Source organism: Rufibacter ruber (assembly GCF_001647275.1).
Lineage (GTDB): Bacteria > Bacteroidota > Bacteroidia > Cytophagales > Hymenobacteraceae > Nibribacter > Nibribacter ruber_C.
Genome location: NZ_LRMM01000011.1, coordinates 57,185 through 106,730, shown reverse-complemented (window position 1 = coordinate 106,730; position 49,546 = coordinate 57,185). Strand labels below are relative to the sequence as shown.

Annotated in this window: 53 protein-coding genes (1 of these 53 only partly in view); 5 read left to right on the top strand and 48 right to left on the bottom strand. The window is 49.3% G+C overall.

All coding sequences use genetic code 11. The features are described from left to right. Positions 1 to 76: 76 nt before the first annotated feature. The 8 genes from A8O25_RS06710 to dapF form a co-directional block, all read right to left on the bottom strand. Positions 77 to 610: a hypothetical protein gene (locus A8O25_RS06710; protein ID WP_066832443.1), complete on the bottom strand. Its 534-nt coding sequence runs from the start codon at positions 608 to 610 to the stop codon at positions 77 to 79. Positions 611 to 621: 11 nt separating this feature from the next. Beyond that, positions 622 to 1,281: a deoxyribose-phosphate aldolase gene (deoC, locus tag A8O25_RS06705; protein WP_241498946.1), complete on the bottom strand. Its 660-nt coding sequence runs from the start codon at positions 1,279 to 1,281 to the stop codon at positions 622 to 624. A gap of 1 nt (position 1,282) precedes the next feature. Continuing rightward, positions 1,283 to 4,663: a preprotein translocase subunit SecA gene (gene secA, locus A8O25_RS06700; protein ID WP_066832440.1), complete on the bottom strand. Its 3,381-nt coding sequence runs from the start codon at positions 4,661 to 4,663 to the stop codon at positions 1,283 to 1,285. 452 nt (positions 4,664 to 5,115) lie between these two features. Beyond that, positions 5,116 to 7,368, bottom strand: coding sequence for an SDR family oxidoreductase (locus tag A8O25_RS06695; RefSeq protein WP_082893496.1), 2,253 nt, complete (start codon positions 7,366 to 7,368; stop codon positions 5,116 to 5,118). After that, entirely contained in the window at positions 7,355 to 8,551 is a 1,197-nt protein-coding gene (gene glf / locus A8O25_RS06690; protein WP_074987945.1) for a UDP-galactopyranose mutase, read from the bottom strand. Before glf ends, A8O25_RS06695 begins: the two co-directional genes overlap by 14 nt. 113 nt (positions 8,552 to 8,664) lie before the next feature. Then, on the bottom strand, positions 8,665 to 9,945 hold the full coding sequence (locus A8O25_RS06685) for a glycosyltransferase (RefSeq protein ID WP_153042624.1): 1,281 nt from the start codon (positions 9,943 to 9,945) through the stop codon (positions 8,665 to 8,667). A gap of 234 nt (positions 9,946 to 10,179) precedes the next feature. Then, entirely contained in the window at positions 10,180 to 10,698 is a 519-nt protein-coding gene (locus A8O25_RS06680; protein ID WP_082893495.1) for a GNAT family N-acetyltransferase, read from the bottom strand. A 120-nt stretch (positions 10,699 to 10,818) separates the two neighbouring features. Next, on the bottom strand, positions 10,819 to 11,589 hold the full coding sequence (gene dapF, locus A8O25_RS06675) for a diaminopimelate epimerase (protein WP_193788616.1): 771 nt from the start codon (positions 11,587 to 11,589) through the stop codon (positions 10,819 to 10,821). Positions 11,590 to 11,777: 188 nt separating this feature from the next. Between dapF and A8O25_RS06670 the strand changes: the two genes are divergently transcribed. Next, positions 11,778 to 12,665 carry a class I SAM-dependent methyltransferase gene (locus A8O25_RS06670; RefSeq protein ID WP_066832434.1) on the top strand — a complete coding sequence of 296 codons (888 nt, stop codon included), beginning with the start codon at positions 11,778 to 11,780 and terminating at the stop codon, positions 12,663 to 12,665. A 677-nt stretch (positions 12,666 to 13,342) separates the two neighbouring features. Beyond that, positions 13,343 to 14,272, top strand: coding sequence for a Ppx/GppA phosphatase family protein (locus tag A8O25_RS06665; RefSeq protein WP_066832431.1), 930 nt, complete (start codon positions 13,343 to 13,345; stop codon positions 14,270 to 14,272). A 1,167-nt stretch (positions 14,273 to 15,439) separates the two neighbouring features. On the opposite strand, the gene A8O25_RS06660 is transcribed toward A8O25_RS06665, so the two are convergent. After that, entirely contained in the window at positions 15,440 to 17,800 is a 2,361-nt protein-coding gene (locus A8O25_RS06660) for a hypothetical protein (RefSeq protein ID WP_153042623.1), read from the bottom strand. A gap of 473 nt (positions 17,801 to 18,273) precedes the next feature. After that, a complete protein-coding gene (locus tag A8O25_RS06655) occupies positions 18,274 to 19,839 on the bottom strand; it encodes a DUF4139 domain-containing protein (RefSeq protein ID WP_074987946.1) in 1,566 nt (521 codons plus the stop codon). A gap of 271 nt (positions 19,840 to 20,110) precedes the next feature. On the opposite strand from A8O25_RS06655, the gene A8O25_RS06650 reads away from it, so the two are divergent. The 3 genes from A8O25_RS06650 (at position 20,111) to dnaK (ending at position 24,119) form a co-directional block, all read left to right on the top strand. Continuing rightward, on the top strand, positions 20,111 to 21,169 hold the full coding sequence (locus A8O25_RS06650) for an Ldh family oxidoreductase (RefSeq protein ID WP_066832422.1): 1,059 nt from the start codon (positions 20,111 to 20,113) through the stop codon (positions 21,167 to 21,169). Between the two features lie 80 nt (positions 21,170 to 21,249). Continuing rightward, on the top strand, positions 21,250 to 22,068 hold the full coding sequence (locus A8O25_RS06645) for an FkbM family methyltransferase (RefSeq protein ID WP_153042622.1): 819 nt from the start codon (positions 21,250 to 21,252) through the stop codon (positions 22,066 to 22,068). A gap of 191 nt (positions 22,069 to 22,259) precedes the next feature. After that, positions 22,260 to 24,119 carry a molecular chaperone DnaK gene (dnaK, locus tag A8O25_RS06640; RefSeq protein WP_066832417.1) on the top strand — a complete coding sequence of 620 codons (1,860 nt, stop codon included), beginning with the start codon at positions 22,260 to 22,262 and terminating at the stop codon, positions 24,117 to 24,119. 106 nt (positions 24,120 to 24,225) lie between these two features. On the opposite strand, the gene A8O25_RS06635 is transcribed toward dnaK, so the two are convergent. The 38 genes from A8O25_RS06635 to rpoC all read right to left on the bottom strand — a co-directional run. Next, positions 24,226 to 24,549 carry an FtsB family cell division protein gene (locus tag A8O25_RS06635; protein ID WP_066832413.1) on the bottom strand — a complete coding sequence of 108 codons (324 nt, stop codon included), beginning with the start codon at positions 24,547 to 24,549 and terminating at the stop codon, positions 24,226 to 24,228. Positions 24,550 to 24,693: 144 nt separating this feature from the next. Further along, positions 24,694 to 25,971, bottom strand: coding sequence for a phosphopyruvate hydratase (gene eno / locus A8O25_RS06630; RefSeq protein WP_066832410.1), 1,278 nt, complete (start codon positions 25,969 to 25,971; stop codon positions 24,694 to 24,696). 18 nt (positions 25,972 to 25,989) lie between these two features. Then, positions 25,990 to 27,102 (bottom strand): glutamine-hydrolyzing carbamoyl-phosphate synthase small subunit, encoded by a 1,113-nt coding sequence (carA, locus tag A8O25_RS06625; RefSeq protein WP_066832407.1) that lies wholly within the window; start codon positions 27,100 to 27,102, stop codon positions 25,990 to 25,992. A 78-nt stretch (positions 27,103 to 27,180) separates the two neighbouring features. Continuing rightward, positions 27,181 to 27,714 (bottom strand): 50S ribosomal protein L17, encoded by a 534-nt coding sequence (rplQ, locus tag A8O25_RS06620; RefSeq protein WP_066832405.1) that lies wholly within the window; start codon positions 27,712 to 27,714, stop codon positions 27,181 to 27,183. Positions 27,715 to 27,780: 66 nt separating this feature from the next. Continuing rightward, positions 27,781 to 28,770: a DNA-directed RNA polymerase subunit alpha gene (locus tag A8O25_RS06615; protein WP_066832403.1), complete on the bottom strand. Its 990-nt coding sequence runs from the start codon at positions 28,768 to 28,770 to the stop codon at positions 27,781 to 27,783. 37 nt (positions 28,771 to 28,807) lie between these two features. Next, positions 28,808 to 29,413 (bottom strand): 30S ribosomal protein S4, encoded by a 606-nt coding sequence (rpsD, locus tag A8O25_RS06610; protein WP_066832397.1) that lies wholly within the window; start codon positions 29,411 to 29,413, stop codon positions 28,808 to 28,810. 21 nt (positions 29,414 to 29,434) lie between these two features. After that, complete coding sequence (rpsK, locus tag A8O25_RS06605; protein ID WP_066832394.1) at positions 29,435 to 29,827, bottom strand: 30S ribosomal protein S11; 393 nt, start codon at positions 29,825 to 29,827, stop codon at positions 29,435 to 29,437. A gap of 10 nt (positions 29,828 to 29,837) precedes the next feature. After that, the gene (rpsM, locus tag A8O25_RS06600) at positions 29,838 to 30,215 is read right to left on the bottom strand and encodes a 30S ribosomal protein S13 (protein WP_066832391.1); all 378 of its coding nucleotides are present in this window, start codon (positions 30,213 to 30,215) and stop codon (positions 29,838 to 29,840) included. Positions 30,216 to 30,225: 10 nt separating this feature from the next. Then, complete coding sequence (ykgO, locus tag A8O25_RS22425; RefSeq protein WP_071885446.1) at positions 30,226 to 30,342, bottom strand: type B 50S ribosomal protein L36; 117 nt, start codon at positions 30,340 to 30,342, stop codon at positions 30,226 to 30,228. Positions 30,343 to 30,346: 4 nt separating this feature from the next. Next, positions 30,347 to 30,565, bottom strand: a complete 219-nt coding sequence (infA, locus tag A8O25_RS06595; RefSeq protein ID WP_048919321.1) for a translation initiation factor IF-1 — start codon at positions 30,563 to 30,565, stop codon at positions 30,347 to 30,349. Positions 30,566 to 30,568: 3 nt separating this feature from the next. Then, positions 30,569 to 31,339: a type I methionyl aminopeptidase gene (map, locus tag A8O25_RS06590; RefSeq protein WP_066832388.1), complete on the bottom strand. Its 771-nt coding sequence runs from the start codon at positions 31,337 to 31,339 to the stop codon at positions 30,569 to 30,571. Positions 31,340 to 31,342: 3 nt separating this feature from the next. Further along, positions 31,343 to 32,668, bottom strand: coding sequence for a preprotein translocase subunit SecY (gene secY, locus A8O25_RS06585; RefSeq protein WP_066832385.1), 1,326 nt, complete (start codon positions 32,666 to 32,668; stop codon positions 31,343 to 31,345). 3 nt (positions 32,669 to 32,671) lie between these two features. After that, on the bottom strand, positions 32,672 to 33,118 hold the full coding sequence (gene rplO, locus A8O25_RS06580; protein ID WP_066832382.1) for a 50S ribosomal protein L15: 447 nt from the start codon (positions 33,116 to 33,118) through the stop codon (positions 32,672 to 32,674). A gap of 1 nt (position 33,119) precedes the next feature. After that, complete coding sequence (rpmD, locus tag A8O25_RS06575) at positions 33,120 to 33,299, bottom strand: 50S ribosomal protein L30 (protein WP_066832378.1); 180 nt, start codon at positions 33,297 to 33,299, stop codon at positions 33,120 to 33,122. Positions 33,300 to 33,301: 2 nt separating this feature from the next. Further along, positions 33,302 to 33,820: a 30S ribosomal protein S5 gene (rpsE, locus tag A8O25_RS06570; RefSeq protein ID WP_066832375.1), complete on the bottom strand. Its 519-nt coding sequence runs from the start codon at positions 33,818 to 33,820 to the stop codon at positions 33,302 to 33,304. A gap of 4 nt (positions 33,821 to 33,824) precedes the next feature. Continuing rightward, the gene (gene rplR, locus A8O25_RS06565; protein WP_066832372.1) at positions 33,825 to 34,178 is read right to left on the bottom strand and encodes a 50S ribosomal protein L18; all 354 of its coding nucleotides are present in this window, start codon (positions 34,176 to 34,178) and stop codon (positions 33,825 to 33,827) included. Between the two features lie 8 nt (positions 34,179 to 34,186). Further along, the gene (gene rplF / locus A8O25_RS06560; protein WP_066832369.1) at positions 34,187 to 34,741 is read right to left on the bottom strand and encodes a 50S ribosomal protein L6; all 555 of its coding nucleotides are present in this window, start codon (positions 34,739 to 34,741) and stop codon (positions 34,187 to 34,189) included. A gap of 11 nt (positions 34,742 to 34,752) precedes the next feature. Next, positions 34,753 to 35,151 carry a 30S ribosomal protein S8 gene (rpsH, locus tag A8O25_RS06555; protein ID WP_066832366.1) on the bottom strand — a complete coding sequence of 133 codons (399 nt, stop codon included), beginning with the start codon at positions 35,149 to 35,151 and terminating at the stop codon, positions 34,753 to 34,755. Between the two features lie 86 nt (positions 35,152 to 35,237). Further along, positions 35,238 to 35,507 carry a 30S ribosomal protein S14 gene (rpsN, locus tag A8O25_RS06550; protein WP_048919312.1) on the bottom strand — a complete coding sequence of 90 codons (270 nt, stop codon included), beginning with the start codon at positions 35,505 to 35,507 and terminating at the stop codon, positions 35,238 to 35,240. Positions 35,508 to 35,511: 4 nt separating this feature from the next. Then, complete coding sequence (gene rplE / locus A8O25_RS06545; RefSeq protein WP_066832362.1) at positions 35,512 to 36,063, bottom strand: 50S ribosomal protein L5; 552 nt, start codon at positions 36,061 to 36,063, stop codon at positions 35,512 to 35,514. Position 36,064: 1 nt separating this feature from the next. Next, positions 36,065 to 36,388, bottom strand: a complete 324-nt coding sequence (rplX, locus tag A8O25_RS06540) for a 50S ribosomal protein L24 (RefSeq protein WP_066832360.1) — start codon at positions 36,386 to 36,388, stop codon at positions 36,065 to 36,067. Between the two features lie 20 nt (positions 36,389 to 36,408). After that, positions 36,409 to 36,777, bottom strand: a complete 369-nt coding sequence (gene rplN / locus A8O25_RS06535) for a 50S ribosomal protein L14 (protein WP_066832356.1) — start codon at positions 36,775 to 36,777, stop codon at positions 36,409 to 36,411. Between the two features lies 1 nt (position 36,778). Beyond that, complete coding sequence (gene rpsQ, locus A8O25_RS06530; protein ID WP_066832353.1) at positions 36,779 to 37,036, bottom strand: 30S ribosomal protein S17; 258 nt, start codon at positions 37,034 to 37,036, stop codon at positions 36,779 to 36,781. A gap of 11 nt (positions 37,037 to 37,047) precedes the next feature. Continuing rightward, positions 37,048 to 37,242 carry a 50S ribosomal protein L29 gene (gene rpmC / locus A8O25_RS06525; RefSeq protein WP_066832351.1) on the bottom strand — a complete coding sequence of 65 codons (195 nt, stop codon included), beginning with the start codon at positions 37,240 to 37,242 and terminating at the stop codon, positions 37,048 to 37,050. Positions 37,243 to 37,244: 2 nt separating this feature from the next. After that, positions 37,245 to 37,667, bottom strand: coding sequence for a 50S ribosomal protein L16 (rplP, locus tag A8O25_RS06520; RefSeq protein ID WP_066617994.1), 423 nt, complete (start codon positions 37,665 to 37,667; stop codon positions 37,245 to 37,247). Positions 37,668 to 37,694: 27 nt separating this feature from the next. After that, positions 37,695 to 38,477 (bottom strand): 30S ribosomal protein S3, encoded by a 783-nt coding sequence (gene rpsC, locus A8O25_RS06515; RefSeq protein ID WP_066832349.1) that lies wholly within the window; start codon positions 38,475 to 38,477, stop codon positions 37,695 to 37,697. Positions 38,478 to 38,482: 5 nt separating this feature from the next. Beyond that, positions 38,483 to 38,869 carry a 50S ribosomal protein L22 gene (gene rplV, locus A8O25_RS06510; protein ID WP_066832347.1) on the bottom strand — a complete coding sequence of 129 codons (387 nt, stop codon included), beginning with the start codon at positions 38,867 to 38,869 and terminating at the stop codon, positions 38,483 to 38,485. Further along, positions 38,869 to 39,147, bottom strand: coding sequence for a 30S ribosomal protein S19 (rpsS, locus tag A8O25_RS06505; protein WP_048919303.1), 279 nt, complete (start codon positions 39,145 to 39,147; stop codon positions 38,869 to 38,871). The genes rplV and rpsS overlap by 1 nt, the downstream gene beginning before the upstream one ends. 3 nt (positions 39,148 to 39,150) lie before the next feature. Next, positions 39,151 to 39,975 (bottom strand): 50S ribosomal protein L2, encoded by an 825-nt coding sequence (gene rplB, locus A8O25_RS06500; protein WP_066832344.1) that lies wholly within the window; start codon positions 39,973 to 39,975, stop codon positions 39,151 to 39,153. A 12-nt stretch (positions 39,976 to 39,987) separates the two neighbouring features. Next, positions 39,988 to 40,275: a 50S ribosomal protein L23 gene (gene rplW / locus A8O25_RS06495; protein WP_048919301.1), complete on the bottom strand. Its 288-nt coding sequence runs from the start codon at positions 40,273 to 40,275 to the stop codon at positions 39,988 to 39,990. After that, positions 40,275 to 40,907, bottom strand: coding sequence for a 50S ribosomal protein L4 (gene rplD, locus A8O25_RS06490; RefSeq protein WP_066832341.1), 633 nt, complete (start codon positions 40,905 to 40,907; stop codon positions 40,275 to 40,277). Before rplD ends, rplW begins: the two co-directional genes overlap by 1 nt. Before the next feature lies 1 nt (position 40,908). Continuing rightward, positions 40,909 to 41,529, bottom strand: coding sequence for a 50S ribosomal protein L3 (gene rplC, locus A8O25_RS06485; RefSeq protein ID WP_066832339.1), 621 nt, complete (start codon positions 41,527 to 41,529; stop codon positions 40,909 to 40,911). 377 nt (positions 41,530 to 41,906) lie between these two features. After that, positions 41,907 to 42,212, bottom strand: coding sequence for a 30S ribosomal protein S10 (gene rpsJ / locus A8O25_RS06480; protein ID WP_048919298.1), 306 nt, complete (start codon positions 42,210 to 42,212; stop codon positions 41,907 to 41,909). A gap of 10 nt (positions 42,213 to 42,222) precedes the next feature. Further along, entirely contained in the window at positions 42,223 to 44,322 is a 2,100-nt protein-coding gene (gene fusA, locus A8O25_RS06475; protein WP_066832336.1) for an elongation factor G, read from the bottom strand. A gap of 2 nt (positions 44,323 to 44,324) precedes the next feature. After that, on the bottom strand, positions 44,325 to 44,792 hold the full coding sequence (gene rpsG / locus A8O25_RS06470; protein WP_066832334.1) for a 30S ribosomal protein S7: 468 nt from the start codon (positions 44,790 to 44,792) through the stop codon (positions 44,325 to 44,327). 13 nt (positions 44,793 to 44,805) lie between these two features. Next, the gene (gene rpsL / locus A8O25_RS06465) at positions 44,806 to 45,222 is read right to left on the bottom strand and encodes a 30S ribosomal protein S12 (RefSeq protein ID WP_048919295.1); all 417 of its coding nucleotides are present in this window, start codon (positions 45,220 to 45,222) and stop codon (positions 44,806 to 44,808) included. 102 nt (positions 45,223 to 45,324) lie between these two features. Next, positions 45,325 to 45,639, bottom strand: coding sequence for a DUF3467 domain-containing protein (locus tag A8O25_RS06460; RefSeq protein WP_066832331.1), 315 nt, complete (start codon positions 45,637 to 45,639; stop codon positions 45,325 to 45,327). 1 nt (position 45,640) lies between these two features. Beyond that, on the bottom strand, positions 45,641 to 49,546 hold the 3' portion of the coding sequence (gene rpoC / locus A8O25_RS06455) for a DNA-directed RNA polymerase subunit beta' (RefSeq protein WP_066832328.1). The gene runs 411 nt beyond the window's last position; 3,906 of the gene's 4,317 nt are visible here — the last part of the coding sequence; the start codon falls outside the window, past its right edge; it ends in the stop codon at positions 45,641 to 45,643.

Sequence of the window (49,546 nt, the reverse complement as noted above, 5' to 3'; positions counted from 1 at the left end):
AAAAAAATTCCGCCGTTTTCTGTTTTCAGAAATCAGGACCAAAAGCAGGCGGAAACAACCTTCTTGAAAAAAAGCCTTATTTAGGGATGTTGATGGTTTCGCGCACCAGCAAAGCGTTCGGGATCAGATCCTGCACTTTGCTCAGGGCGGCCTGCGCCTCTACCCGGGTAAAGAAATCGCCAAATTTTAGCTGGTACGTGGGCTGCTTGAAGGTGAGGTAGTCTCTCTGCTCTGGTAGGCGCTGAATGAGGTTGTTGCGTAACGCCATGGCTGAGTTCCGCTCAATGCCGGTATAGGCCAGAATGCGGTAGCCGGTGGCGTATTTGATATTCTTCTGCACCTGCGCCACACTGTCCAGCAGCAACGCCACCTGGTTGCGCAGGTGGTTGGTGGGCATGGCCGGAGCGGCAGGGGCTGTATTCCCGGCTGGCGTCGAAGGAAAAGTGGGCAAATATTTCTTGGTGTCTACCAACGCCGCCGTCCCTCCTTTTGATTCCGCTCTGCGGTTATCATCTGAGGCGGTGCCGTTGCCGGAAGAGGTGCTGCTGCTGGTGGCCGCACAGCCCATCATTACTACCAGGCAAAGAAATCCTAAAACTCTTGAGGTCATTTTTTGTAACGTCATAGCAATGAAACGCCGGAAGATGTTCCAATCCGGTCGGCTCCGGCTTTTACCAACGCAAGGGCGGCTTCCTTGGTTTTGATTCCGCCAGAGGCCTTGATTTTAATATGCGCCGGCAAGGTAGCACGCAGTAACAGAATATCTTCTACCTGCGCCCCGGAGGCGGCAAAACCGGTAGAGGTTTTTACATAATCCACCTCGGCCTCAATGCAGAGTTTGCACACCTGCACCATCTCACTGGGGCTCAGCAAAGCGGTCTCAATGATCACTTTCAGGATAGAATTCTTGAAGTGGCACAAGGTACTCAGCTCCTGCAGCTCAGACATGACCTCTTCGTGCCTACCAGATTTGAATGCGGCAATGTTCATGACCACGTCAATCTCGGTAGCCCCTTCAGCCAGGGCCTGATGGGCCTCAAAGAACTTCACTTTGGCCAGCTGGTACCCCAACGGAAACCCCACCACCGTGGCCACCTGCACGCCCGTATCCTGCAGCGCCGCCACCGCCTGCTTTACAAAGCAGGGAGGCACACAAACGGCGGCAAAATGGTGTTCAGCCGCCTCCTGGCAAAGCTGCGCCACCAGGGCCTGCGTGGTGTCAGGCCTGAGCACCGTATGGTCAATGTACGGCGCCAGGCTCTGATCTGGTGATATGGGCACGTTAGTCTTCAATGATAAAGCACCGGTTGTTGAGCAGGTCTTGTTCTACGTTTTTGAACTTCACGTCTTTCATCACGCGGCCGTCCATGTACTGCACGTTCACCTTGTCATTACGGCCCACAGTTTTCTCAACGCGCACCGGCTGCGGTTTGGGGGCAGGGGCCTGCGGCATTGGCGGCATGTTAGGCACGTGGTCTTCTAAGGTAGAATGCACCTCCTCTTTCTGTACCTGCAGTTTGGGGGCCTTTGGCGCGAGGGCCGGACGGGCCTCCTGTACCGGAACCGGCTGCTCCTGCTGCACCGGCAGATCTGCCTTGAACAGGAACGACACTGTTTCTTCGTTCACTTTGGCAATCATGCGCTTGAACAGCTCAAATGACTCAAACTTGTAGATCAAGAGCGGGTCTTTCTGCTCATACACCGCGTTTTGCACACTCTGCTTCAGGTCATCCATCTCGCGCAGGTGCTGGGTCCAGGCCTGGTCAATGGTAGCCAGGGTGATGACCTTCTCTACTGTCTTGATCAGCTCACGCCCCTGGGTGCTTACCACTTTCTCCAGGTTGGCAATAGCGGTGATCTGGCGGCGGCCATCTGAGAACGGCACGGCTATGTTTTCAATCAGGGCACCGCGGTTGGCGTAGATGTCTGCCAGAATGGGGGCCGACTGCTGCATGATCTGCTGGTTTTTAGCCGTGTGGAAATCCAGCGCCTCATTGTAAAGACGGTCCATTAACACCTCAACAGACTGACTGGCCAATTCACCGGCGGTTATCTGCGAGTTGAAGCCGTACACTCTGATAATGTGCAGCAGGAAGTCTTCATGGTTACCGGTGGCTTTGTAGGTCTGTACAATGTCCTCGGCCACGTCATAGATCATGTTCAGGATGTCCAGCTCCAGACGCTCGCCGTACAGGGCGTTGCGGCGGCGCTTGTACACCACCTCGCGCTGGGCGTTCATCACATCATCATACTCCAGCAAACGCTTTCTGATCCCGAAGTTGTTTTCCTCCACCTTCTTCTGCGCGCGCTCAATGGAGTTGGTGATCATGGAGTGCTGAATCACTTCGCCTTCCTCCAGACCCATGCGGTCCATTAGGCGGGCAATACGGTCAGAGCCAAACAGACGCATTAAGCTGTCTTCCAGTGACACGAAGAACTGGGAAGATCCCGGGTCTCCCTGGCGGCCGGAACGGCCCCGCAGCTGGCGGTCTACCCGGCGGGACTCATGGCGCTCGGTACCAATGATGGCCAACCCTCCCGCAGCTTTTGACTCTGGGGCAAGTTTGATATCTGTACCACGGCCGGCCATGTTGGTGGCAATGGTTACCGCGCCCGGCTTACCGGCTTCGGCCACAATCTCAGCCTCGCGCTGGTGGTGCTTTGCGTTCAGAACCTGGTGCGTGATGCCGCGCATCTTGAGCATACGGCTTACCAGTTCAGAGATTTCCACGGAAGTGGTACCTACCAGCACCGGACGGCCTTGCTTGGTGAGTTCCTGAATCTCCTCGGCCACGGCGTTGTATTTCTCGCGGGTGGTTTTGTACACCTTGTCATGCTCGTCTTTGCGCTGGGCCACACGGTTGGTAGGGATCACCACCACGTCCAGTTTGTAGATTTCCCAGAACTCCCCGGCTTCTGTCTCAGCGGTACCGGTCATACCGGCCAGCTTATGGTACATTCTGAAGTAGTTCTGCAGCGTTACGGTGGCGTAGGTCTGGGTGGCGTCTTCCACACGCACGTTCTCCTTCGCCTCAATGGCCTGGTGCAGACCGTCTGAATAGCGGCGGCCCTCCATGACACGGCCCGTCTGCTCGTCTACAATCTTCACCTTGCGGTCTTCGGTCACAATGTACTCAGTGTCCTTCTCAAACAGGGTGTAGGCTTTGAGCAACTGGTTGATGGTGTGCACGCGCTGCGTCTTGTCCTGGTACTCCTGGATCAGGCGCTCTTTCTCGTGCAGTTTCTCATCAGCAGTGAGCCCGGTATGGCTTTCAATATTGGCAATCTCCGTTCCAATATCTGGCAGGATGAACAACTGCGGATCTTCGCCCTGACCGGTAATCAGGTCAATGCCGTTCTCCGTGAGTTCAATCTGGTTGTGCTTTTCGTCAATGGTGAAGTACAGCGGCTTGTCAGCCTCCGGCATCTGGCGCGAGTGGTCCTGCAGGTAGAAAGCCTCGGTCTTCAGGAGAATCTGACGGACACCGGTCTCACTCAAAAACTTGATCAACGGCTTGTTTTTAGGCAGACCGCGGTACGCTCTGAACAGGGCCAGACCGCCTTCTTTCTCGTTTCCTTCCTTGATCAGGCGCTTGGCCTCTACCAGAAAGTTACCCACCAGCTTACGCTGGGCCTCTACCAGAGCGGCTACGCGGGGTTTCAGCATGTAGAACTCGTGCTCATCGCCGCGCGGAACGGGTCCGGAGATGATCAACGGCGTACGGGCGTCATCTATCAACACGGAGTCTACCTCATCTACCATGGCGTAGTGGTGCTTGCGCTGCACCAGCTCACTGGTCTCGCGGGACATGTTGTCCCGCAGGTAGTCAAACCCGAACTCGTTATTGGTCCCGTAGGTGATGTCTGCCCGGTAAGCCTGACGGCGCGCCTCAGTATTAGGCTGGTGTTTGTCAATACAGTCAATGGTGATGCCGTGGAACTCAAACAACGGCGCCATCCACTCAGAGTCACGCTTGGCCAGGTAGTCGTTCACGGTTACCACGTGCACGCCGCGTTTGGCCAAGGCGTTCAGGAAGGCCGGCAAGGTAGCCACAAGGGTTTTCCCCTCACCCGTCGCCATCTCGGCAATCTTGCCCTGGTGCAGCACAATACCGCCAATCAGCTGTACGTCATAGTGCAGCATGTCCCACACCACCTCGGTACCGGCCGCCAGCCAGCGGTTGGCCCACACGGCCTGGTCGCCGTTGATCTGCACGTTTGGCTTGCGGGAGGCAATTTCACGGTCAAACTCTGTGGCAGAAACGGTCAGCTGTCCGTTCTCCTTATAGCGGCGGGCGGTTTCTTTGACAATGGCGAACGCCTGCGGAAGCACTTCCATCAGGACTACTTCCAGATCTTTGTTACGGTCTTTCTCCAGGTTGTCAATCTCCACAAAGATCTCCTCTTTCTGGGCAATGTCCAGCTCCGGCTCGTTTTCAATGCGCTGGTGCAGCGCGGCAATTTTATCATCAATGGGTTTCAGGCGCTCGGCAATGGTGGCTTGCACCTCTTGCGTGCGCTGGCGCAGCTGGTCATCAGACAGGGAGGCAAGCGTGGCGAACTCTTGGTTGATGAGTGCCACATACGGCATTACCCCTTTGATATCCCTTTCTGACTTGGTACCGAAAAGCTTGGCGACCGTCTTCCCAAAAAAGTCAAACATAAAAAGCTATTTAAGATGTAGTGGTTGCAATTTCAAAAATACGCGGTTTTTCCGACATTTTCCTATCTAGCTAAAACAATACCACTTACGCATTAGTGCCCGCCACCTGACGGGATGGCAGGAAAAGGTTAAACTTTTCTGTGGCACCCCTGAGGGTTACCAAGCTGTTTTTGGCCTGTTTTAGGAAAATCAGGCCGAAAACAGGAAGCAACCTCTGATTCTCCCTTTCAGGGAAAGGGAGTGCCATTGCGGCACATTGTTGTTTTTAAAGATGGTGTAACCGGTTCAGTCAGGGAGCTGCCTAAGCGCAGACGCAGCACCCAGGGGAGAATCTGCGCCACGTGAAGCGAGGGAGGCACTAAAACAGCTGTGGTATCAAAACAAAAACCTGTTTTCGGGCTGTTTTCCCAAAAACAGCCTGAAAACAGGTTTCACATTTTCATAGCGCCAGCTTATGCCTGGGCCGCCAGCAGGGAGTCCTCCTCCCCTTCTTCCACCTTGGGCAACAGGGGCCGGAACGGGATCTCACTGGCGAACAGGAACCGCCGAAGGGCGTCTTCCACCGGTGGCAAAACCGCACGTTTACTTGTTTTCAAAGGCACATTGGTTGGCCTGGGGGCCAAATAGTGAAACTCCTCCTGAGGTTTAGACTGAAGCCACGGGTTTGGCTCTACTCCCGCCACTCTGGCAGCTGCCTCGGCCAAACCCGCCCAGGAGTACGTTCCTTCATTAGCCAAGTGCCAGATGCCGCATTCCTCATCAATCAATAAGTCAAGGGTGGTATTCACCAGGTCTGGCACGTAGGTAGGCGTGATAAACGTATCTGCGGCGGCCTCAAAAAACTCCTGGTGCGCCAATGTGCGCAGGGCGTGGTACACAAAGTTGTGTTGGTCCCAGGGCCCGAAGAAAGCGCTGGTTCTGATCACCAAAGCCCCGGGCATCAGTTTCAGCACCTGCTCCTCTGCCAGCGCTTTGCTGCCGCCGTACACGTTCAGGGGGCTGGGGAGATCTGTTTCCAGATAGCCTTCCCCTTTGTGGCCGTCAAAAACCAGATCAGAGGAAAACGTCACCAGCTGAATGCCTCTGGCGTGGCAGTGTTTGGCTAAGTTCACGGGTCCTTGCGCGTTTTCACGGTAGCAGGCTTCGGGTTCATTCTCGGCGTCATCTACGCGCACGTAACCGGCGGTGTTCACCACGGCCCAGGGCTGGTATTTCCGCAAGGCTTTCTCCACCAGCGCTTCGTCTGCAATGTTCATCTCCTGGCGGGTCAGCAGTACGTACGGGATGCCGCGCACATCACAGATTCGGGCGAAGGCGCGGCCCAACGTACCGGTGGCACCGGTAATGAGCAGCGGTTTACTGGTCTTCTGCTTTGGCGCAGCCAATTGTTCTAAGGGTAGGTGCCAATTCTCAGGGGTGTCTGGCAGCGCGGGGAACAACGCTCTACAAGAACGCTTCCACCAGCCGTCTATCTGCAGCACGGGGTGCCTGTCTGCGCTGCCGGCCAGGCCTTTTAGAAGTTTGGCGACGGCATTGGGTTCGGGTTTCCCGTTACGCACATCAAAAACGCCGGATTCATAAAAGCCCCGCTCCTCGGTCAGGAGACTGTTCCAGTCAAAGGCTCCCAGTAAAGACCAGGCGGTGACGGCAATGACGTTTTTGCCCTGATTTCTTAAAAACAGGGCAGAATCCCAAACTTCAGCCAACCAGCGCATCTGCTCCTCACGGGTACAGCAGAGGTGGGCTTCAGTGATGGCAATCTGGTTTTCCGGGTACCGCTCGCACACCTGTGCCAGCAGGTTCTGTACCCCCAGCGGCACAGCCGAGGTCACGCGTACGGCCTCTACATCTGCGTATTTATGCCGGCCGTTGCTGCCGTGCGTGTGCAACGGGTATTCTGTGATGTGCTCATCTAAGTAGCGTTCACTGGTCACGTAGTAGTTCACGCCAATCACGTTGGGCGGACAAGGATTTGCCACCAGCTCCAGCAATTGCTCCTCCGGCACCTGCGCATTGGTAAGGTAATTCCAGAGCGGGTGCTGCTGGTCTACTTTCCCGGAGAGTAAATCCCAGGAAAGCCACCGGCGGTGGTTCTCAAAATCTGCCTGGTATTGTAACGTGGGCGTACTGTGAATGTAGCCCAGGTCATCGGTCTGCACCAGTTGGGCATTGGGGTTCACTTCCCTGATGGCGCGCATGGCCAGTACCGTTCCTTTGATTTGGTTCAGCAACGCTTTGGCAAACGACGCATCATCATTCTTGTGCGGGTACCATAAACCGTAAAGGGCGCTGAAGCGGGCGGTGGTGAGCGGTTCATTCACGGGGGTGTAATACGTCACCCACGGAAACTGCTGGGCCACCGCTTTGGCGTAGGCGGCAAACTTCTGGGGGAAGTCTGGGTCCAGCAGGTTGGTATAGCGTGGGCCGCTGCCATGGTGCAGCAGGCCCACAATAGGATCAATGTTCAGGTCGCGGAGCTTGTGGAGGCGTTCTGTGGCCCAAGCCCAGTTTTGCTGTTCAGGGTGCTTGGGGGCTACGTGCTCCCAGAGAACCGGATATCTGATTTTTGTTAAGCCTAAGTCAGCGAAGAGGTCCAGGTCTGACAGCCGGCAGTCATGCCCGCTTTTGGCCAGCTGGTCAAAGTACTGGTCGCCCACGCGGTTGACCGTACACTCCACGCCTCCCCATAGGTTAATGTTTGCCATTCGTAGTCACTTTGGTGGAACTTCCGTTGAGGGCTTCACGCACTTCTTTGGGCAGAATGGCAGAGGGGTCCAATGCCGGAACCGCCAACTTTTCTTTTCCCGTCAGTTTCTTGTGCAGCGTGAGCGCCTGCGCCACCACCTGGTCCATGTTGTAGTATTTGTAGGTGGCCAGACGGCCCACAAAGTGTACGTTAGGCGTGGCCTCAGCCAGCTTTTTGTATTTGTTGTAGAGCTCGGCGTTCTCTGGTTTGGGAACCGGATAGTACGGGTCTCCTTCCGCGCGCGGAAATTCATACACCAGGCTGGTTTTAGGGTGCTGTTGCCCAGTCAGGTATTTGAATTCGGTCACGCGGGTATAGAGCTGCTCATTTGGGTAGTTCACCACCGCCACCGGCTGGAAGACCTCTTTGTTCACGGTCTCGTGCTTAAACTCCAGCGAGCGGTACGGCAGCTTTCCGTACTTAAAGTCAAAATACTCGTCTACCGGCCCCGTGAAAATCATCTCCTTGAACGGAATCACGTCCAGGATCTCATGGTAGTCTGTGTTGAGCATGATTTTGATGTTGGGGTGGTCCAGCATCTTCTCAAACATCTTGGTGAAGCCGTGCAGCGGCATGGCCTGGTAGGTGTCTGTGAAATAGCGGTCGTCACGGTTGGTGCGGGTGGGCACCCTCGAAGTCACTGACTTGTCCAGTTCAGACGGGTCCATGCCCCACTGCTTGCGGGTGTAGTTCTTGAAGAACTTCTCATACAGCTCGCGCCCCACTTTGCTCACCACCACGTCTTCAGAAGTCTTGATGGTGTCTACCTTCTCGGCCACCGACTCAAACCACTTGTCCAATTCAAAAGAAGTAAGACTCAAGCCATACAGTTTGTTGATGGTATCTAGATTGATGGGCATAGGGACTTGCTGGCCGTCTACGCTGGCCAACACGCGGTGCTCATACGGGCGCCATTCTGTGAACTGACCCAGGTACTCAAACACCTCTTTGGAGTTGGTATGGAAGATATGCGGCCCGTATTTGTGCACCAGAATACCGTCTTCGTTGTAATGGTCATAGGCGTTGCCCGCAATGTGGGAACGCTTGTCTATGATTAAGACCTTTTTATTGGACGCTGACGCCAATCGCTCGGCTAGTACACTTCCGGCAAATCCTGCCCCTACAATCAGATAGTCAAACATAATGTTGGATAGTAACAGTTACGCAATAAGATTTCTACTGGCGCTCACACTAGGAGTAGCCAGGTGCTGTTTTGGGCCTGTTTTTGGAAAAACAGCCAAAACGCATTTTATAATTATGCCTTGGTTTGTTTCTCTTTACTGATGCACTGCATGAGGCGCACCATGTTCTGCCAGGTTTTGTCCCAGGAGATTCCGGCCAGGAAATCATCGGTGCGGCGCATCCAGCCATGGTCTTCTTTCTGGGCCAGGGCTTTTTCTATGGCCTGCTCAAAGGCTTCGGCGCCATCAGCAATGTGCACCAGGTTCTGCTCACCGTACGGGCGCACTACGTCTCTGATAGAGGTAGATACTACGGGTTTACCGGCGGCCAGGTATTCTGGGGTTTTGGTTGGGCTGATGTATTTGGTAGACTCATTGTGGGCGAAGAGCAGCATGGCCACGTCCCAGCCCGCCAAATAAGAAGGAAGTTCCTGGTATGATTTTCCGCCCAGGTAATGAATGTTTTCGCCTTTAGGCAAGTCTGCTTCGTCAATTTTCACCACGGGCCCAATGATCACAAACTGCCATTCTGGGCGGGCGGCGGCGACAGAGCGCAGCAATTCAATGTCAAAACGCTCATCTACTACGCCAAAGAAGCCCATACGCGGGTGCGGAATGTGGGCCTGGTCGGCGGGGTCTTCCTGCGGCTGGCGGGCTTTGCCGAAGTGCACTTTGTCAATGCTGCTGGGGAACGCGTAGGCTTCTTTGTGGCGGTCTTTCTTGGCCTCATACAGGCTTTGCCCGCCGGTGAACACCACATCGGCCTTGGCCATCAATTCTGCCTCCAGCTCCAGCAATCTGGGTGGCGCGAATTTGAAGGCAGACAGTTCATCCATGCAGTCAAACACGGTGAGGGCTGGGGTAAAGTGGCGGGTGAATTCCAGGGCCATGGGCGTGTAATACCAGAAAACGTAGTCTTCCAGCTTGTTCACCTTGAAGAATTTGTCCAGCAGATTACGCTGTTCGGCTTCAATTTCAGCCCCGGTCAACCCATGCGGCAGGTGCGGCACCACCACGGTCACGTTGTCTTCGCGGCTAGAAACGGCCAACCGGGGGCGGGCGTTGTCAAAGAAAAGCGGCTCCTCAATAAAGAAGAGACGGGTATGTTTGGCGAAGCGGGAAAGCAAATGCTGCGGACGCTGATACACAAAATCCCAACGCAGGTGTGACAGGCAGACCAGAGCCGAAACAGTGCTCAGGTACTCTTCCATACTGTTACCGGCTGACTTGCCAGAAGTGGCTCTTAGATCTTTCTTGGAGGCAGCAGAACTAGTACTGGCAGTGCTCGCTTCAGGCTCAGATACAAAATAGCCGCTTCCCGCACTGGGAATAAAATCAGAGTCTAGGTCAAACATATTCGTAAGCTTTTGTTTAGTGTGGGTCTTAACCTTACAGGAAGAAGTTCCTTCCTCCTGTAGCCACCATGCTTACGCAGAAATTTTAAAAAGGCTGCACGCAACGCACGCTTGCGCGGTTTTATTACACTTCTTCGGCAAAAAGACCGTATAAATACCTAACAATCAACTACGTCTATTGGTATTTGTTTGAACCAGTAAGGTGTTTCTCTTCTGCGGTTATTCTCTCTGCACCTAAAGGATTTTCTGAAACTCCACCACGTCTTGCCAGCCGGTTGGCGTCTTCAGCCAGTCTTGCCTGACTCCCACCTGAGTGTAGTTCAACTGCCGGAAAAGCGCCAGACTTGCCCCGTTGTTTGCGGTTACTGAGCAGCTTAGCTGATGCAGCTGCAGCACCTGCGCCGCATAGAACTCCAGTAGCTGCAGGGCCTCCCGGGCGTAGCCTTTGCCTCTGTACTCCTGCATCACGGCAATGCCCACCCCGGCGCGCCGGTGCAGCGGCTCAAAGTCAAACAGATCTACCGTGCCAATCACGGTCTGCCCCTGCTGCAGACAAACCATGAGCCGCAGCTGCCTGGCCGCGTAAATATCCAGTGACGCGTTTTCCAGGTACTGCCGCAGCACCTCTTTGGAGAACGGCGCCAATGACAGACTCACCGGCCACAGAGCGGTGTCATTCTCAAACAGGTAGAGAAAGTCCAGGTCAGTGGGCTCCGGGGCCCGGAGAAAGAGGCGGTCAGTTTGCAGCAGCACCTTTTTTTAATTGGGAATGGGTAATTAGGAATTGTAATCGGCTGTGCCGAAATCAACCAAGAATAAATTACCTGTTTTCGGCCTGTTTTTCAGAAAACAGGCCAAAAACAGAAAATGGCTTTATAAAGAGATTTCGCCTTTGAAGACTTGTTCGGCAGGGCCGATGAGGAAGACATTCTTGAAGCTGTTGCCGTCTTTCTCAAAGCTCACCTGCAGCTGCCCGCCCAGCACCTTGATGTTTACAGGACTTTGGTACCCGCTTCGGCTGGCCGCCAGGGCTGCCGCCGTCACGCCGGTGCCGCAGGAGAAGGTTTCGTCTTCTACGCCCCGCTCATAGGTGCGCACAAAAAGTCTGTTCTCCGGCAGGTGCTCCACAAAGTTCACGTTGGTGCCCTCAGCCTTGAAGCGGTCTGAGTAGCGTACGGCACGGCCTTCTGCAAAGACGTCCAGCTCCTGTAGCCCAGAAACCTGCTGCACGTAATGCGGCGAGCCGGTGTTCAGGAAGCAGGCGTTCTCCAGCTCCTCTACGTGGTGCACGTCTATCATCTGCAGGTGCACCAGCCCGTCTTTGAGATACGCCTGGTGCGGCCCGTCTGACGCAATAAAATACGCCTCCTCTTGCACCACCCCCAGAAACTGCGCGAAGGCCACCAGACAGCGCCCGCCGTTACCGCACATGGAGCTGGGCCTGCCGTCTGCGTTGTAGTAGACCATCTCAAAGTCATAGCCCTCTTTGAGCTGCAGCAGCATGAGGCCGTCGGCACCCACGCCTTTGCGGCGGTCGCAGAGAAACGCCACCTGCTCCTGGGTAAGCGAAATGTCTCCTGAGCGGTTGTCCAGCACCACAAAATCATTGCCGGTGCCCTGGTATTTATAGAAAGTCAACTTCATGTTTCTTTGGGGTATCAGGTAGCAGGTATCAGAACTGAATTTTTCTTCAAAGCACAATGCCGTTTTTGGCCTGTTTTTCTGAAATCAGGCCAAAAACGGCCTCACTGAGAATACTCAAGTCGTGCTACCTGATACGTGCTACGTGCTACGAATAACTTACCTTTGCGGCACCACTACTTTACAAAGATATGTATTCTTTCCTGACCACTACCGCCTGGACGGACTATGAACTCATTGACTGCGGCAACTTTGAGAAGCTGGAGCGCTTTGGTGATTACATCCTGGCCCGCCCTGAGCCGCAGGCCGCCTGGGACAAACATTTGCCAGAGAGCGAGTGGGACCGTCTGGCGCAGGCGGTGTTCAAGCGTGAGAAGGGAAACGCTGAGAAAGGCCAGTGGCAGCTCAGGAAAGGCATGGCCGAACAGTGGTTCATCAACTACCGCTACAATGACCTTAAGCTGCGGTTTAGGCTGGGGCTGTCCTCTTTCAAGCACGTGGGGCTGTTCCCGGAGCAAGACCCCAACTGGCAGTTCATCTATGATAAAACCCGCGCCCTGCCCGGCAAGCCGAAGGTGTTGAACATGTTCGCCTACACCGGCGGCGCCTCTCTGGCCGCCAACGCCGGCGGCGCCGATGTGACGCACCTAGACAGCGTGAAGCAGGTGAATTTCTGGGCCCGCCAGAACATGGAGGCCAGCAACCTGGACAACATACGCTGGCTGGTGGAAGACGCCATGAAATACGCCCGCCGCGAGGTCAAGCGCGGAAACAAGTACCAGGGCATCATCCTGGACCCGCCCGCCTACGGCCGAGGCCCGGACGGCGAGAAATGGCAGCTGGAAGAGCAGATCAACGAACTCATCAAGCTCTGCGCCGACCTGCTGGAGCCTGAAAACAACTTCTTCGTGATCAACCTGTATTCCCTGGGCTTTTCGGCTTTGATACTGGACAATCTGATCAGAGCCTCCTTCGGGAAGACGGTGAAGAATGAGGAACTGGGGGAGCTTTACTTACAAGACCGCGGCCAGCGCAAACTGCCGCTGGGTACTTTTTTCAGGTTCAGCTCTGAGAAGTAGAGGTTGGTTGTTGGTTGTTAGTTGATTGTTAATCTCCAATCATCTTCCTCTACTTTGTCATCCTGAAAGGATCTTTTGGGCCAGCTAGAAAGACAAAAGCTAAATACAGGAAACTGTCTTCTTTTGTACCATCTAACTCAAGTTGCATAGAAAAGCAGCTGACACATGACGGGTAATCGTTTACCACAGTAGAAAAAGCGGAAAAAGAGTACGGGTGAAGGCTCTTCCGGATTTGTAATCCGGAAGCCCTACCTCGGCGATGAGTAATCCCCGCTTCCGTACTTTTAATCGGCACGCACCGCGGATTGCAAATCCGCAGGTAACCAAATTCGGGATTGCAAATCCCAAATAGCAGAGAAAGTACATTTTCTTTCCATAGAGCAAATGCCTGTCTAGCTAGCACGCAAGATCCTTTCAGGATGACAAAAGAGAGAAGCACCCAGAATAATTTCTCCAATATCTAGCTAAATATCAAAAGCTGTTTTTGCCCTGTTTTTCAGAAAATAGGGCAAAAACAGCTTTCTTTGTTTATTGGGCAACATCGGCTGCGCCGAAACAATTTTGTTTTAGGGCAACTGCGGTCTTCTACTTTTCCCGTACAACACCCGGAGTTAGTAAAAACCGACTGCCTATTTTGCCCATTCCTAATTCATAATTCTTAATTCCCCATTAAAAAGATGCGCCGTTTAGCCCTTATTGACCTTGGCACCAATACGTTTCACCTGCTCATTGTAGAACTACAGGAAGACGGCGGGCCGAAGACGCTTTTCAAGACCAAGGTTCCGGTGAAGTTGGGGCAAGGCGGCATCAGCAAGGGCGAAATTCTGCCAGAGGCGCGGGAACGGGGGCTCAAGACCCTGAAGGAGTTTCAGGAAATCATAGCCCAACACGGCGTGGCCGAAGTGAAAGCCACGGCCACCAGCGCCATCCGGAACGCCAGCAACGGTTTAGAGGTGGTGCAGGCTATCAAAGAACACACGGGCATTGACGTAGAGGTGATCAGTGGCGCCCGCGAGGCTGAGCTGATTTTCAAAGGTGTGCAGCAGGCGCTGCAGATAGGCCCCAAGCCGGCGCTGGTCATGGACATTGGCGGCGGCAGCGTAGAATTTATCATTGGCACAGACAAGGGCATTCTCTGGAAGAGAAGCTTTGAGATTGGAGCCCAGCGCCTGCTGGACAAGTTCTTCCACACAGACCCCATGGCCCCTGAAGACGTGAAGGCCCAGCGTCATTACCTGCAAGACCAGCTCCAGAAGCTCACCGCCGCCGTGCTCCAGCACCAGCCCGAGGTTTTGGTGGGCTCCTCCGGCACTTTTGACACGCTGGTAGACATGGACCTGGCCCAACAAGGCCTCACCCGTGACGCCAACGGCTCCCCAGAAATGGAGTTAAGTGTCTCCACTTTTCAACGGCAGAACAAAGAACTCCTCCAAAAGAACCGGACAGAGCGTATGGCTATTCCCGGCATGCTGGAGATGCGGGTAGACATGATTGTGGTGGCATGCGTGCTCATTGACTGGGTGCTGGAGAAGTACAACCTGGAGCACATCAGGGTTTCTTCGTATGCTTTGAAGGAGGGGATGTTGGCGGAGTTATTACAGGGATAAAGTTTATTTATTGCTTTCGCTTGATTTGTAACTAATCTGTTTGCTGCTGTATGTTTTTGCAGCGGCGGTGGGTCCATTGCTGTGGCAGGAAAGTGTAGCCTGCTGCTGCTGCTTGAGGAGTTGCTTCTCCGGTAGCAGTGGCAATGCGTGGTCTGTAGTTCCCTTGGCTGTGGCTGTTGACGCAATGCCTCACTCACTGCGTTGTTTCATCTTTTCCGGTAAGCGCTCACGGCCGCGGGGCCCCGTCCTGTCGTCTCGCACTGCTGTTAAAACTACGCCTTTGGCGTTGCCGCTGAAGCGGCACCGTATTAACAGAGGCGCTCACCCCCAGGACTGGTTGCTGTTCCTCTCCTGTAACTGCTTGTGCTGTTATGTCTGCCTCTGCAGGTAACTGCTGCTGATCCGCTAGCCTGTGGCGAGCCCGTGCTGCGCACATCAGTCAGAGCAGAAGTGTTGATTGATCATTGCTGCTTGTTTGTTGGCCTGGTTCAGACGTTTCGGAGAATGGTAGAGACCAGGCACCGCCTTGTATCCCACGCATTCCTGATACTCCCCCTTTGAAGGGGGCAAGGGGGATGTTTACACAGAAGGGAACGCATTGCTGATCAACCTCTTCTCGCCGCAGCTAGTTGCATTCTGCCAATCATCGCGCTCTTCCGGATTTGCAATCCGGAAGCTGGTACACGGGGATTTGCAGTCCCCGTGGCGGCACGTTTAATCTACAGGGACCGCGGATTACAAATCCGCAGGGACTGTGTCCGGGATGGCAAATCCCGGACTGCCGAAGGACACACATGCCAGATGTAGGGGCACACCCCCTCACATGCCAGATAACTCCCCTCCTGGGAGGGGCAGGAGGGGGTTCCACGCATGACTGAACGGCTCCCGACGAGTTTGGAGCCTCTCCCCATCCCATGGCACGGGAGCGGAGTCTCGCGCCAGTTCCATCTTCCAACCATCAGCAAAAAACAATCAGCCATTCTTCAGCCCTCGTAATGTGCGCAGCTCCTGTGAATGTCTGGAGCAACTACTCTGTTTCATAGCTTGCCCCTCACCCTAGCCCTCTCCCCATGGGAGAGGGAACACCGCTACTGCGTTTTGGAGCAGTTTTCTCGAAAACAGGCCAAAAACAGAAGAGCGGCCCTTGCGGGGACCGCTCTTTTGTGACTAGGTTAACTTCTTGAATTTCTTCTGGTACGCCTTGTTCAGCTTTTTCAGGTCTTTGTTGCCACCGGTATAGGTTTCGGCTTGCTGCTTGTAGTTGGCTTTGGGGTTGGCCTGCACATCCCGAACCGCCAGTTGCTCGCCTACCTGCTCCTGCAGTTGGTTCAGGTTGTATTTGGTATACTTCAGGGACACCAGACGCTTGACCAGATCAACGGCAGCGGCGGCCTCTCCGTGGGCGGCGGTGTGGCGGGCCACCTCGGCCACGAAGGTCTTGTTTTCATGCCGGCCCGCCAGGGCTAACAGCGGGGCATGCTGCAGGCCAAACCGCTCCACGCCATCTTCTGCAAACTGTTGCCCTGCTTGCAGGTAGAGTTGTACCGCCTCGGTCATTTTGTTCTGGCTGATGAGGTACTCTACCTTTTGCAGGGTCTCCTGGTAATGGGCGGGAGCGTCAATGCGCACCAGTTCGGCATCGGCGGTAGCCGTGGAGATGGCGCAGCCGCCGTTCTCTTTGGCCGCGGCCAGGGCCTGATCCAGCGCGGCGGCGGCTTGGGCAAACTGCCCCTGGCGGCTCAACTGCAATGACCGTTGGTAATGCTGCTCATAACTGGCCTGCGCGTTGGCACATTCCTGTGAGAAAATACCCTGGCTTAACTGCCGGAATTTGGCATCCAGCTCTTTGTCACTTACCAGGTTGTACTTCACCTGCAGGTTAGTCACTTCGGCGGCAATGATGCGGGCCTGGGCCAGGCGGTTGTTAGCGGCTTGCTGCTGCCCGTCATTGATCCTGGCCAGAATCACCGGCTTGGCCGCTTGCCGTAGCAAGGAGGAAGCATCTGCCTGCTCCTTCAGGTCATATTCTGAGGCCACGCTTCTGGCTTTCTCAAAAGAAGCGAGCGCGTCTGCGTATTGCCTGGCCTGCAAGGTTTTTCGGCCGGAGGCCATGTGGTTCACATACACCTGCTGCTGCACGTCCCGCATCAAGGTTTGGGCGGCCGCGTCTGTGCCAATAAACGTGCGGTTGTTGCGGGCATATGCCTGGGCTTCACGGGCCAGTTTCTCGGCTTGGGGGAGGTTCTTGCCGTGCAAGGCTGTTCTTCCGGCTTGCAGCAGGTTGTCATAGATTCCGTTGGCGGCGTAGGCCATGCCGCTTTCCCAGAGTTCAGGGCGGCACCGCAGGCTGGAGATGCCGCGGCAGAACTCCCGGGCTTCTTCAAACTGCTGCAGCGCCTGGTGGTATTTGCCCTGGTTGTTGAGCTGCTCGCCAAAGCGCACGTACTCATTCTGGATGTTCAGCGCCAATTCCTGGGCAAACCGGAACGTCTCCGGGTCAGGCTGCATGCGGTTCAGGAGATCACGGGTGCGCTGGGCAGATTCTTTCAAGTAGCCGGCCTGCAGGTCAAGTCTTGCCAGCTGCAAGTGTGACGGTGCAAAGGCAGGGTTCGCGGCCACGGAGCGTTCAAAGAAATCACGGGCGGCGCGGGCGTTCCCGTTCATGGCCAGTTCCAGGCCGCGGTTGTAGAAAATCTCAGGCAAGCGCGCCCACATCTGGTCAAGGGCGGCGCGACGTTCCCGCAGGCGGTTGTCTAAATCTTTGGCGCGGCGCATGAGCTGCACAGGGTCATGCTGCCTTAACCCCAATTCCCGCTCCAGCCGGCTTTCTACCGCGCGGTCCATCTCTACTTCTAAGGCTTTCAGGCGTTCGCCGTGCTGGGCCAGCCGGTCTATATCATTGGGGTTGATGGTCTGCAGGTCCCGTGACAGCTGTGCCAGCCGGGCATCTGTGTCATAGTAGCGGTTCACCAACTCTTTGCGCTCCCGCACCAGCGAACGGTTTTTGGCCGAAAACCCCAGTTTGGTCTCTACCACCCTTACTTTATAACCGTTGAAGGCGGTGGTGTCTTTGATAAAACTCTGGGCCAATATGGTAGTGCCGTTCTGGTCAATGTCTTTGGTGTACACGTCAAACGTCTGCAGCACCTTGTCCTCAGCGCCTAACAGCTGCACTTTGGCGGTAATGGTGGCCGGCACCAGCGCCTCTGCGAAATCAAATTCACGGTACAGCACGCGCTCCCGTACCCGCATGTTTTTGAGAGAGGCGGTAAAGTTGATCTGGTTTCCGTCACGCGTGATGCGCTCCTGCTGCTCAAACTCTACCGGCAGCAACAGCCTGGTGGTGCGGGACCGGCTGGAGACATACCCCAGGTCTACGGCCATGGAGTGCAGCTCAGCATGGTCGGCGCTGGACAACGTCAGGCTCTCCAGCTTCTTTTGGTCATAAATTACCGTAGACTGCGCCCGGGCTTGCCCGCTCCAGAAGAGCAATACCAGGAGAAAGAGGGAGAGTAGGCGTGTGTTCATAATATTAGCTTTATCTGATATTCTGGTGAAGGCAAATTCTGTTCCAGAAATCATCTGTGTTGCAATCTCTACTGAGTAGATGCGCCAGGGAAAGGTTCAGTTGCCTGCGGCGAAGAAAAACAACTAAGAAGTTGGCGGTGCGTTTTGGGCCTGTTTTTGGAAAAACAGCCCGGAAACAGATCTGGGTGTTGCTTATCGCTGCGGGGAAAGTAGGGTGAGGGGCAAATCCTCTTCAATTTATACAACGCTGGTGAAGCAGATAAAAGGCACGGAAGTAACTTCTACACCATAGTTACTATCTCTAGAACCAGAACATAAAGCGCCAGCACAAAAGACCTTGTAGCGTCCAGAGGACCTGCGAGCGTCTGTGCCAATAGCCTCTGCAGCCCGTCTTCTTCCGCATAGATGAGCAAATACGGATTTTTCTCTTTTCGGGCTGTTTTTCTGAAAGCAGCCCGAAAACGCTTTTCTGCTTACAAACCGCTCAGCTGCCGGTTTTTGGGATACTTAACCACGTAGCGCAGGGTGCGTTTTACGGTTTCATTGGGCTTGAGCGAAAGTTGCCACGTCACCTTCCCGGTTTCCTTGTTCAGGGTGCCGCCGTTGGTCTCTATGTCTTCCACCTCAATCTCAGAGGTAGTGCTGAGCGGAATCTGGTCTTCTACGGTGATGGTCACCGGCTGTGCCTTGGTGTTGCGCAAACTGATTTCATAGCCTACCTGCTCTTTGATATTGCTGCCCAGGGTAGAACGTTTCTGGTAATCTTTCATGCGCTCGCGCTGCACCACCACGTTCTGGTCACGGCCCAAAGATAACGTAAGCGTGTCACGGGTCTGCTCCGGGTTCAGGTAAGACTTACCGGTAAAGGTACCGGCCAGAAACACGTTGGCCTCACCGGGCAGCAGTTTCAGATTCTCCCAATTAGTGAGGTGGGCAACAAGAAACGCGGTGGGGTCTAACTTAGGCACGGCGGTGTGGGCGTACGTGGTGGTGAGGCTGTGCTGCTGAATGTCTACCGTGTGCGGCTTCGCGTCTGACGGCACGCTGAACGGGATCCCAATCTTAAACTCGGCCGCCAAGGTAGTGGCCACGGCTTCTGTGTAGTCTGACGTGCTCATGGCTGGGGCTGCAACAGCTTCTTTCCTCTTGACACCATAACCCGTCACCACTACTTCATTCAACTGCTGTTTAGAATCTTCCAGCACAGACACCCCAGCGGCTCTTCCCATTACTCTTGCATCTATGGATCTGGGCTGCACAAACCCTATCCGCTGCGGGTCCAGCTCCGGTTTCTGAGCGCCCTCGGCGGGGTTGGTGGTGGCTAGGGTGAGTTGCACGTTGTTCCAGTCAACCCCGGTGTTCTGGCGCACGTTGGCTTTGTACTGGAGCTGCACGGGCCCCTGGTTTCCGCTGGCGCGGAGGTCATAAATGGGCTCCCAACCGGCGTTCATGACCAGGTAGGTTACTTCCAGCCCCACCTGTGCCCGGCCAGTGGCCTGCACCGCCACAATCACGCGGTTGTTGGCCTGTTGGTTGCTTCTCGCTTGGTTTACCTGGCTGTTGAACTGGTTCTGCCGGTCGCGGAGGATAGCCAGCTGCAGGTCTACGGTCTGGATCTCCCTCCGGATGGCGAGGAGACGGGTGCGGTAGTACTCTGCCACCTCTTTCAGGCGGGCGGCGGTGATGCCCGCATCATGGCCGCCAATGCTTTGGTTCGCCTGCAGCAGCCCCTCCTCCTTTTGCAGCACCTCGCGCTGGTCAGTGAGGGCTCTGATGCGGCCGTTGTAGCTTTGCAGCGAATCTTCCAGGCGTTGCAGCTCTTTGGGTTTACCGGCACTCTGGAGAAAGTTCTGTTCATAGCGCACTGACAGCAGCGTGACGTTGCCGGTGGGGTTTACCTGCACACTGCGTTCATCCAGCTGCACGGGCAGGCCTTCCAGCACCAGCTCGGTTACGCCCGCGTCAACGGTGGCGCGGCCGGTGTTGGTGACCTGGGCCCGGTTCAGGAACACGGTCAACCGTTTCACCTGGGTGTCCATAGATTCCTGTTTTTGGGCTAAAATCTGAAAAACAGGCAAAAAACAGAAAACCGCTAAGAGTAGATAAAAAGATTTCTTCATGTCAGTTGCGTTGATGTTCTAAACAAGATGCCAGCCGCGCACCTATTCCATACGCCTGCGTTCTTTCTTTTGAGAACGCAGGAAAAGATAGCGGGTACTGGCTCTTCTTATTCCAACCAAAGCTAACATTTCCCCGGGAAACTTTTCATCTGTTTGCCGTACCTTTGGGCCACTAGAATTTGATCTGCCCATGTATTCGTACCAACGCCTTTTTGACTTCTCCCATAAGATTTTCCTGAGTATGGGCTGCCCGGCAGAAGATGCCCTCAGCGCCACTGAAACCCTGCTTTCAGCTGATCTGCGTGGCGTAGACTCGCACGGCGTGGCCCGCCTGGTGGGGTATGTGCGCCTCTGGGAGGCGGGCCGCATCAACGCCACCCCCACCGTGCGCATTGTGCATGAGACCCCCAGCACCGCCACCGTTGATGGCGACGGCGGCCTTGGCCTGGTGGTAGCGCCCAAAGCCATGCAGATTGCAATAGAAAAAGCCAAAAACGCAGGCAGCGGCTGGGTGAGCGTGAGAAACTCCAACCACTACGGCATTGCCGGGTACCACGCCATGAAAGCGCTGGCGCATGATATGATTGGGATTTCTATGACCAATGCGAGCCCGTTGGTGGCCCCTACCCATTCGCTGGAGCGGCTGCTGGGCACTAACCCCATTGCGGTGGCAATTCCGGCAGGTGAGCAGCCCCCGTTTGTAGCCGACATGGCCACCACCACCGCCGCCAACGGTAAACTGGAGATGCTGCAGCGCAAGAACCTGGAGGCCCCGCTGGGCTGGATTCAGGCCGCAGACGGGAGTGCCTCTACCAATCCCAATGAGTTGAAAGACGGCGGCGCGCTGCTCCCGCTGGGCGGCGACACGGGCAGCCACAAAGGCTACGCGTTGGGCGCGGTGGTTGACATTTTCTCAGCGGTACTTTCTGGCGCCAACTACGGGCCGTGGGTACCGCCGTTTGTGAGTTTCCTGGCGCCGCCCGCAGACCCTGTGGGCGCGGGAATTGGCCATTTCTTTGGGTCGATGCGCGTAGATGCCTTCCGCCCGGCGGCTGAATTTAAACAGCACATGGACCACTGGATTACCCGCTTCAAGACTTCCAAAGCCAAAGAAGGCCAGCAGGTGCTCATTCCCGGGGAGCCGGAACGCCTGTTCACCGAGCAACGCCTGAAAGACGGGATCCCGCTGCTGCCGCCGGTGGTCAAAGATTTGGAAGGCTTGGGTGGTAAGTTTGGGGTGCAATTATAAAATAGCTTCTGTTTTAGGGCTGTTTTCAGGAAAACAGCCCTAAAACAGAAAACCCCTTGCTTACGGTACAGATCTACCACATGAAACTGCTCCTCCACTACCTCAAGGCTTACAGGCTCATTCTCTTCAGGCAGCATGCCTGTCCCAGAGGGGCGCTCCTGTGGGCGTACACCAGGTTGCTGGTGCAGGCCCACAGGGCGGGCAAACGGGGCAGCCGGCGCTCAGGCCCTTACAGCATCCTGCTCTTTGGAAAGCGGCTTTACTTTACCAGCTATATTTTCCTGCTTTACCAGTTTGAGGAAATCTTTGTCTTAGACTGCTACCGGGCCAAAACCGCCGGGGAAAAAAGATTCATTGTAGACGGCGGAAGCCATATTGGGGTCTCGGTTCTCTTTTTCATCACTGCCTACCCTGGCGCTTCTGTCCTCGCGTTTGAGCCAGACCCCCAGGCGTTTCACCTGCTGCAGCTGTTTGTACAGCAGAACAAGCTACACCAGGTCCAACTGGTGAATGCGGCGTTGGCGGCCACCGCTGGCACTGTTTCTTTCTATGCCCATGAGGAGTTGGGGCGCTTAGATGCCGGCACGTTTACAGCAGGCGCCCAAACCGTGGCCTTGACAGTACCCACGGTACAGCTCTCTACCTATCTCACCCAGCCGGTAGACGTGCTGAAGCTTGACATTGAAGGCGCAGAAGTACCCGTGATTGCCGAACTTGTGGCCAGTCAGAAGATATCTGACATAGGTGAACTGGTTCTGGAGTTCCACCCCGCCATCAATGGTGAACCTGCCCCCTTCCTCTCCCTGCTTGAGCAGGAAGGCTTTCAGGCCACCTCTACCACGTCTGCAGACCTCTATGAGAACACCACAGACTACCTTCTGCATTTCACCAGGAGGTAACCGCCTGTTTTAGGGCTGCTTTTGGGAAAACAGCCTTAAAACAGAAACCCCCTCTCCCCGTTCCCGCAGAGCGGAAATTTCTTTCACCTACAGCACCGCCAGTTCCCGAAAAGATACCGTAGACGGGTAAGCGGCTATTTCTTTGTACTTTTGCCTAGGCGGCTACGGCGGCCTGTTAAAAATCTGATACCATGGCTAAAATAGCAATAAACTTAACCACCGCTTCCATCCAGCAGGAAGAGGTGATAGTAGGCATTGACCTGGGCACTACTAACAGCCTGGTGGCGTACATGCACCCAGAAGACAAAACCCCCATTGCCATCAATGACCTAGGCATGGGCACCATTGTGCCGTCTGTGGTGCATTTCTCGCCAGAGGGCGAAGTGCTGGTGGGCAACGCCGCCAAAGAGTACCTCATCACTGACCCGGCCAACACCATCTACTCGGTGAAACGCCTGCTGGGCAAATCTTATCAGGATTTGGGCGAGCACAAGGATTTCTTCGGGTATAAGATAATTGACGACAATTCTGAAGGGCTGGTGAAGATACGGGTGCAGGACCGCTTCTACTCGCCCATTGAGCTCTCTGCTGAGATTCTGAAAGAGCTAAGAGCCCGCGCCGAGCACGCCTTGAAAACCCCGGTAAACCGCGCCGTGATCACCGTGCCCGCCTACTTCAACGACTCGCAGCGCCAGGCCACCCGTGACGCCGGCAAACTGGCGGGGCTGGAGGTGCTGCGCATTGTGAACGAGCCTACCGCGGCCTCGCTGGCCTACGGCATTGGCCTGGACCCCACCGAGGAGAAAACCATTGCCGTGTATGACCTAGGCGGCGGGACGTTTGATATTTCCATCCTGAAGATTCACCAGGGCATTTTTGAAGTACTTTCTACCAACGGCGACACCTTTTTGGGCGGCGACGACCTGGACCGGGCCATTCTTGAGCACTGGACGCGGGGGAACAAATTGGTTGCTGACTTAGCCGGCCAGGATGCCAACACCGCCCAGGCGCTTCGGCTCAAAGCCGAGGAAGCCAAAAAGACCCTGAGCAGCCAGCAAAGCTATTCTTCTGAACTGAACGGCATTGAGCTGCAACTGGACAAGCACACGTTTGAGACGCTCATCACGCCCATTGTGGACCGCACCATGACCTCCTGCCGCATGGCCCTGCAAGACGCAGGCCTGGCACCGGAGCAGATTGACGCCGTGATCATGGTGGGCGGTTCTACCCGTGTGCCGCTGGTGTACCAGACCGTGAGCGACTTCTTCGGGAAACCCGCCAACAACTCCCTGAACCCAGACGAGGTAGTGGCCCTGGGGGCGGCCATTCAGGCCGATGTGCTGGCCGGGAACCGCAAAGACATTCTGCTGCTGGACGTGACGCCGCTCACATTGGGCATTGAGACCATGGGCGGCTTGATGGACTCCATCATTCCGCGCAACTCCAAAATCCCCACCAAGGCAGGCCGCCAATATACCACCTCAGTGGATGGGCAGGTGAACATGAAGATCTCGGTCTATCAAGGCGAGCGGGATCTGGTGAAAGAGAACCGCAAACTGGCCGAGTTCGACCTGAAAGGCATTCCGGCCATGCCCGCCGGTTTCCCCAAGGTGGATGTGAACTTCATCCTGAACGCCGACGGTATCCTGAAAGTAGAGGCCCTTGAACTGCGTTCCGGCGTGCGCCAAGAGGTGGAGGTGAAACCGCAGTACGGCCTCACCGATGAACAGGTGGAGCAGATGCTGATGGATTCTATCACCCACGCCCGCGAAGATGTTTCTACCCGCATGGTCATTGAAGCCCGCACCACGGCTGAGCAGATGATTTACCAGGTGGAGCGCTTCCTGGAGAAAAACGGTGAACATTTGACCCCAGAGGAAATTGCCCTCACCCGCCAGAACGTGCAGCACCTGAAAGACGTGTTGCCTACAGGAGACAAAGACACCATTCTAAAGGCCGTAGATGTGCTGGAGGAGCAGACCAGTCCGTTTGCGGAGCGCGTGATGCAAATCTCCATCAAGAAAGCCATGACGGGCAAGAAGATTGAGTAATGCGTTTTCGGCCTGTTTTCAGAAAAACAGGCCAAAAACAGAAAGACTTATACAAGCAGAAAGCGCAGCCGGTGGCTGCGCTTTCTGCTTGTATAGTGGATGTGTATTACTGCTGTTGTTGCTCCTGCAGTTCCTCTTCTTCTTTCTCAACTATGATGTAGAGGTCTTCAGTGGGCTTTTTCATGAGGTACTTCTCTCGGGCAAACTTCTCCAGCAGCTCAGGGTTGCTCATGAGCTCTTTTCTGTCTTTCTCCACTTCGGCAATTTTCTCCAGGTAATAGTCCCGCTCCTCTTCCAGCTGCGCCAGTTTCTGGCTGGTCTGAAACTGGGTAATGAAGTCATTGGAGTCAAAAAAAAGCATCCAGACCAGAAAACCCAACAGTGTGAAAAAGTAAAAGCTCCGGAAGAATTTGGGAACACGTGCCAACATAGCGCAAAAATAAAAATGGCGGCAAGAAATCTCTTGCCGCCATGAAGGTACAAAGAATCCGGAAGCAAGTCCAGCCGTGGCGGGCAGTTCTTCAGGAAATTGTGTTTTGGGGCTGTTTTCTGAAAAACAGCCCCAAAACGGGAATTACATTTTTCTGCCCGGGAAATAGGCAACCTCACCCAGTTCCTCCTCAATCCGGATCAGCTGGTTGTATTTGGCCATCCGGTCTGAACGGGAAGCCGAACCTGTTTTGATTTGACCGGTGTTCAACGCTACCGCCAGGTCAGCAATGGTGTTGTCTTCGGTCTCTCCAGAACGGTGGCTCATAATGCTCTTATAGCCGTTTCTGCGGCCCAGGTTGATCGCATCAATGGTTTCGGTTAACGTACCAATCTGGTTTACTTTGATCAGGATGGCATTGGCCACCTGCTGGTCTATACCTTGCTGCAGACGGGTTACGTTGGTCACGAACAAGTCATCACCTACCAGCTGCGTCTTGTTCCCGATGGAATCAGTCAATGCTTTCCAGCCTGACCAGTCGTCTTCGTCCATACCGTCTTCAATAGAGATGATAGGGTATTTGTTTGCCCACTCGGTCCAGAAGCCTACCATCTCAGAAGAGGTCAGTTTATCACCGGTAGACTTTTTGAAGTGGTAATGCCCGGTTGAGGCATCATAGAACTCAGAAGCGGCCGCATCCATGGCTATCATGAAGTCCTCACCTGGTCTGTAACCTGCAGCCTCAATGGCTTGCAAGACTACCTCAATGGCTTCCTGGTTAGAGCCTATGTTAGGAGCAAAACCACCTTCATCGCCCACGTTGGTAGACATGCCTTTCTTCTTCAGCACGTTTTTCAGGTGGTGGAACACCTCAGATCCCCACCGGAGCGCCTCAGAGAAAGAAGGGGCGCCCACGGGCATAACCATGAACTCCTGAAAGTCAATAGAGTTGTCTGCGTGGCTACCGCCGTTCAAGATGTTCATCATAGGTACCGGCAGGGTATTGGCGTTCACCCCACCCACGTAACGGTACAGTGACTGACCGGCTTCTTTGGCGGCAGCTTTGGCGGCGGCTAACGAAACACCTAAGATGGCATTGGCCCCCAATTTGGCTTTATTAGGCGTACCGTCAATCTCAATCATGATTTTGTCAAGCAGGCTTTGGTCAAACACGTTGAAGCCTACCAACTCATCAGCAATGAGGGTGTTCACATTCTGTACCGCTTGCAGTACACCTTTGCCCATGTATTTGCTCTTGTCATCATCACGCAGCTCTACGGCCTCATGCTTACCGGTAGACGCCCCAGAAGGAACGGCTGCACGGCCTACAATACCATTTTGCGTGATCACGTCTACCTCTACGGTTGGGTTACCGCGGGAGTCAAAAATCTGACGGGCTTTGATGTCTTCAATTAAGCTCATATAATTTCAAGTTTGGTATTACTTATTTTTCTCCTTCTCCAGCATCTCCACGAACAGATCAAACAGGTATTCTGAATCATGCGGCCCGGGAGAAGACTCTGGGTGGTACTGCACAGAGAAAGCGGGTTTGTTTTTGATCCGGATTCCCTCTACCGTGTTATCATTCAGGTTAATGTGCGTGACCTCTACATTGGGGTTGTTCTTCACCGCCTCCGGGTCAACAGCAAAGCCGTGGTTCTGGGACGTAATTTCGCTTCTGCCTGTGATCAGGTTCTTAACCGGATGGTTTAACCCCCGGTGCCCGTTGTGCATCTTGTAGGTAGGAATACCATTGGCCTGGGCTAAGATTTGATGCCCCATGCAGATCCCGAACATTGGTTTTTCTTCGGCCAGGATCTTCTCAACACTCTTAACGGCTTCTGTGGTCACTGCGGGGTCACCAGGGCCGTTGGAGATAAAGTAGCCGTCTGGCCCCCACTGTTCCATTTCCTCAAAGGTGGCCCCATAAGGGAAAACCCGGCACTCGCACCCACGGCTGGTTAAGTTATTCAAGATATTGCGTTTCACCCCAAGATCAAGCACCGCCACTTTAAACCTGGTGTCATTGACAGGTAGGTCATATTGTTGCGGCGTAGTCACTTTTGAGGAGAGTTCTAACCCATGCATAGATGGAACAGCAGCCAACTGTGACGTTAAAGTCTCAACATCTGTGGTTTCAGAGGAGATAATGGCATTCATAGCTCCCTTGTCCCGTACGTGACGTACCAGTTCTCTGGTATCAATTTCACAAATGCCCACAATGCCGGCTTTTTCAAAGTACTCTTGCAAAGAGCCTTCTGCGGTTTTGCGGGAGAAATGTTGCGAGAACTCTTTACACACCAACCCTTTGATCTGAATTTGGCCAGATTCAACCTCTTCAGGTTGTACCCCATAATTGCCTACATGTGAAACCGTGGTAATCACAATCTGACCATAATAGGAAGGATCAGTAAAGATTTCCTGATAACCGGTCATTCCTGTATTGAAACAGACCTCACCGCCGGTGGTTCCTATTTTCCCCAGGCTTTTGCCATGGAACACAGTGCCGTCTTCCAGCACCAATACTGCATCAGTTGTCGTGTGAATCTTCATTCGAAATAAGTATGTGGCAAAAATAAAAAAGGGATACGATTAATATCGTATCCCTTTTCAATTATTACTGCATTTTTGTTATTCTTCTGATTTAGTTTCAGTTGAATCAGCAGAAGCAGCAGGAGTTTCTTCTGTGGCTGGAGTAGCAGCAGCGTCTGACGCAGTGTCAGCAGCGGTGCTTTTCTTACCTGAAGAACGACGTCTGGTTTTTGCTTTACCAGCGGCGGCTGTACCGGTGGTAGTGAGCATGTCTTCGTTGTAATCTACCAGCTCAATGATACACATTTCTGCGTTATCACCAAGACGAGTTCCAGTTTTAAGGATACGGGTGTATCCGCCGGGACGATTAGCAATTTTAGAGGCTACCCCATCAAAAAGCTCTTTTACAGACTCTTTGTTTTGCAGGTAAGCAAAAACAGTACGACGAGAGTGTGTAGTATCGCTTTTAGATTTTGTCAACAACGGCTCTACGTATTTACGGAGGGCCTTCGCTTTGGCAACAGTAGTTGCTAAACGCTTGTGAAGAATCAGGGATGAAGCCATGTTAGAAAGCAAAGCAGCACGGTGGGCGGCAGTTCTTCCTAAGTGGTTAATTTTTTTACCGTGTCTCATTATTTTAATTGTGCACGTGCATACCGTCGATCAACCTGTCGGGATCGGGAATTATGCCGTAGATTACTAATCTTCTTCTAACTTGTACTTGGAGATGTCCATCCCGAAGCTAAGGCCTTTCTCAGAAACCAGGTTCTCTAACTCAGTCAAAGATTTCTTACCAAAGTTACGGAATTTCATCATGTCAGAAAGATCTAATTGCACCAGATCTCCTAACGTTCTGATATCAGCTGCTTTTAAGCAGTTGTATGCCCGAACTGAAAGATCCATGTCATGCAAAGGAGTCTTCAGAACTTTTCTCATGTGCAGCATTTCCTCATCAACAGCTTCTTCCTCTTCAGGCTTCACGGTCTCAAAAGTCATGGTGTTATCAGAGAAAAGCATAAAATGCTGAATCAAGATATTGGCAGCACCTTTCAAAGCATCTTCAGGATGGATAGAACCATCTGTAGAAATCTCAAGCAAAAGACGCTCATAGTCAGTTTTCTGCTCAACGCGGGTGTTCTCAACACTGAACTTCACATTTTTAACTGGAGTGAAGATAGCATCAATAGCGATCTGACCAAAAACCTGATCTGCTGGTTTATTCTCTTCAGCCGGCACGTAACCACGGCCTTTCTGAATAGTCAATTCAATTTCAAAAGAAGCCTCTGGATCTAAGTGACAAATCACCAGATCAGGGTTCAATACTTGAAATGAACCAGAGAATTTATTGATGTCACCGGCAGTGAAGGTATCTTGCTTGCTGATGCTAACGGTGATTTTATCATCAACCAAGTCACCAATTTTCTTGAAACGAACCATTTTCAGGTTCAGTATAATTTCAGAGACATCTTCAACCACACCTTCAATGGTAGAGAACTCATGGAGCACACTAGGAATACGGATGCTGGAGATGGCATAGCCCTCCAATGAGGAGAGAAGGATTCTTCTCAACGCATTCCCAATGGTAACACCATAGCCCTTTTCTAGCGGCTTAAATTCAAACTGCCCATTAAAGTCATCGGATTTCTCCATCACGACTTTCTCTGGCATTTGAAAGGCTAATATTGACATGATTGCTGGTTTAAGGTTGACACTTACTTAGAACTTATTACTTAGAGTAAAGCTCGACAATCAGCTGCTCCTGAATTTTCTCAGGGATCTGATCACGCTGTGGATTTGAGATGAATTTACCAGCCATTTGGCTACCATCCCACTCCAACCAAGTGAATTGACGAGCATTACGACCAGCTAAACTGGTAGTAATAGCTTCTAATGATTTAGATTTCTCACGCACACTCACCACATCGCCAGGGCGAAGGGTATAGGAGGCGATATTTACAACGCCACCATTTACTTGAATGTGATTGTGATTTACTAATTGACGGGCGGCACGTCTGGTAGGAGCAATACCTAAACGATACACCGTGTTGTCTAGTCTTGCTTCCAATAAAGCCAGTAAGTTCTCACCAGTGATACCTGTTTTACGGGCAGCTTTGTCAAACAAATTAGCGAACTGACGCTCTAATACACCATAGATGTATTTAGCCTTCTGCTTTTCCATTAACTGGATTGCATATTCAGATTGCTTTTTTCTACGACCACGGCCATGTTGGCCAGGACCATACGCTTTCTTAGCTAGCGCTTTGCTTGGTCCAAAAATTGGTTCATTGTATCTTCTAGAGATTTTACTCTTAGGGCCTGTATATCTTGCCATTTCTAATACTAAATAAGATCCTTAAACTCTTCTGCGCTTTGGAGGGCGGCAACCGTTGTGTGGAAGTGGCGTTACATCCTTGATAGAGGTAATTTCAATTCCAACATTTTGCATAGTCCGGATAGCTGACTCACGTCCAGCTCCTGGGCCTTTTACAAACACTTCAGCCTTTCTCAAGCCAGCCTCATAAGCTACTTTACCGCAGTCTGCGGCAGCCATCTGAGCTGCATAAGGAGTATTTTTCTTAGACCCTTTAAAACCCATTTTACCAGCAGAAGCCCAAGAGATAACTTGGCCGTTGATGTTGGTAACAGAGATAATAATATTGTTAAAAGAAGCTTTGATGTGTACCTGACCAACAGGCTCCACCACAACCACGCGCTTCTTGGCTTTATCTTTTCTTTTCTGAGCCATTGTCGTTTAATTATTTAGATGCCTTCTTCTTGTTTGCAACAGTCTTACGCTTACCTTTTCTGGTTCTAGAGTTATTTTTGGTTCTCTGACCTCTAACTGGTAAACCTTTTCTGTGACGTAAACCGCGGTAGCTACCAATGTCCATCAGACGCTTGATGTGTAGCTGAACCTCAGAACGAAGAACACCTTCTACTTTGTGCTCAGAAGCAATTACATTACGAATTTCTCCGGCTTCTTCCTCCGTCCAATCCTTTACTTTCTTGTCAAGATCCACCCCAGCCTTCACCAAAATAGACTGTGACAACTTACGGCCAATGCCGTAGATGTACGTCAAAGCGATTTCGCCTCTTTTGTTATCTGGAATATCAACTCCTGCTATTCTAGCCATGTTTTAAAAATTAACCTTGTCTTTGTTTATAACGTGGATTTTTCTTGTTGATCACGTAAAGCTTGCCTTTACGTCTGATCACTTTGCAGTCTTCACTGCGTTTCTTAACTGACGCTTTTACTTTCATCTGTTTATTTGTAACGGTAAACTATTCTGCCTTTACTAAGGTCGTAAGGAGACATTTCTAATTTCACTCTGTCTCCAGGAAGAATCTTGATGTAGTGCATCCGCATTTTCCCAGAAATATGAGCGATAACTTGATGGCCATTTTCTAATTCAACCCGGAACATTGCATTGGATAGTGCCTCAATGATGGTACCGTCTTGTTCGATGGAAGACTGTTTAGCCATGTATTAATTCAGTGCGTTATCTATGTAATCAAAAGTAGTTAAAATCTCTGCTTTGCCTTTTCTCACCACCACTGTATGTTCAAAATGCGCAGATGGTTTTTTATCTCTGGTTCTAATGGTCCAGCCATCTTCTTCTTGAACAACATGTCTAGAACCTAAATTCACCATAGGTTCAATGGCAAGTACTAAGCCTTCCTGAAGCTTCATCCCCTGGCCTCTTTTGCCATAGTTAGGAACCTCAGGGCTCTCATGAAGGTTCCGGCCCAAGCCATGTCCTACTAATTCCCGGACAACACCATAGCCAAATTGTTCCACATGAGATTGAACAGCATACCCTATGTCACCAATTCTGGCTCCGGCAACTGCCCATTCTATACCTTTATATAAAGACTCCTTGGTATGAAGGAGCAAATCTCTTACTTCAGGACTTACTTCCCCTACAGCATGGGTGTAAGCGCTGTCACTATGGAAGCCTTGAAAAAAAACTCCGCAATCTATAGATACTACATCTCCAGATTGCAGAGAATAATTACCCGGGATACCATGTACTACTGCAGAATTTAAGCTAATACAAAGACTATGCTTAAACCCATTGTAACCTTTGAAGGAAGGAGAGCCTCCATTGTCTCTTATGAACTCTTCGGCAACGGCATCTAACTTCAAGGTTGTAACACCCTCAACAACATGCCTGGCGATTTCACCATGCACCCTGCTGAGGATGTTAGCACTTTGTTTAATAAGCTCGATTTCTTCTTCGGTCTTATATATTATCATTCCTTAAGAAGCTACCGGTATGTTTTTTGACCTACCTCTAAGTTGACCTGATTTCATCATGCCGTCATAATGACGCATTAACAGGTAACTTTCGATCTGATTCAAAGTATCAAGAACAACTCCAACCAAGATGATAAGTGAGGTACCACCAAAGAATGCAGCAAATTCTCGGGTAATCCCGAACAGCATAGCAATAGAAGGAAGAATAGCAATAATAGCTAAGAATAATGCACCTGGGAACGTAATACGAGTAAGAACTTCATCAATGTATTCAGAAGTAGCCAACCCGGGTTTAACTCCCGGAACAAAGCCCCCACCTCTTTTCAAATCATCAGCTATCTGATTAGGATTAACACTGATAGCAGTATAAAAGAAGGTGAAAACAATAATTAAAACTGCAAAAGAGAGGTTATACTGCCAAGAGGTATAATCTGAAAAGACATTACCTATTTCATTTGCCAAATCACTTTCATTTCTCCAGAATGAGGCAATCATGCCCGGAAGGAACATTAAAGATTGAGCAAAGATAATAGGCATTACACCAGCAGCATTAACTTTCAAAGGGATAAACTGTCTCTGACCAGCCTGTAGAGAAGCGCTCCCACCTACTTGTTTTGCATATTGCACTGGAATTCTTCTGATAGCCTGGGTTAGCATTACTACACCCATGACTACGAAGAAAAGAACTAGCAACTCGATAATAAAGATAAGTGCTCGTCCTAAACCTAATGCGAGGGCTTCACCCACTAATGCGCCAGGGAGCCTAGAAACAATACCTATCATGATTAACATGGAGATACCATTTCCAATACCTTTATCTGTAATCTTCTCCCCTAACCACATACAGAACATAGTGCCTGCCGTTAAGATGATCATGGAAGAAATAGTGAAGAGAGGACCAGCAACAGACGGATCTATTGCATCTGCATTGATGGTTGCCAGAAAACCAACTGATTGAGCAAGAGTAATAGCAATAGTCAATACCCTTGTGTATTGGTTGATTTTCTTACGACCAGACTCACCCTCCTTCTGCAATTTCTGAAAATAAGGAACTGCAATGGTTAGAAGCTGTAAAACGATGGAAGCAGAAATATAAGGCATGATACCCAATGCAAAAATGGAAGCATTGCTAAATGCTCCACCTAAAAAGGCATCTAATAAACCTAAAATCCCCTGGGCACCACCTTTCAATTGATTGGGATCAATTCCAGGAAGTACCACATAGGAACCTAATCTGAAAATTGCGATGAATCCTAAAGTATTTAGGATTCGTACTCGCAAATCTTCAATCGCAAAAATATTCTTAATCGTAGTAATCAGCTTCTTCATCTGTTACAGAGTCACAACCTTGCCGCCTGCTTTTTCAATTGCTTCAACTGCAGTTTGTGAAAACGCATGCGCGTGAACCTCAATAGCAGTTGTTAATTCGCCTCTTCCTAAAACTTTGATGTTATCATTCTTTGAAGCCAATCCGTTCTCACGTAAAACAGCAAAGTCAATAACAGAAGCACCAGATTTAGATGCCAGGCTCTGAAGAACATCAAGGTTTACTGCAGTGTATTCAACCCGGTTAATATTTTTAAAACCGAATTTAGGTACACGGCGTACTAATGGCATCTGACCACCTTCAAAACCAGCTTTAGATGAATATCCTGAGCGTGATTTAGCTCCTTTATGACCACGGGTGGAGGTTCCTCCTCTACCAGAACCGGTACCACGACCAATTCTCTTCCGGTTCTTAGTTGAACCTTCAGCAGGCTTTAAATTACTTAAGTTCATTTTAGACCTCCTTAATCGATACTAAATGTTGTACTCGGTTAATCATCCCCGCAATCTGAGGAGTCATTTCTTTCGTGACAGTTTTATTGATCTTACCAAGACCTAAAGCTTTCATGGTGAGCTTTTGTCTCTCCGGACGATCAATAATACTTTTTATCTGAGTGATTTCTACACTTGCCATAATTACCCGTTGAATACACGTTGAAGACTAATTCCACGCTGCTGAGCAACCACCAATGGATCACGCATTTTAGAAAGAGCATCAAAGGTAGCTTTAACCACGTTGTGAGGGTTAGATGATCCTTTTGACTTAGCCAAAACATCTTTGATTCCAGCACTTTCAAAAACTGCACGCATTGCACCACCAGCAATTACACCGGTACCGGCAGCAGCTGGCTTGATCAATACAAAACCACCGGAGAATTTACCCTCCATCTGGTGAGGCACAGTGTGTTTGAACAAAGGAACACGTACTAAGTTTTTCTTAGCATCATCAATACCCTTTGCAATAGCATCTGTCACTTCGTTTGCTTTTCCTAAGCCGTACCCCACAACGCCATTACCATCACCTACAACCACAATGGCAGAAAAGCTGAATCTTCTACCACCTTTTACCACTTTGGCTACACGGTTAATGGCTACCACACGCTCTTTCAGCTCTATGTCGCTCGCCTTAACGTTTTTGATATTTAATTTAGACATGTTCTTAGAATTTAAGACCCGCTTCACGAGCCCCTTCTGCTAATGATTTAACTCTGCCATGGTATAAGTATCCACCTCTGTCAAAAACTACTTCGGTGATACCTTTTTCCAAAGCTTTAGCTGCAATATCACGACCTACTGAAGTAGAAGACTCGCTTTTATTTGAAGCTGTTGCTCCTTCAATAGCAGCAGATGAAGAACTTGCTAATGTTATACCTTGCACATCATCAATCAGCTGAGCATAAATAAATTTATTGCTTCTGAAGACAGACAGACGTGGACGCTGAGCTGTTCCCGACACCTTGTTACGGATGCTACGACGGATTCTCAGTCTTCTTTTTGCTTTATCGAATGCCATTTTCTTACTTATTTAGAAGCAGTTTTACCAGCTTTTCTTCTAACAACCTCACCCACGAAACGAATACCTTTGCCTTTATAAGGCTCAACTTTACGTAATGAGCGGATTTTAGCAGCAACTTGTCCTATCAACTGCTTATCTATACCTTCTAAGGTAATAACAGGAGCTTTACCTTTTTCTGTCACCGCAGTGGCAGAAATTTCTTCAGGAAGAGCTACATAGATATTGTGAGAGTACCCTAAAGCAAGCTCAAGGTTCTGTCCTTGAGTTGTAGCCTTATAACCCACACCTACCAGCTCCAAAGACAACTTATAACCAGTGCTAACTCCAACCACCATGTTGTTGATAATTGCACGGTAAAGACCATGAAGGGCTTTATGTCTTTTTTGTTCTGTTGGGCGAGAAACAGTTAATACTCCATCCTCTATTGCAACTTGTATGTCAGTATCAACTTGAGAAGAAAGTGTTCCTTTAGGACCTTTCACTGTTACCAAGTTCTCCTGGTTTACCGTCACCTCAACACCTTGTGGGAGAGTGATGGGCAGTTTTCCTATCCGTGACATTTCTACTTAAATTAATACACGTAACATAACACTTCACCACCTACATTAAGACCTTTGGCCTCTTTGTCAGTGATAACACCCTTTGAGGTGCTTAAGATGGCTACACCATAGCCATTCAATACACGTGGCATCTCATCAAAATGCACGTACTTACGGAGTCCCGGCTTACTAACTCTTTCAAGTTTCACGATAGCAGACTGCTTTGTAGCTGGATCATACTTCAAAGCTATTTTAATGGTGCCTTGAACTGAGCTATCATCGAACTTGTAACTTTGGATATAACCTTTCTCGTAGAGAACCTTGGTTAATTCCTTTTTTATTTTGCTAGCCGGAATTTCAACTACACGGTGATTTGCCTTGATGGCATTCCGTAGTCTAGTTAAATAATCTGCTATCGGATCTGAATGCATTAGACTATATTTTTAGATTCCGCTCTTTTTAAGGAGCCGCAAAGATACTAATGTTTTCCTAACTATAATAATGGTAGGAGTAATAATTACCAACTAGCCTTCGTTACCCCAGGAATCTTGCCGGCAGAAGCCATCTCTCTAAATGTAACGCGAGAGATGCCAAACTTTCTCATATAGCCTCTTGGTCTGCCGGTTAATTTGCATCTGTTGTGCAACCGAACAGGAGAAGCGTCTTTGGGCAATTTATCTAGAGCTTCATAATCGCCAGCAGCTTTTAATTGAGCTCTTTTAGCTGCATATTTAGCAACCAATTTTTGTCTTTTAAGCTCTCTTGCTTTCGCTGATTCTTTAGCCATTTTGTTATTTCTTTAAGTTAGCGAACGGTAAACCAAAAGCTTTCAACAATTCAAGGCTCTCCTCATCTGTTGTAGCTGTAGTCACAAAAGTGATGTCCATACCAGCAATTGATTTGATTTTATCAATGCTGATCTCAGGGAAGATGATTTGTTCTTTTACCCCAAGAGTATAGTTACCACGTCCATCAAAACCTTTGTCGCTGATACCTTTGAAGTCACGTACACGTGGAAGCGCAATGGTCACCAAACGATCTAAGAACTCATACATCTTCTCTCCGCGCAATGTAACGCGGGCACCAATGGGCATACCCTCTCTCAACTTAAAGTTAGAGATAGAGTTCTTGGCTTTGGTTTGTACCGCCTTCTGACCTGCAATGATGGTTAATTCATCAACTCCAATATCAACCAGCTTTTTATCAGCAACAGCATTACCAATACCTCTGTTAATACTGATTTTGGTGATTTTGGGAACTTGCATTATGCTCTTGTATTGAAATTTCTCTTTCAATGCAGGCGTAATTTCTTTTGTATATTTCTCTTTAAGTCTAGCCGCCATCTTAGATTAAGTTTCCAGTTTTTTTGGAATAACGTTGTAGCTTACCATCATTGTTAAGCTTCTTACCTGATCTAGTTGCTACATTAGTAGAAGGCTCTACTAACATTACATTACTGGCATGGATAGGAGCTTCCAATTTAACGATACCACCGCTAGGATTTTTAGCGCTGGGCTTTTGGTGCTTAGATACCAGGTTAAGTCCTTCTACAACCACCTTCTGCTTATCAGTTAAAACAGAGGTCACTGTTCCAGTTTTACCTTTATCATCACCCGCGATCACTTTAACAGTGTCACCTTTCTTCACATGAAGTTTATGCTTTGACATCTTGTTTTCTCTTCTCGTGTTTATAATACTTCAGGAGCCAAAGAAACAATTTTCATAAACTGTCTTTCGCGTAATTCACGGGCAACAGGCCCAAAGATGCGCGTACCACGTGGCTCATCGTTGTTGTTCAATAACACCGCAGCATTATCATCAAAACGAATATATGATCCATCTTTACGACGAACCTCTTTCTTAGTGCGAACGATCACAGCTTTGTGAACAGTTCCCTTTTTTACGTTTCCTGAGGAAAGAGCAGATTTTACGGTAACAACAATTTTATCACCAACAGAGGCATATTTTTTTCCTGTACCACCCAATACCCGGATGCACAGAACCTCTTTTGCTCCGCTGTTATCAGCAACAGTAAGTCTTGATTCTTGTTGTATCATATTATTTAGCTCTTTCTACAATTTCAATTAAGCGCCAGCATTTGTTCTTGCTCATTGGCCGAGTTTCCATAATGCGAACAGTATCACCAATACCGCACTCATTATTCTCATCATGAGCCATAAACTTTTTGGACTTAGAAACAAATTTCCCATAGATTGGGTGTTTCATTTTGCTTTCAACCATAACAGTGATGGATTTATCCATCTTGTTACTTACCACGCGTCCAGTTTTTTCTTTTCTTAGATTTCTCGTCTCCATGGTTTCAAATATTAGCCATTGAGCTCTAAAGACCTCAACTGCGTCTCTAGCCTGGCGATGGTTTTTCTTGTATGCTTAATTCTGGAAGGATTCTCAAGCGGAGAAATAGCATGGGCGAACTTTAGGTTCACTAAATTGTTTCTCTCTGTGTTGAGTTGCTCTTTCACTTCATTAAGTGAAAGAGCTTTGATTTCTGACTGCTTCATGACTATTTCTCAACGTAATCTCTACGTACAACAAATTTTGTTCTAACTGGTAGCTTTTGAGCAGCCAGTCGTAAAGACTCTTGAGCTACTTCTAGCGACACTCCGTCAGATTCAAACATAATAGTACCTGGTTTCACTACGGCTACCCAGTACTCAGGAGATCCTTTACCCTTACCCATACGAACCTCTGCAGGCTTTTTTGTGATAGGCTTATCAGGGAAAATACGAATCCAAACTTGACCTTCCCGTTTCATAGCACGTGTCATTGCAATACGAGCTGCTTCAATCTGACGGCTGGTGATCCAAGAGGCTTCTAATGATTTGATGGCGAAAGACCCAAAGGAGATAGTACTCCCTCTGTGCGCAAGACCGTGAACGCGGCCTTTTTGCATCTTTCTATATTTAGTCCGTTTTGGCTGTAACATTTCAATTAATACCTAAAGGTTTAACAACTACTTGCGCTTGCCTCCGCGCTTTTGGTTGGCATCAGCTGGACGCTTGCGGCTGTCTCTACGGTCGCCACGGTCGTTACCTCTTTCACCTCTTTCGTTACGAGGAGCTGAAGAAGAACCACCACTCTGCTGACCAGCATTAGGAGATAAATCACGCTTACCGAAAACTTCTCCTTTGAAGATCCACACTTTGATACCTAGCTTACCATAAACAGTTTGTGCTTCTGATAAAGCATAGTCTATATCAGCTCTTAGGGTATGTAAAGGAGTACGACCTTCTTTGTAATGCTCAGTACGTGCCATCTCAGCCCCACCTAAACGGCCTGAAACCTGGATTTTAATACCTTCAGCACCCACTCTGATCGCAGAAGCAATGGCTTGTTTCATAGCTCTCCTAAAAGAGATACGCGCTTGTAATTGCTGAGCTACTGATTCACCTACCAATTTAGCATCCAGTTCCGGACGCTTAATTTCAAATATGTTAATCTGAACATCTTTGCTAGTGATCTTCTTTAGCTCTTCTTTTATCTTATCAACCTCTTGACCACCTTTACCAATCACCACACCTGGGCGGGCAGTATTGATAGTAATAGTGATTCTTTTAAGAGTTCTCTCAATAATGATTTTTGAAATACCTCCTTTTGGGATACGGGCTAGAATGTATTTACGGATCTTTTCGTCTTCAATCAGCTTGTCAGCGAAATCCTTCCCTCCGAACCAATTAGAGTCCCAGCCTTTAACAATACCTAGTCTTAGGCCTACTGGATTAACTTTTTGTCCCATTTTAACTATTTGGCTTCGTTAGAGGTAGATGTTTCAACTGGCTCCGCTTCCACTTTAGAATCAATCACAAGGGTTACGTGGTTAGATCTTTTTCTGATTCTGTGACCACGCCCCTGAGGAGCAGGCCGCAAACGCTTCAGCATCTTTCCTTCATCTACTCTAATCTCTTTAATATACAGATTAGCATCTTCAATGCGGGCATCTTCATTAGCTGCTTGCCAGTTTGATAAAGCAGACAAAAGAAGTTTCTCCAATTTAGGAGCGCCGGCATTCGCTTCAAATTTCAATAAACCTAATGCGCGGGTAACACTTTTACCGCGAATCAAGTTCGCTACCAATCTCATCTTACGTGGTGAGCTAGGTACATTATTTAATTTAGCAACCGCTTCCATTATCTTTTACCTTTATCTTTCTTAGCAATGTGGCCTCTGAAGTTTCTGGTAGGTGCAAATTCACCTAACTTATGGCCTACCATGTTCTCCGTTACATACACTGGAATGAATTTATTCCCATTGTGCACTGCAAAGGTATGACCAACAAAATCTGGAGAAATCATAGAACGACGTGACCATGTTTTGATCACTGCTTTCTTTCCAGACTCATCCATTGTCTGCACTTTTCTATCGAGCCTGTAGTCAATATAAGGCCCTTTTTTTAATGATCTTGCCATTAGTTATTTTTTCCTTCTATTAACAATCAGGTTCTCAGAAAATTTATTTTTATTCCTAGTCTTCTGACCTTTAGCGTAAAGACCTTTACGTGATCTTGGGTGACCTCCAGATGACTTACCTTCACCACCTCCCATTGGGTGATCTACAGGGTTCATGGCTACACCTCTCACTCTTGGTCTAATACCCATCCATCTGCTACGTCCTGCTTTTCCAAGCTTCACGTTCATATGGTCAGCGTTTGATACAGTACCAACTGTAGCCATACAGTTTACAAGTACCATTCTCATTTCACCGGAAGGTAATTTTAAGGTTGCATAGCGGCCTTCACGAGCAACTAGCTGCGCATAAGAGCCAGCACTTCTTGCTAATACAGCTCCTTGTCCGGGTGCCAGTTCAATATTATGAACTATAGTACCTAAAGGAATATCAGAAAGAGGTAAAGCGTTTCCAACCTCAGGTGCTACTCCTGGTCCTGACACCACGGTTGCATCTACAGCCAAGCCTGCTGGTGCAATGATATAGGCTTTCTCACCATCTGCATAGTACAACAGTGCAATACGTGCTGTTCTATTGGGATCGTATTCAATCGCCTTTACAGTTGCAGGAACGCCGTATTTAGATCTTTTAAAGTCAATGATACGGAATCTCTTTTTATGACCGCCACCAATGTAGCGCATGGTCATTTTACCTGCGTTGTTGCGTCCACCAGATTTTTTCTTGGATGCCAACAAAGATTTCTCCGGCTCGCTCTTCGTAATTTCTGTGAAGGCCGGCGCTATTCTAAATCTTTGACCTGGTGTTGTTGGTCTTAGTTTCTTTAATGCCATTCTAGTTATTGCTTATATACCGCTATAGAAATCGATTACTTCCCCTTCTTTCAAAGTAACAATCGCCTTCTTAGAGGATGCTGTACGTCCGGTTACAACGCCAGATTTGGTATTGCGGGACTTAAGTTTTCCTTGGGTTCTCATAGTAGAAATTTTCTCTACTGTAACTCCGTATCTGGATTGGATCGCTTTCTTGATCTCAATCTTATTTGCTTTTCTATCAACTTCAAAAGCATATTTACCTACTTCATTCAAAGCGGTAAGCTTTTCAGTCAATAATGGTCTTTTTAAGATACTCATTATTTATTCGCGTAAATTTCTTCAAACACAGAAAGAGATTCCTCTAAACAAACTACCTTATCAGCATTCAACAAATCATATGTTGTTAAAGCACCAGGAGTAGCTACTTTTACTTTAGGAAGGTTTCTGCTAGACAGAACCACATTTGTATTCGCTTCTTTGGTTACAACCAATGTCTTTCTTTCTCCAACCTTTAAGCTTTGAAGAATATTAGCGAAGCTTTTAGTTTTAGGGGTATCAATGGTGATGTTATCTACTAACACCAGACGCTCATCTTTTGCCAAAGTAGAAAGTGCAGAAAGTCTTGCTAACGCTTTCAACTTCTTATTTAACTTGAAGCTGTAGTTTCTTGGTCTTGGCCCAAAAATACGACCTCCCCCAACAAATACTGGTGACTTTAAAGAACCTGCTCTAGCGCCACCGGTACCTTTTTGGCGTTTGATCTTTTTAGTAGAGCCTGCAACTTCATTGCGCTCTTTAGATTTATGTGTTCCCTGGCGCTGGTTTGCTAAGTATTGTTTAACATCCAGATACATCGCGTGCTCATTTGGCTCAATACCGAACACCGACTCCGGAAGGGCTACTTTCCTTCCAGTATCTTCACCTTTACTATTGAAAACTGATAGCTCCATCTTATTTCTCAACTACAATAAATGAATTTTTAGCGCCCGGGATAGAACCGCTCACTACTAAAACGTTTTGCTCTGGCAAAATGCGCAGTACGCGCAAGTTCTGAACTTTAACACGGTCACCGCCCATTCTTCCAGCCATACGCATTCCCTTGAATACTCTGGATGGCCATGAACATGCTCCAATTGAACCAGGGTGCCTTGCTCTGTTGTGCTGACCGTGAGTCTGGCCGCCAACACCACCAAAGTTATAGCGTTTTACTACCCCTTGGAAGCCTTTCCCTTTTGAAGTACCCACAACATCCACAAACTCTCCTTCTTCAAAAAGAGCAACGTTAACTTCATCACCTAATGAGTAGGAGGCTACATCATCTAGTCTAAACTCCACTAATTTTTTCTTAGCGGTGGTGTTTGCTTTGGCAAAGTGTCCAGCTAGCGCTTTGCTAGTTCTTTTAACCTTCTTCTCTCCGTACCCAAGCTGAACAGCTGTATAGCCATCTGTTTCTTGTGTTTTAACCTGAGTTACTACACATGGTCCTGCTTGAATCAAAGTACAGGCCACGCTCTTCCCTTCAGGTGTGAAGAGGCTTGTCATTCCGATTTTCTTACCGATAATTCCAGGCATTCTACTTTTTATTTAAACAATTTATACTTAAACCCACTAGGGTTCTTTTCGGGAGTGCAAAGTTCTATATTTAATTTTTATTTTACAAGCTATCCTAAATTATTTGTTTTCAGGCAGTAAGGTTTTCTTTTGGAATTTCACTTTGATATATGATTCATAACTAAATCTTTATACAAAAACTGCTTTCCTGTGCAGCTCGTGTGCTATAACACTTCTTTAAAATGTAATCTTAATGCATCATAACATTTTGCTTTTTCTTTTATTTAATATTTACTAATCACTAAATACCAATGATATCTTGTAATGTCTTGAAAATTGGAGACTACAATAAAAAAGGGAGAGGTAACCCTCTCCCTTTTTTTACCCAGTATGTCTTATCAAACTTTGATTTCAACATCAACGCCGCTTGGTAATTCAAGCTTCATCAAAGCATCTACCGTTTTAGAAGAAGTAGAGTAAATATCTACTAGTCTTTTATAGGTACAAAGTTGGAACTGCTCTCTTGCTTTCTTGTTCACGTGCGGTGAACGAAGAACAGTGAAGATATCTTTCTCGGTAGGCAAAGGAATAGGACCACTCACGATCGCACCAGTTGCTTTTACCGCTTTCACGATTTTCTCTGATGATTTATCAACCAGATTGTGATCGTAAGATTTCAGTTTGATTCTGATCTTTTGATTCATTCTATTTCAACTATTTCGAAGTCCCTTTAATTTTTGCAATGATCCCATCTGCCAGGTTTTGTGGTACTTGCTCGTAGTGAGAGAAAGTAAGGGAAGCAGTTGCTCTTCCTGAAGTGATGGTACGTAAATCAGTTACATAACCGAACAGTTCAGACAAAGGAACATCAGCTTTCACCACAGTTGAAGTACCTTTGGTATCCATTCCTTTCATGATACCTCTTCTTCTGTTCAAGTCACCGGTAACTGGACCTGTGTACTCATCTGGAGTCACCACATCTACCGCCATGATTGGCTCAAGAAGTTTAGGAGCACATTGCTTACCTGCTTCTTTAAAACCAGCACGGGCTGCTAATTCAAACGACAATGCATCGGAGTCAACATCGTGGAAAGAACCGTGGAACAAGCGAACTTTCATGGAATCTACTGGGAAACCAGCAAGGATACCATTTTTCATTGCTTCTTCAAATCCTTTCTGCACAGGAGGAATGAATTCTCTTGGGATCACACCACCAACAATGGCGTTCTCAAACTCAAGACCTTGTTTTCCGTCCTCACGTGGGCCCATGGTGAACACAATGTCCGCGAATTTACCACGACCACCGGACTGCTTCTTGTACACCTCACGGTGCTCAACTGCTTTGGTGATGGTTTCTTTGTACGCAACCTGTGGTGCCCCTTGGTTCAGTTCAACCTTGAATTCCCGCTTCATACGGTCAATGATGATCTCCAGGTGAAGCTCGCCCATACCTCTCAGGATAGTTTGGCCGGTCTCTTCATCGGTGTTCACCTGCAAGGTTGGATCTTCTTCAATAAGTTTGGCAATTGCCATACCCATTTTATCAGAGTCAGCCTGCGTTTTAGGCTCAATAGCGTAACCGATTACTGGCTCAGGGAAGTCCATAGACTCCAGAACGATTTTCGCATTCTGATCGCAAAGGGTATCTCCTGTCTTGATGTCCTTGAAGCCTACTACCGCCCCGATGTCACCAGCAGCCAATCTTTCGATTTGGTTCTGCTTGTTGGCGTGCATCTGGAAGATACGGGAAATACGCTCTTTGTTGTTAGAACGGGTATTGTACACATACGAACCAGACTCCAACACTCCTGAATAGGCACGCACAAAGCAAAGGCGTCCTACATAAGGGTCGGTAGCGATTTTGAAGGCAAGGCCGGCAAAAGGATCGCTTTCGCTTGGCTTACGCACTACTTCTTCGCCGGTATCTGGGTTGGTACCAACAATGTTGTCCTTGTCCAGAGGTGATGGAATCAAAGCCATCACATAGTCAAGCATGGTTTGTACACCTTTGTTCTTGAAAGAAGAACCGCAAAGCATAGGCACAATGGCCATATCAATAGTTGCTTTACGAAGCGCGTTCATGATTTCTGCTTCAGTGATCGTTTCAGGATCATCAAAGTATTTCTCCATCAGAGACTCATCGTAGTCTGCTACTGCTTCCAGTAACTTCTCGCGGTACTCTGTGGCTTCCTCCAACATATCGTCAGGAATTGGAACTTCTCTAAAGGTCATCCCTTTGTCGTGCTCATTCCACTCTATACCTCTGAAGTTCACCAAGTCAACCACACCCTTGAAGTCATCTTCAGCACCAATTGGCAACTGAAGCGCTACGGCATTGCTGCCCAGCATCTCTTTCACTTGCTTACATACGGCAAGGAAATCGGCACCGGAACGGTCCATTTTGTTTACGAAACCGATACGGGCTACTTTGTAGTTATCGGCAAGTCTCCAGTTTGTCTCAGACTGTGGCTCAACACCATCTACTGCACTAAACAAGAAAACCAGACCATCCAATACGCGCAGGGAACGGTTTACCTCTACGGTAAAGTCAACGTGACCTGGAGTATCAATGATGTTGATATGGTATTTGTCACCTCTGTAGTCCCAGTTTACAGTAGTAGCGGCAGAAGTAATGGTGATACCTCTTTCCTGCTCCTGCTCCATCCAGTCCATGGTGGCAGCTCCATCGTGCACCTCTCCTATTTTGTGGCTTACACCAGCATAGTAAAGGATACGCTCTGTCGTTGTGGTCTTACCGGCATCAATGTGCGCGGCAATCCCTATGTTTCTTGTGAATTTTAAGTCTCTAGCCATTCTTAGAATCTGAAATGCGAGAATGCCTTGTTAGCTTCCGCCATTCTGTGCGTATCATCTTTTTTCTTCACAGCAGCACCCTCTCCTTTGGCAGCTGCGATGATCTCACCAGCTAATTTATCCATCATGGTCTTCTCACCTCTCTTGCGAGCGTATGAGATCATCCATTTGATACCAAGAGAAATCTTTCTGTCCGGACGCACCTCAGTTGGCACCTGGAAAGTTGCACCACCTACACGGCGGGATTTTACCTCTACACCTGGCATGATGTTGTTCAATGCTTTTTTCCAGGTATCTAACCCGCTCTCTTTAGTTCTTTTCTCAACTAAATCGCAAGCATCGTAAAAAATCTTGTATGCCACACTCTTTTTACCGTCTACCATCAGGTAGTTTACAAAACGGGTAACCAGAGTTTCTTTGTATTTTGGATCAGGAAGAAGAATTCTCTTCTTTGGTTTCGCTTTTCTCATTGTCTTAACTCAATTATTTTTTCTTACCGCCTTTTCCTGCAGCAGCTGCTGGCTGACCTGGTTTAGGACGTTTTGCACCGTATTTAGAACGGGACTGTAGACGACCGTTTACACCGGCAGTATCTAACGCACCACGAATGATGTGGTATCTTACACCTGGTAAGTCTTTCACACGACCACCTCTGATAAGCACGATGGAGTGCTCTTGCAGGTTGTGGCCTTCACCCGGGATATAGGCATTGACTTCTTTGCCGTTTGTCAAACGCACACGAGCCACTTTTCTCATCGCTGAGTTTGGCTTCTTAGGTGTGGTTGTGTAAACGCGTGTGCACACCCCACGTCTCTGCGGGCATGAGTCAAGAGCTGGAGACTTAGACTTTGATGTTAGCGCTTCTCTTCCCTTTCTTACTAATTGTTGTATAGTAGGCATTTACTAACTTTTTAAACTGATTTCTCTCTTCAAAAAATGGTTTGCAAAGGTATAAAAATCACTTTGCAAAATCAAAGTTTTAATTCATTAATTATTAGCGGCTTATGCTTCGCCAATTGTTCCACCAAAATTTAGAGGAAAGCTTGGGGCCTCAGGCGTTTGCTTAATCACTCCAAAACTTTGCTCATATTTCAGAATGTTTTCCTCCAAAGCAGCCAAAAAACGCTTGGCATGCTCTGGAGTAATCACCACTCTTGATTTAACTTTTGCCTTTGGGATACCGGGCATAAGCCGGATAAAGTCAATCACAAATTCACTGTGAGAATGTGCTATCATGGCCAGATTTGCATACTCGCCCTCAGCAATCTCTTCAGTCAACTCTATGTTGATTTGTCCTTGTTGTTCTGCTGCTGCCATTTTATCTCTCTTGCAGTTCGCCTTGCTTTGTTCTTACCCCGGACTGTCTGCTGGCTGAAAGAGCTTCATACTCTTCTTTGGAGCCTACAATCAATTTGGTGTATTCACGTAAGCCCGTTCCGGCAGGAATTAGGTGACCAACAATTACGTTTTCTTTCAAGCCCAGCAGTTCATCTGCTTTACCTTTAATGGCCGCTTCACTTAACACTTTGGTAGTTTCCTGGAAGGAAGCTGCCGAAATAAAGCTTTGCGTACCCAGTGAGGCTTGAGTAATACCTTGTAACGTTGGTCTTGAGACTGCTGGCTGCGCATCACGCACGGTCACTAATCGCAAGTCCCGACGCTTCAGGCTTGAGTTCTCATCCCGCAGACGGCGAGCCGTCACAATCATACCTGGTTTCATGGCAGCTGAGTCACCTGCATCTTCCACTACTTTCATATCTATGATCATGTCATTCTCTTCCATGAACGTAACTTTATCAACCGTCTGGTTCTCCAGGAAGCTGGTATCTCCTGGATCAATTACGTTCACCTTCTGCATCATCTGACGAACCACCACTTCAATGTGTTTGTCATTGATTTTCACCCCTTGCAAGCGGTATACTTCCTGAATTTCATTCACTAAGTACTCTTGCACCGCACCAGGGCCTTGAATGTTCAGGATGTCATTAGGCGTGATGGCACCATCTGATAACGGAACACCGGCACGTACGAAGTCATTATCCTGAACCAGGATGTGTTTGGAAAGAGGTACCATGTACTTCTTCTTCACTCCATCTTTTGATTCAATATAGATTTCGCGGTTACCGCGTTTCACACCACCATACGTTACCACCCCATCTATCTCGCTCACAACTGCTGGGTTAGACGGGTTACGGGCTTCAAAGAGCTCGGTAACTCGTGGCAGACCACCAGTGATATCGCGTGTTTTACCAATTGCACGTGGGATCTTAGCAACAATCTGGCCCGCTTTGATGCGCTGACCATCTTCTACTGTGATATGCGCCCCAACCGGGATATTATACCCTTTAGGCTCTCCACTGGCAGGGTTAACAACTATAGCAGGGTTCTTAGTTTTATCTTTGGTCTCAATGATTACTTTCTCACGGTGACCTGTCTGCTCATCTGATTCCTCACGGAATGTGATGCCATCAATGATAGAGTCATACGCAATGGTACCATCAAATTCAGATAAGATAACCGCATTGTATGGATCCCAGTTACATAGCTCATCACCTTTGGCAACGGTTTGTCCCTCATCTACCACTAAGAATGAACCGTAAGGAACGTGGTTGCTGATCAATAACTTACCTGTACCGGCCTCTGTAATTTTCACTTCCCCTGAACGACCCATTACTACTTTCACAGGTTCACCTTCAGCATTGGTGGTATCAATGGTTCTTACGTCTTCAAACTCGATTACCCCATTGAATTTAGCACGGATAGCAGCATCAACGGCAATGTTAGACGCAGTACCACCCACGTGGAAGGTACGGAGTGTCAGCTGTGTACCCGGCTCTCCAATTGATTGGGCAGCGATCACACCAACGGCCTCTCCTTTCTGAACCATGCGGCCAGTAGACAAGTTACGGCCATAGCATTTGGCACAAATACCACGCTTGGTCTCACAGGTTAGTACTGAACGAATTTCAACACTTTCAATAGCCGTATTTTCAATCATTCTGGCAACCTCTTCTGTGATTTCGCCTCCTGACTCCAGAATCATCTCTCCTGTGAGAGGATCAATGATATCATGCACATTCACACGACCCAAGATACGCTCAGAAAGAGACTCAACGATATCTTCATTGTCTTTCAGTGCACTCACTTCCAGGCCGCGAAGGGTACCGCAGTCAGCTTCATTCACAATTACATCTTGTGACACGTCTACCAAACGACGGGTTAGATAACCAGCATCTGCCGTTTTCAAGGCGGTATCTGCAAGACCTTTACGGGCACCGTGGGTAGAGATAAAGTACTCAATTACATCCAGACCTTCTTTAAAGTTGGAAAGAATTGGGTTTTCAATGATCTCTCCTACTGAACCCTGCAATGATTTCTGAGGCTTCGCCATCAGACCCCGCATACCTCCCAGCTGACGAATCTGCTCTCTGGAACCACGGGCTCCGGAGTGCATCATCATAAAGATGGAGTTGAAACCTTGGTCATCTTTCTCAAGACGGTTCATCAACGTTTCAGTAATCTGGTTGTTGATACGCGTCCAGATATCAATCACCTGGTTGTAACGTTCGTTATCTGTGATCAGACCCATTGAGTAGTTCGCCCATACAGCGTCTACATCTTTTTTAGCCTGCTCCACCAGAATATCTTTTTCTTTAGGGATCACAATGTCACCCAAGCCCATTGACAGACCGCCTTTGTAAGCAGACTGGAATCCAAGGGTTTTAATATCATCCAGGAATTGAGCAGTTCTCGCCATACCTGTTACTTTGAACACGCGGGAGATAATCTGCTGCAATTTCTTCTTAGACAAGAGTTCGTCTACGTACCCAACTTCTTCTGGCACGAATTGGTTGAATAGCACACGGCCAGCTACTGTTTCAATGAGTTTAGTAACCAATTGGTTATTCTCATCCAGTACTTTCACACGCACTTTGATAAAGGCATGCTTAGACAAGCGACCTTCATTGATGGCGATGATTACTTCTTCAGCACTGTAGAAAGACATACCTTCGCCGGCAATCTTCTCATTTTCTGTAGAGCGCTTACCTTTGGTTACATAATACAGACCCAACACCATGTCCTGAGAAGGTACTGCAATTGGGGCACCGTTGGCAGGGTTCAAAATGTTATGTGAAGCCAGCATCAACATAGAGGCTTCCAGAATTGCGGCCGGTCCAAGGGGAACGTGTACCGCCATCTGGTCACCGTCAAAGTCGGCGTTGAAGGCTGTGGTTACCAATGGGTGCAGCTGAATCGCTTTTCCTTCAATCAGCTTTGGCTGGAAGGCCTGGATACCTAATCGGTGAAGCGTAGGAGCACGGTTCAGCAGTACTGGGTGTCCCTTCAATACATTTTCCAGGATATCCCAAACTACCGGATCTTTACGATCAACTATTTTCTTCGCAGACTTCACCGTTTTCACAATACCGCGCTCAATAAGCTTACGGATGATGAACGGCTTGAAAAGCTCAGCGGCCATATTCTTAGGCAAACCACACTCGTGTAGTTTCAATTCTGGACCAACCACAATCACCGAACGGCCAGAGTAGTCCACACGCTTTCCAAGTAAGTTCTGACGGAAACGTCCCTGCTTACCCTTCAGCATATCTGAAAGTGACTTCAGCGCACGGTTACCTTCTGCACGAACCGCATTCACCTTACGTGAGTTGTCAAACAAGGAGTCTACGGCTTCCTGCAACATACGCTTCTCATTCCGGAGGATCACCTCTGGTGCTTTGATCTCAATCAAACGCTTCAGACGGTTGTTCCGGATAATCACACGGCGGTACAGGTCATTTAAGTCAGAAGTAGCGAAACGGCCACCATCCAATGGAACTAGAGGGCGCAATTCTGGCGGAATAACTGGCACCATCCTGATCACCATCCACTCAGGTTTGTTCTCAATTCTGGTAGCCGCATCGCGGAACGCCTCTACCACCCGTAGGCGCTTCAGTGCTTCTGCTTTCCGCTGCTGAGAAGTCTCATGAGCAGCAGAGTAACGTAGCTCGTAAGAAAGGTCATCCAGATTGATGCGTTCCAGCAACATTTGCAGCGCCTCAGCCCCCATCTTCGCGATGAACTTGTTTGGATCGTTGTTGTCCAACATTTGGTTCTCGCGTGGCAACTTGTCAATCATGTCCAGGTACTCATCTTCAGTGAGGAAGTCCAGCATGTTTACACTGTCTTCGCCCAAGATACCTGGCTGAATCACTACATAGCGCTC

Coding starts and splice junctions, on each gene's coding strand:
- A8O25_RS06710 (WP_066832443.1), bottom strand. CDS start 610: ATGACCTCAAGAGTTTTAGGATTTCTTTGCCTGGTAGTAATGATGGGC.
- secA (WP_066832440.1), bottom strand. CDS start 4,663: ATGTTTGACTTTTTTGGGAAGACGGTCGCCAAGCTTTTCGGTACCAAG.
- A8O25_RS06695 (WP_082893496.1), bottom strand. CDS start 7,368: ATGGCAAACATTAACCTATGGGGAGGCGTGGAGTGTACGGTCAACCGC.
- glf (WP_074987945.1), bottom strand. CDS start 8,551: ATGTTTGACTATCTGATTGTAGGGGCAGGATTTGCCGGAAGTGTACTA.
- A8O25_RS06685 (WP_153042624.1), bottom strand. CDS start 9,945: ATGTTTGACCTAGACTCTGATTTTATTCCCAGTGCGGGAAGCGGCTAT.
- dapF (WP_193788616.1), bottom strand. CDS start 11,589: ATGAAGTTGACTTTCTATAAATACCAGGGCACCGGCAATGATTTTGTG.
- A8O25_RS06670 (WP_066832434.1), top strand. CDS start 11,778: ATGTATTCTTTCCTGACCACTACCGCCTGGACGGACTATGAACTCATT.
- A8O25_RS06665 (WP_066832431.1), top strand. CDS start 13,343: ATGCGCCGTTTAGCCCTTATTGACCTTGGCACCAATACGTTTCACCTG.
- A8O25_RS06660 (WP_153042623.1), bottom strand. CDS start 17,800: ATGAACACACGCCTACTCTCCCTCTTTCTCCTGGTATTGCTCTTCTGG.
- A8O25_RS06655 (WP_074987946.1), bottom strand. CDS start 19,839: ATGGACACCCAGGTGAAACGGTTGACCGTGTTCCTGAACCGGGCCCAG.
- A8O25_RS06650 (WP_066832422.1), top strand. CDS start 20,111: ATGTATTCGTACCAACGCCTTTTTGACTTCTCCCATAAGATTTTCCTG.
- A8O25_RS06645 (WP_153042622.1), top strand. CDS start 21,250: ATGAAACTGCTCCTCCACTACCTCAAGGCTTACAGGCTCATTCTCTTC.
- dnaK (WP_066832417.1), top strand. CDS start 22,260: ATGGCTAAAATAGCAATAAACTTAACCACCGCTTCCATCCAGCAGGAA.
- A8O25_RS06635 (WP_066832413.1), bottom strand. CDS start 24,549: ATGTTGGCACGTGTTCCCAAATTCTTCCGGAGCTTTTACTTTTTCACA.
- eno (WP_066832410.1), bottom strand. CDS start 25,971: ATGAGCTTAATTGAAGACATCAAAGCCCGTCAGATTTTTGACTCCCGC.
- carA (WP_066832407.1), bottom strand. CDS start 27,102: ATGAAGATTCACACGACAACTGATGCAGTATTGGTGCTGGAAGACGGC.
- rplQ (WP_066832405.1), bottom strand. CDS start 27,714: ATGAGACACGGTAAAAAAATTAACCACTTAGGAAGAACTGCCGCCCAC.
- A8O25_RS06615 (WP_066832403.1), bottom strand. CDS start 28,770: ATGTCAATATTAGCCTTTCAAATGCCAGAGAAAGTCGTGATGGAGAAA.
- rpsD (WP_066832397.1), bottom strand. CDS start 29,413: ATGGCAAGATATACAGGCCCTAAGAGTAAAATCTCTAGAAGATACAAT.
- rpsK (WP_066832394.1), bottom strand. CDS start 29,827: ATGGCTCAGAAAAGAAAAGATAAAGCCAAGAAGCGCGTGGTTGTGGTG.
- rpsM (WP_066832391.1), bottom strand. CDS start 30,215: ATGGCTAGAATAGCAGGAGTTGATATTCCAGATAACAAAAGAGGCGAA.
- ykgO (WP_071885446.1), bottom strand. CDS start 30,342: ATGAAAGTAAAAGCGTCAGTTAAGAAACGCAGTGAAGACTGCAAAGTG.
- infA (WP_048919321.1), bottom strand. CDS start 30,565: ATGGCTAAACAGTCTTCCATCGAACAAGACGGTACCATCATTGAGGCA.
- map (WP_066832388.1), bottom strand. CDS start 31,339: ATGATAATATATAAGACCGAAGAAGAAATCGAGCTTATTAAACAAAGT.
- secY (WP_066832385.1), bottom strand. CDS start 32,668: ATGAAGAAGCTGATTACTACGATTAAGAATATTTTTGCGATTGAAGAT.
- rplO (WP_066832382.1), bottom strand. CDS start 33,118: ATGAACTTAAGTAATTTAAAGCCTGCTGAAGGTTCAACTAAGAACCGG.
- rpmD (WP_066832378.1), bottom strand. CDS start 33,299: ATGGCAAGTGTAGAAATCACTCAGATAAAAAGTATTATTGATCGTCCG.
- rpsE (WP_066832375.1), bottom strand. CDS start 33,820: ATGTCTAAATTAAATATCAAAAACGTTAAGGCGAGCGACATAGAGCTG.
- rplR (WP_066832372.1), bottom strand. CDS start 34,178: ATGGCATTCGATAAAGCAAAAAGAAGACTGAGAATCCGTCGTAGCATC.
- rplF (WP_066832369.1), bottom strand. CDS start 34,741: ATGTCACGGATAGGAAAACTGCCCATCACTCTCCCACAAGGTGTTGAG.
- rpsH (WP_066832366.1), bottom strand. CDS start 35,151: ATGCATTCAGATCCGATAGCAGATTATTTAACTAGACTACGGAATGCC.
- rpsN (WP_048919312.1), bottom strand. CDS start 35,507: ATGGCTAAAGAATCAGCGAAAGCAAGAGAGCTTAAAAGACAAAAATTG.
- rplE (WP_066832362.1), bottom strand. CDS start 36,063: ATGGCGGCTAGACTTAAAGAGAAATATACAAAAGAAATTACGCCTGCA.
- rplX (WP_066832360.1), bottom strand. CDS start 36,388: ATGTCAAAGCATAAACTTCATGTGAAGAAAGGTGACACTGTTAAAGTG.
- rplN (WP_066832356.1), bottom strand. CDS start 36,777: ATGATACAACAAGAATCAAGACTTACTGTTGCTGATAACAGCGGAGCA.
- rpsQ (WP_066832353.1), bottom strand. CDS start 37,036: ATGGAGACGAGAAATCTAAGAAAAGAAAAAACTGGACGCGTGGTAAGT.
- rpmC (WP_066832351.1), bottom strand. CDS start 37,242: ATGAAGCAGTCAGAAATCAAAGCTCTTTCACTTAATGAAGTGAAAGAG.
- rplP (WP_066617994.1), bottom strand. CDS start 37,667: ATGTTACAGCCAAAACGGACTAAATATAGAAAGATGCAAAAAGGCCGC.
- rpsC (WP_066832349.1), bottom strand. CDS start 38,477: ATGGGACAAAAAGTTAATCCAGTAGGCCTAAGACTAGGTATTGTTAAA.
- rplV (WP_066832347.1), bottom strand. CDS start 38,869: ATGGAAGCGGTTGCTAAATTAAATAATGTACCTAGCTCACCACGTAAG.
- rpsS (WP_048919303.1), bottom strand. CDS start 39,147: ATGGCAAGATCATTAAAAAAAGGGCCTTATATTGACTACAGGCTCGAT.
- rplB (WP_066832344.1), bottom strand. CDS start 39,975: ATGGCATTAAAGAAACTAAGACCAACAACACCAGGTCAAAGATTTAGA.
- rplW (WP_048919301.1), bottom strand. CDS start 40,275: ATGAGTATCTTAAAAAGACCATTATTGACTGAAAAGCTTACCGCTTTG.
- rplD (WP_066832341.1), bottom strand. CDS start 40,907: ATGGAGCTATCAGTTTTCAATAGTAAAGGTGAAGATACTGGAAGGAAA.
- rplC (WP_066832339.1), bottom strand. CDS start 41,529: ATGCCTGGAATTATCGGTAAGAAAATCGGAATGACAAGCCTCTTCACA.
- rpsJ (WP_048919298.1), bottom strand. CDS start 42,212: ATGAATCAAAAGATCAGAATCAAACTGAAATCTTACGATCACAATCTG.
- fusA (WP_066832336.1), bottom strand. CDS start 44,322: ATGGCTAGAGACTTAAAATTCACAAGAAACATAGGGATTGCCGCGCAC.
- rpsG (WP_066832334.1), bottom strand. CDS start 44,792: ATGAGAAAAGCGAAACCAAAGAAGAGAATTCTTCTTCCTGATCCAAAA.
- rpsL (WP_048919295.1), bottom strand. CDS start 45,222: ATGCCTACTATACAACAATTAGTAAGAAAGGGAAGAGAAGCGCTAACA.
- A8O25_RS06460 (WP_066832331.1), bottom strand. CDS start 45,639: ATGGCAGCAGCAGAACAACAAGGACAAATCAACATAGAGTTGACTGAA.